The sequence below is a fragment of the Francisella frigiditurris genome (assembly GCF_001880225.1).
Taxonomy (GTDB): Bacteria; Pseudomonadota; Gammaproteobacteria; order Francisellales; family Francisellaceae; genus Francisella; species Francisella frigiditurris.
Genome location: NZ_CP009654.1, coordinates 1,383,239 through 1,440,909, shown reverse-complemented (window position 1 = coordinate 1,440,909; position 57,671 = coordinate 1,383,239). Strand labels below are relative to the sequence as shown.

Sequence of the window (57,671 nt, the reverse complement as noted above, 5' to 3'; positions counted from 1 at the left end):
TAACTTATCTCTAGTATTTATAAGATTAATATGAATATCTAAAGCTCTCAATATTGAAGCATATTCACATCCAATAACACCAGCACCATAAATTGAGATAGATTTTATATTTTTATCCTGAAGAGTTAGAATTTTATCACTATCTAATATTCTAGGATCAGAAAAGTCTATATCTGAAGGGTGGTAAGGTCTAGATCCTGTTGATAATATAAAATTTTCAGCAGAAATTGTTTCACTTGAGCCATTTTTTCTAGTTATTTTTATAGTATTTTTATTTACAAAACTAGCAAAACCATAGAATATATCAATTTCATGGTTTATGTATCTACTTTCCTTAATTTTAGTTTGAAGCTCAGCAATGTCATAAGCTCCTTCTAACATTTTAGGGAAGTCATAACTTCCTTTTTCACCAGACATGCCAATTTCTCTAGCGATCTGTCTTAATGTTTTACTAGGAATTGTTCCCCAATGAGTACATCCACCGCCTAGGGCATCTCCTTCTACGATAGCTACTTTTTTTCCATTTCTAGTAGCTTTCATTGCAGCTCCTTCACCACCAGGACCACTACCAATGATTATTATATCGTAATTAAAATCCATTATTTCACTCTCCTAGAACATAAAAATATGTTATATAAAAATATTTCATCGCACATAATAGCATTTATTTTTTATCTACAAAAGATTTAACTTCACAATGCTTATTCATTAACATTTCAGCTACTTTTCTTGTTGGTGAGACAATTTGATCAACACCAATATTATTAGCTATGTTTATATTTTCTTCTTTATCTAATTTAATTGCAATAAAAGGTAAATCATCTTTTTTACTATTTTTTAGAATTTCTTTTATAGCTAGTAAAGTCAAAATATTATCAGAATCTTTATCATTCAAAATAAATATAGTTTTAGCTTTATGAATATTTGCTTGTTTAAGAGCATCAGAGTCTGATGATTCTGCATCGATAAACTTTTTTCCTTCATCATTAGAATCTATAAACTCTCCTTTATAGTTTTCTTGAATAACTACTATATCAGTAAGAGTTTCAGAATATTTTGCAATCATATATTTTGCTATTTCTGTATAGCCACATAAAATCACATGATTTTTCATAAAAACAACCCCATCTTTAAATTTAAATCTTGATATGATTTTCCCTATTACTGAACTTGCTAGTAAAGTAACAATAGTAGCAAATACACCAATTCCAAGTAACATGATACTCATTGTAAACATCTTAGCTTCTTGGGTTACTGGATGAATATCTCCATAACCAACAGTACTAAAAGTTACAAAAGTAAAGTAAACAGCATCTGTAATAGTTTCGATACCTTCAAATTGATTTCTAAGATAATAAACACCAAGTACACTATAAACAACAGCTAATAAAAATGTGAAAGTAATTATAAATTGTTGGTATGATATTTTTTTTGAAACTTTTTTATTAAAAACTTTAGTAAAGGTTAGTAGTAGAACTATTTCAAAAGCATGAACCGTAAAGGTAATATTATATGAGAAATGCTTATCTTGTATGTAGTCACCTAACATTGACAATGTAATTAAAATAACAGCAATAGACCAATAAAATCTTTTTCTTTGATAAATACCTTTTGCTATAAGAATCATCAAATATCCTAGGATTAGTGGCATTGCTATTCCTAGTCCGACATTAAACTTCATACCTAAATCATATATATCAGAAGTAATATTGTTATCTATATGTAGGGAAAACATTTTATTTATAACTGGAATAGCTGTTGCCATCATAGTTATAAAGCCATTTAGAGCAATAGTTATAGATACTATTAGAGGGACATATTGGTGAATATTAAGTTTCTTATAATTTATTTTTTCTAGCATTTAGCCTGATATATAGAAATTAATATAGTTACTAAAGAGTAATTATAAAATATAGTACTTATGAAATATAGTTAAAAACTCAAATTTATAAAGTATTTGGTTTTTTATGAATACTTGCTAACTTTCTTACTTTAGGGATTATAAAAAATAATATAGTTGCAGAAATGAAAGCAAGCATAGAAAGTGAAATAAATAATCCTTCATAACTTGAATTAGTTACTAGAGGGTTTGTATCAATATTTTTAGGAGCTATAGCAATAGAAAGCAGACTAGCGATGACTCCTGATGTACTACCTACTACTACCATCCAAGAACCCATCATTAGTCCTTGCAGCTTAGGAGTAGCAAGTTTACCAATCATAGCATATCCTGTAGGGCCTATAAGTAGCTCTCCTAAAGATTGGAAAAAATAACTAAGTATTAACCAAATGGCAGCGGTATATCCAGTTTTTCCAGATGTTAAAACTCCTAAAACGAGCATAAAAAAACCAATTCCCATAAATATAATTCCAAAGCAGAATTGCATAGGGAAAGAAAAAATGAATTTTTTACGTATAGTCACTAGCACTAAAGGAAGTAATGGTCCACCTACTGCAATAACTATAGTATTTACATTTTGGAACCATTGAGTAGGTATTGTCATTCCTAAAAAATCTCTATCCACATTTGATTGAGTAAATACAGTTAGAGCCATTGGTGCTAATGAATAGGCTGACCAAAAAACCAATCCAAATGTGGCTAAAATAACATAGGCATATACTTTATCTCTTTGAGCTTTCGTTTTTTGTTTTTTAGCAATTGGTATAAACATGAATAATAAACAAAGGCCAATAATAAGAGCTAAGATATTTGTATTTAATGGAAATTGAAGAGCTATAAATAAAATTATAATAGTTAATAAAACTATACCTAGGCCGTAAGAGTTATATTTTACGAGTATGGAATTTCCAACAATAGTTACTCTTCTAACTAAAGGGGTCGTTTTATCTGCGACAGTATTCCAGCCAATGGATAATAATACAAAGGCAATTATATTAGTTACAGTAGTTAATAAAAATAGAATATTATAACTTTGGCTTGAATGAAAGATTCCAGCAATAGTGAAGCCAATAAAAAAACCAACATTCATTCCAGCATAATTCCAAAAAAAAGCAGTTTCTCTTTGGTGATCATCTGACGAGAATTGTTGGGTTAGCATCATATTTATACAGGGAACATTTAATCCGCAACCAGTTAGAAATAAAGATAAAGCAATATATAAATTCCATACACTAGGTTTAATTAAGAAAAGGCATGCTAAGATTTGTAAAAACATACCTACTAGGAATAATACTCTGTAACTTACTAATCTACCTCCAATATATCCTCCTAAAATATGAAGACCATAATTAAAAGCAACAAAAACTCCCATAGTTGCACTAGCTTTTGCTACTGAAAAACCAAGTGCTTGAGTCATAAATAAAACAAGGGTTGAATATAATACTGCGAAACTTATAGTTGAGAATAATTGCGTAGCTAAAAGTACATTGGAAGCTTTTTTGAATGAAAAAGAATTCATAACTAAAATCCTAAACTAGTTAATAAAAACATTTTATATATAGTATTTTGAAAAGTATATCGACATTAACGTGTAGTTAAAAAAAAATGATAATGTTAGAATTAGGATAATTTATAAAAATATAAAATGTAAATTTAATTTTCATGAGTAAAAAACAAATAAAAGCGGTATCTCTAATTTCTGGTGGCTTAGACTCCATGTTGGCGACAAAACTAATGCAAGATCAGGGTATCCACGTTGAAGGAATTAACTTTTTTACAGGTTTTTGTGTAGAAGGGCATACCCATGCGATTCGTAAGCAGAAAGAAAATAAGCAAAAAAGGAATAATGCTCTTTGGGTGGCAGAGCAGCTTGGTATCCAACTACATATAATAGATGTGATTGAAGAGTATAAAGACGTGCTATTAAATCCTAAATATGGATATGGTGCAAATATGAATCCATGTCTTGATTGTAAAATTTTTATGGTTCGTAAAGCAAAAGAATGGGCTAAAGAAAATGGTTTTGATTTTATTATAACTGGTGAGGTTATAGGTCAAAGACCAATGTCTCAAAGAAAAGACACGATGCCCGTTGTTCAAAAGCAATCAGGAGTTGATGATTTGCTATTAAGACCTTTGAGTGCTCTTAATTTACCGGAAACGAAGCCAGAAAGAGAAGGTTGGGTTGATAGATCTAAACTTTTAGGCATAACTGGTAGAGGTCGAAAAGATCAAATGAAACTTGCTAAGGACTGGGGTATTGATGATTATGCCTCTCCTGCAGGTGGTTGTTGTTTTTTAACAGATAAACAATATTCTGACAAACTTGTTGATTTATGGAAGTCAAGAAACTCTAGAGATTATGAGTTTGATGACATTATGCTTTTAAAAGTTGGTAGACACATTCGTTTTAAACCAGATTTTAAATTAATCGTTGGAAGAGAAGAGGGTGAGAATAATTATTTAAATGGATATAAAAATCAATTTGTTAGCGCATATTGTTCGTCACACTCTGGTCCATTAGTTTTAATAGATGGAAAATTTGATAAGAATGATGAAGAACTTACAGCTAGTATTATTGGAAGATTTACTCAAGGAAAAACAGCTGATAGTGTGACAATAGTTTTTGGATATCTTGATGGAACAAACAAAGAAGTCACAATAAAACCAATGGCTAGTGATGATATAAAAGAAGAGTGGTATGTCTGATATGCAAGAACTGAAACTAGAAAGACTATTGTGTCCTATGCCTGTTATAAAAACTCAAAATAAACTAAGAAGTATGAAGTCTGGTGAGATTTTAAAGGTCATATGTACCGATCCTGGCACTATGCATGATATTCCTGCTTGGTGTAGGGTAAATGGTTATAGTATAGTTAAAGCAAGTAAAGAAAATGATGGAAAATTTGAATTTATTATAGAGGTTAAATAATGGATCAATCAATATTAAATATGTTAGTGTGCCCAGTTTGTAAATCAAATTTACATTATGATAAAGAAAAAAATATATTGGTCTGTAAAGCTGATAAGTTAGCCTATCCAATAAAGAATAATATTCCAGTAATGATAGTAGAAGAGGCTCAAAAGTTAAATATTGAAGAGATAAAGAAATATGGCTAGATATATTGTTATACCAGCAAGGTTAAAATCAACGAGACTTCCAAATAAAATGCTATTAGACATAGCAGGAAAGCCTATGATCCAGAGAGTTTATGAACAAGCTATACAGGCTAAAGGTTTTGATGATGTCATAATAGCTACAGATTCTTTAGAGATTAAAAATAAAGCTGAAGAGTTTAGTGCTAAAGTTGTTATGACTGCAGAAAGCCATGAGTCAGGAACAGATAGAATTGCTGAAGTAGTCGAAAAAATTGGCTTATTAAATAATGATATAGTTGTTAATGTCCAAGGAGATGAGCCTTTAATACCTATTAAAAATATAGAGCAAACTGCTAATTTATTAGAGCAAAAAGCAGAGGCAGTAGTTTCTACTTTATGTGAAAAAATTACTTCGAGTAAAGATGTTTATAATCCTAATAATGTAAAAGTGGTTTTTGATGATAATAAATATGCACTATATTTTAGTCGAGCGCCAATTCCTTGGGAAAGAGGTTTTTCAGAGGATAATATAGTAAACAAAGCTGAATATTTTAGACATATAGGAATTTATGGCTATAGAGTTGAGTTTCTTAAACAATATTCAGAACTTTCTCGTTCGCCTATTGAGCAGTATGAATCTTTAGAGCAATTAAGAGTTCTTTGGCATAGTAAGAAGATAGCGATAGAACATGCTTTAGAAAGTACACCTGCAGGAGTTGATACTTTAGCAGATTTAGAAAAAGTTAGGGAGTATTTTAATGTTTAAGCTAGATCAAAGATTAGAAAATGATACTTTTGAAGTAGCTGAGATTTTAGACTGTAAAGTTTTAGTTATGAATAACTCTTCTGTTCCTTGGTTTATAATTGTTCCTTTCACAGAGAAGACTGAATGGTATCAATTAGATGATTCTGTGCAATATAATATAAATAGCATTATGAATAATTTATCTATATTTTTGGAGAAAGAATATAAAGTTGATAAACTGAATATTGCTACTCTTGGGAATGTAGTTAAGCAAATGCATATACATGTGGTGGGGCGTTTTAAAACTGATCCAGCATGGCCAGCTCCAGTATGGGGTAATCTAGTAGCTAAAGAATATAGTGTTCAAGAGAAAGAAATAATTATAAAAAAGACACTAAAAGTTTTAGAAGAGATTGAGTTATAAAAAAGAATATATTAATCCAGTCGTTACAATATTTACAGAAACTCCATTAAAAGTTCTCGCATAAATATAATTAACTCCCAAACTTAAATTATCAATAAATTTAATAGGTGTTCCTATACTAAATGGAAAAACTACAAAGCCAGTTTGGGTGTTATTACTTTCAAGGTAAGAAGAAGGAGCTCCTTTAGCATTTTCAATATTTTGTATGCTATTGTGACTAAGTCCAGCTCCCACTCCAGCACCAAGCTCAAGATAGTCATTTATTTTATAATGATATTTCAGTATTCCCATATAGTTATTGTTTACTTGAGTAGTAGAGTAAGCATTTGATATTATTCCTGAATAACCAAATTCAGCCGCAAAACTTTCTGTAAATCTATAACCTGCGGTAGCAAATATTACTCCACCGGCAGGTGATGAAGTAGCTTGCCCCCATCCACCACTTATTCCTATAAAAGGAGCAGGCTCAAAATCTTTGGTATTCATATTGTCAAAATTATATACATTATAATATTCACTTTGATCTAATACATCTTCTTGCTTTAGAGTCTCAGAGCTAAAACATATGCTTGGTATAAGCAACAGGAGTATAAAAAAGAACTTATAATGTTTATAAAACATTTAATTTTAGATAATTAAAATACTTTTGAAAAAATATCAGGTAGATTAAATATTTATAATTGTTTATAGCAAAAATTAAGAATTTGCTTTGGCTAATTTTATATCTGCATTAAGAGTTATTTCTGTAGCAACATCCATTGGTTGTTGACTATAATTTGAGGGTCTAGCTACACTCATTAAATTAACAGTATCACTTCTCATAATCTGTTTAGACTGATATGAAGAGAATGTGATGTCATGAATAGTATATTTCTCATCAAATTTTTGATTTAAGTTTTTAGTTTGCTCTTTAGCTTTAGCTAGCATTTCTAATCTTAGATCATTTTTAGTATTTTCAATTTGTTCTAAAGTAGGTTTGTAATCGATAGATGAGATTTGATATTTTTTACCATTTGAACTTAATGAAGGAAGCTTTGTTGTAAGATCATTTATTTGATCAGAAGTTAAGCGATTCTTAAATAAGATATCTACATTTATCAAATCATTAGGAGTTTTATTTTGACTATAACTATATGTATCCCAATCTTTAGTATTCGTAATTTTATTTAGAGCTTCTTTTGTTTGCTGCTGAACTTTTGATAAATCATCAGGAACTATTGTAGCATTTAGCTCTACAATTACAGAAGCATCATTAGCTTTTATGGTTTTTTCAGAAGTAATTGTATAATTAAGAGTATCTAGTTTGCTACAATCGTGATCTTTTGCAAAAGAGACTGCAGGAATAAAAGAGAGTGTTAATAGTATGATATTAAGTTTTTTCATATTTCGCTCCAAAATATTTTAGATCATTAACTATGGTTTACAACTTTATGAGTACCATTGCAAGCTTTTGATATATAAAATAAAGGTTTTATTTTAAATCTATTAAAATAATTTTCTTCTAAGTAGTCTTTGTATTTTTCTAAAACATTTTCTTTAACTAGATGAATCGTACTTCCACCAAAACCACCACCTGTCATTCTTGCTCCATAAACGCCATCAAAAGTTTTAGAGAGTTCTACTAAATAATCAAGCTCATCACAGCTGACTTTATAATCATCTTTTAAAGAATCATGAGATTGATACATAAGCTGCCCAAGGTTTTGCCAATCTTTTTCTTGCATTGCATTAGCAGCATTAAGTACTCTATTATTTTCGGTGAACACATGTTTTGCTAAGAGATATTTCTCTTTAGAAAGGTTTTTATTTGTAATACTTAAAGAGTCATCTGTTAACTCTCTTAATGATTGTAAGCCATTAAAACTAGCAATACTTTCACAATCTTGTCTACGCTGGTTGTAAGCGGATTCAGCAAGATTGTGCTTAATGTTTGTATCACAAATTAATAAATAAGTATCACTTAAGTCAAAAGGAATATTTTTATAGGAAAAATTTTCACAATCTATTAGTGTGGCATTATCTTTGCTAGAAAAGACACATGCCATTTGGTCCATGATTCCACATTTTGTACCAATGTACTCATGTTCAACAAATTGAGCTATTTTAGTTATTTCTAAAGAAGATAGGTCTAATTTATTTATTTGATTATAGGCATAAGCAAGAGCTGTAGTTAGTGAGGCAGATGAAGATAGTCCAGCACCAAACGGTAAATTGCTATATATGTATATATCTACATTTGAATATTCTTTAGATAATGATCTATCAATTACTGTTTTAATAGTTCCTTTAATATAGTTTTGCCATGAATTTTCTAGTTTGTTTTCTACTTTTTTAGGATCAAAAGAAAATCTATCATCTAAGTTTTCACTATATACATTTATATGTGAGTCATTATTTTTAGCTATAGCAATAAAAGTTCCCATATTTATAGCTATAGGCATTACCAAACCGTTATTATAATCAGTATGTTCTCCAATTATATTTACACGTCCAGGCGAAAAGTATATTTCAGGATTTTTTGAATAAAGCTTTTTAAATTCATTAAATATATTGATTTCAGACACTAGATATCGACCTCAATATTTCTTAATGTTTCAGCAGCAAGTTCAGGAGTTATGTCTCTTTGAGATTCACCAAGCATTTCAAAACCGACCATAAATTTTTTCACAGTGGCTGACCTTAATAATGGTGGATAGAAATGAGCATGTAGTTGCCAGAAGTCATTTTTTTGAGCAAAAGGAGAACCATGCCATCCCATTGAATAAGGGAATGAAGTATTAAATAATTTATCGTATTTAACTAGAAGAGTTTTTAATATTTTAGAAAGACTTTCTATCTGTCTTTTACTTAGATAATTTAGATGACAGCATGGAAATCTTGGAAGAAGTAATGTTTCATAAGGCCAAGTTGCCCAAAAAGGAACCACAATTACCCAGTCACCATTTTTAGCTACTATACGATCTTTTTCTTTAATTTCTCTGTTTACATACTCAAGAAGTAAATTTTTATTATGACTCTTATAAAAATCTTTTTGATGAATGTATTCTTTTTCAGCCTCAGTCGGTAAAAAGTCACAAGCCCAAATTTGCCCATGAGGGTGAGGGTTTGAGCAGCCCATTATAGAGCCTTTATTTTCAAATACTTGTACCCATTGATATTGTTTGCTCAAATCATCAACTTCTGAAACCCATAGACCTATAACTTTTTTAATATCTTCAATTTCCATAGAAGCCATAGTTAAGTTATGTTTTGGAGAAAAACAGATAACTTTAGCAATGCCATTAGCTTCTTCTAATTGGAATAGTTCATCTGAATTATAAATTTGATTAGAACTGTCTTTAGTTAAAGCTGAAAAATCGTTTTCAAAAACAAAAGTCTCATTATAGTTTGGATTTATTTCATCATTTGCTCTTTTGTTTCCGGGACATAGATAACAACTAGAATCATATTCAGGAGAAATATTAGTATTTTCCTTTTCTGCTTGACCTTGCCAAGGTCTAGATAATCTATGTGGAGAAACAAGAACCCATTCTCCAGTTAAAGGATTTCTTCTACGATGTGAATAGTTAATTTGGTTCTTTGAGCTAGTTAATTTTGACATGTTTTTAAAGACAATAAATGTTCTATATCTAAAATACTTAGTATATCATTGAATTACTTTGCTGTATAAATATTTGTCTTGCAAGAGGAATCATATTATGACAAACGAAACATCAGAAAGAATTAATTTTATAACCATTAGAATAGCTTTTATAGCTGCACTAGCCGGATTATTGTTTGGTATGGATATTGGTTATGTTAATGGCTCTTTAAAATTTATTGCTCAGACTTTTGATCTTAATATCGATCAACAAGGTCATGTTTCTGGAGTTTTATTAGTAGGAGCTGCGCTTGGTGCTCTTGTTAGTGGATTTTTGTCTAAAAAATTTGGTAGAAGAAAAGTTTTATTAATTGCAGCAGCAATATTTTCAGTATTTACAATAGTTGGGATATTTGCGCCAAATTATGAAATTTTTATTTCTTCTAGATTTGTATTAGGTAATGCGGTTGGTATAGCTTCTTTCATTGCTCCATTATATTTATCTGAAATTTCACCTAAGAAATTCAGAGGAGCTTTGATAGCTATGTATCAATTAATGATTACTATTGGATTATTTTTAGTTTTTTTAACTAATTCGGCACTTGAGCATACTCACTCATGGAGAATGATGTTAGTTGTATTAGCAGTGCCATCAATATTAATGTTTTTAGGATGTTTATCTCTTCCAAGAAGTCCAAGATGGCTTGTATTAAAGGGTAAAGATGAAGAAGCTGAGTTTGTTCTTAAAAAAATTAGATTATGTGAAGTAGCAGCTGCAAGAGAACTTGAAGAAATTAAACAAACAACTCATAAGGGAGAAAAAGTTTTTTCTCTACTTAAACATAAGTTTTTTATAAAAATAGTTCTTTTAGGAATTGCTTTACAGGCATTTCAACAATTTACTGGTATGAATGCATTTATGTATTACTCATCAGATATTTTTGGAATGGCAGGTTTTACTAACCCAGCTACCTCAACTATAGTAATTGGGTTACTAAATATGTTGACTACTTTCTTAGCTATTAGATATGTAGATAAATTTGGACGTAAGCCGATACTTTATTTTGGATTAACTCTTTTAATAACATCATGTTTAGTGGTAGGCGTAATTTTCAAAACACACTTTATGTATGGTGAACCAATGATGCTTTCTGAAAGTTTACAGTGGGTTGCTTTAATATTCTGTTTATTGTTCATTTTTGGATTTGCGATATCTATGGGACCTGTCGTTTGGATTCTATGTGCTGAAATCCAACCTGTAGAAGGTCGAGATTTTGGTGTTACTGCTTCAACTATGGCTAACTGGATTTGTAATGCGATTATAGGAAACTTTGCATTAACTTGGCTAACTTTCTATCCGGCAAATACATTCTTTGGATTTGCTATATCTTGTTTAATTTGTGTAGTATTTGTTAAATTCTTTGTTCCAGAGACTAAAGATGTTTCTTTAGAAGAAATTGAGAATAATCTTAGAAGCGGAAAAAGACTAGCTCATATAGGACGTTAAACTAGTTTCTATTTGTATATATTTTATAAATAATGTATTCTTGCTTTGATAATTTATAATTGTGTAATAAACAATAATGAGGAATAGTAGTATGAAAGCATCTGCAAGACACTTGTTAGTTCAGTCTGAAGAAGAATGTAAAAAAATTAAACAAGATATTATTGATGGTAAAGTTTCATTTGAAGAAGCTGCAAAAAAACACTCTTTATGCCCATCTGGAGCAAGAGGTGGTGATTTAGGTACTTTTTCTCAAGGTCAAATGGTTCCTGAATTTGATAAAGTTGTATTCAATGATGAACTTAATGTTGTTCATGGACCAGTTAAAACACAGTTTGGATATCATCTATTAGAAGTTACTTCTCGCGGATAATCAAATAAAACTTATCAAAAGTTTTATTTCTCACTTATATTTTTTAGGTTAAATAATAAATGGATTCTGAAATTAAAAAAGATTTTCAATCATTAGGATTGAATGAAGATATTATATCTACAGTTAAGTCATTGGGTTATGAAAACCCAACGCCAATTCAACAATATGCAATACCTTATGTTTTATCAGGTAGAGATGTATTGGGTCAGGCACAAACGGGTACGGGTAAGACAGCAGCTTTTGCATTACCTCTTATTAATAATATGGATTTAAGTTCAAATAGTAGGTTGCCGCAAGTATTAGTACTAGCTCCTACTAGAGAATTAGCTATTCAAGTAGCAGAGCAGTTTGAAGCATTCTCAAAAAGAATTCCAAATTTAGAAGTTGTATCTATATATGGTGGTCAAGAGTATGGTGGCCAAATAAGAGCTTTAAAAGAAGGCGTGCAAGTAGTAGTTGGTACTGCTGGCAGAGTTATGGACCATATAAAGAAAGGAACACTTAAACTAGAAGGTTTAAAAACACTAGTTTTAGATGAAGCTGATGAAATGTTAAGAATGGGCTTTATTGACGATGTTAAATGGGTATTAAGTCATATAGATGACAGTTGTCAAAGATTATTATTTTCAGCTACAATTCCATCTGATATTGCAAATATTATAAAAGAACACCTTAGAAATCCTTGTAAAATTCAAGTTAAGTCTAAGACAGAAACTGCTAATACAATTACACAAAAATTTATAGTTATTAAAGGCTTTAAGAAAATAGATGCACTTGATAGGATTCTTGAAACAGAAGAAACTGATGGAGTAATCATATTTGTTAAGACTAAAACAAGTACTATAGAAGTTGCAGATAATTTGAAAGCTTTAGGATATAAAGTTGCGGCTATAAATGGTGATATGCAACAAAATCAAAGAGAATACATAATTGAACAGTTTAAGAATGGTAATTCTAGCATATTAGTTGCTACAGATGTAGTTGCTAGAGGTATAGACTTAGAAAGAATTAGTCATGTAATAAACTATGATATGCCAAATGATACAGACTCATATGTTCATAGAATAGGCAGAACTGGTAGAGCAGGCCGTGATGGAGTATCTATCGCACTAGTTCCATTAAAAGAGATGGGCTTTTTAAGAGTAGTTGAAAGAGCAACCCGTTCAAAGCTTGAAGAAATATTTATGCCTACAGCTCAGGAACTTTCTGCTGGTAGAATAGAAAAATTTAAGGCTAGAGTATTAGGCGCTGTCGAAAAAAATACTAGCTTAGAAAAATATAGAGATGCTATTTTAGAAATTAAAGAAGAAACTGGTTTAGAAACTGAAACTCTTTTAGCAGCATTGACTTTAATTGCTCAAGGTAATAAGACATTCTTCCCAAGAGAAATACAGGCTAAGCAAGAAAAAGAAAGATCTCCAAGAGAAAGAAAACCAAGAGATAGAGGAGAAAATAACTCTAGATTTGAGTCAAAACAAGATAGAAAACCTAGAAAATCTAGAGTTCCATCTGATATCAACTTGAGTACTTATAGAGTAGATGTTGGACGTGATAATGATATTGCACCTAGAAATATAGTTGGTGCAATAGCTAATGAAGGTGGTATAGATAGTAAATATATTTGTAATATATCTATTCAAAAAGACCATACATTAGTAGATTTACCAGCAAATTTGCCTCCTAAAGTTATAAATCACTTAAAGAAAATTTGGGTTGCGGGTAAAAAATTAAATATTTCACAAATTAATTAATCGAATCTCTTTTGTCAGTTAATCTAAGTGAGTAGTGATATCAATAATTCAAGGGGAATCTTTTCGCAAAGAATTTCTATAAAAGGATATCAAAATAATTAGATTCTAGAGATAATGTTACTGAATTTACTAAATTGTTTTATATAGTTGCTAAAAATTAAGAAACATTTAAGCTAGCCATCAATGGAGATTTTTAAAGATTTCTAAGGGGCTGTCCTAGATAAGTTTACTTTAAACTCTCTCTAACCCAGTGTCTAATTAGCTTTAGCTGCTCCTTAGAGTCACTGTGGTTAAACCTCCACTCACACTCTTTCAAAAACAAGAAAATGTTCTCTAGGAATACCATTGAATTTTCTTAAATGTCTCTTTGCTTGATTCCAGAAATTCTCTATACCATTTATATGATTATGCTTTTTAGCAAATAACTTACTATGATTAATTCTGTAATGTTTAAACTCAGATACATCTAGCGCATTATAGCTTCTAAAGGTATCTGTGTAAACGATACTATCAGGCTTAACCTTTTCTCTAATTATTGGTAGGTAGAGTAAAGTATCACTCTTAGCATCTGGAATAATTACTGTGTATACCTCCCATTACGTTTAAGTAAACCAAATACAGGAATTTTGCCACTAGCTCCTCTACCTCGTTTTCCTTTACGAGCTCCTCCAAAGTAACTTTCATCTACTTCAATTTCTCCAGCAAACATTTCTAAATGCTCACTGTTTTGATAAATAAGTAATCTTAATCTATGAAAATAATAGCTGGCTGTAGTCTTTGTTTACTGATACTAATTCTGATGTAGTTCGTGCCGTACTTCCTGCTATAAATAACTCTATTAACTTGTCTTGTTTGTATGAACTTAACCTACTTCTTCTCATCAAAACCATCCTAACATAACTTAGTTATCTAGGACGGCCCCTTTTCTAATATTGATCTAGACTCTTTTTAGAGCAGTATACAAAGGTTATTTATAAAGATCGAAAGAATTAGCATAACAATAAGTATCTTGTAGCACACAACAAATATTATTGATCGTCTAAAATTAGCTGCTAATGCTGTTTAACCAAATCATATAAGAAAGGTAATATGATAAGATTATAGACATAGTGAACTACAAGCAATAATATGTCATCCTGATCAAAAGTACATATTACCTATAATGCTAGAAGACATTAAATGATGATGGTACAGAAAAACAAGACTGCCGAATTAATGCAGCAGCTAAAAGGTTACTTCCTAAATTAACTAAGATGGGTTTTATATGGTTTGCTAATGTACAGATGCAACTAAGTCAATTTTAGATCAAAAAGAATATTTTATATTTAGTATAAAACAAGGAGATCATAAGTATCTATATGAATATATAAATACGCCAAATATAAATTTAATTTATAATTTTGAACGTTGAGAGTATATGTTATGTTTTCATCTAATACCCCTCCATCATTTAAAATAGTTTAATATTTTGGCTTCACTGAGAGGGGTTGCTATATCTAACCTCAGTTCGGAATTAAAGTATTGTAAATTAAAGGTTAGGGAGTATTTTTAGGTTAAAATAAGCAAAAAATCTTTAAATTCTGACAATAATGATAGATCAATTTATCTTAACCTTTTGCAGTATAGACGACTTTTGTATTATTTATCATAAATAATTACAAAGCAAGTCAATTGATTACAAAAAGAAAAAGGTTGGTTTAAAACCAAGTTTATTTTTAAGTGAAATAATGACTATTTTGATTATGTATCAAGCTGTTAGATATAAAGATTTTAAAACTTACTATGTTGAGCTTATAAAGATTTACTGGAAATATTATTTTCCTACATCTTCCTCTTATAATCGTTTTGTAGAACTAATAGATATAGCAATGTTACCTTTAATAGCATTCATATCAAGTAACCATGGTAAACATACAGATTTATATTTTATAGATGCTACTAAATTACTAGTTTGTCATAATCTAAGAGAGTATAGATATAAAGTATTTAAGAGTTTAGCGGCTAAAGGTAAGACTAGTACTGGATGGTTCTTTGGTTTCAAGCTTAATTATATTGGTGAAATTATTAGTATCAATATTAGCCCAGGAAATAAAGATGATAGGAGTTTCTTGACTAAATTATGCAAGGGGCTTAAAGGATTGGTATTTGGTGATAGAGGTTATATCTCTAAAGATAAAGCTCAACTATTTGAGAAACAAGGCTTAAAGCTTATAACCGCTTTAAAAAAGAATATGAAAAAAGTTCATAGACTGCTAAGAGATCTATCATTGAGATTATTTTTGATTATCTCAAAAATAATCTAACCTTATGGCACAGATCTATAAACAATGCTTTTACTCATCTTATGGCTACTTTGGCTCAATTTATTATAAGTCCAATTAAAATCAATAACTACAAGTATTTAAATATGAAATAATTTTGAACTGAGGTTATATCTATTGAAAAATAAAACATATAAATTAATATTATATTGATAATAACAACTCATTTTATAGTAAATATTCTAAACCTATTTACATCTTACAGAATAAGTGGTGAGAGACTTATTGATTGTTTTTTTTAAGTCAGAGAGTTTATTTTGTTCACAGTAATATTGAAAGTTATATTCATTTTCTATTTTCTTTGTTGAAAGAATTGATTCTTTTATGTCATCACAGGCAAATTCTAAGAAAGTTTCTAATAACCCTATTCTAGAGTAAGAATATAATAAATAAAAAATTCCATTTTTACATTCTTTAATACATTGATTTTCATATTTACAATTATATATTTTTTTTAAAATATCTTTTATATTATGATTAACTAATCTTGGTGACATTAATACAGTAAAAATAATGTGTGAATATTCGCTAATATTTAAAGCATATATTTTTGTATTTAATAAGTTAATAAATTCATCATATAAATATGAATAAGGATTAGTTTTATGATTTCTTAATGCATCTTTATATATGCTTGTTGTTGCTAAAGAGTAAATATTTATAGTAAAGTATGTATTGTTTAACTCTTCTAATGTTGCAATATCAAACTCTTTAATTAGCTGGCTATTAGAGTATAAAGGTATATGATTACGGAATGGGGTAATATAGTTACTGATATTTTGGTTGTATACTTCGAGATTATTAAAGTAGTTGTTTTGTCCAAAAAAATAAATATTATTGTCTTTTTTACAGACACATGCAATATGCTCAAATGTAGATATTGTTAAATAGACATTATTTTTTTCGTTTAAAAGTAATTGTATATAAAAAAACATGTGAGGTATTTTTTTTTGGTACAATTACAGATGTATAAATACATTCGATATCAGTCTTATATATTTCTTTTGTTAAACTGATATTTTCTTGAAAATGTGCAGGATTATAATTTACTTTATTATACTTAAATATATTATTTTTATTAGATATATATATATTTTGAAAATACAAAATATTTAATAAAAACATATACACTTCTTTGTAATTAGAACTATTAATATTTAAACTTAGAATATCCTGTATTAATTTATAAAAATTATTAAAATTACTTCCTTCTGATAATAATGCGTTTACACCATAATTATGAGATAATCCAAAACATAATCCATAATTAATATCATATTCTGTCAAATCTGGAAATTTTAGTTCATAATATTCTTGTTCACTGATTGTGGCTATACTGTTAGCAAGTTTTTCAAAATTGTTCGTAGAACTCTTTTCTAAAAAGTAATTTTGTTTAAAATAATGATCGTTTACACTTAAATGTTTGTTTACACTTAAATGTTTGTTTACACTTAAATGTTTGTTTACACTTAAATGTTTGTTTACACTTAAATGATTAGGATTTCTTTTACATCTAGAATTATGAGCATCACGAGAATTTTTGGATGTAGAGCTAAAGCCACAGTCAAATTTACATTTGAATTCCTTGCCTATATTATCAGGATTAGATTTGCAGGAGCTTTGATGAGTCGCTTTATTAGTTAAGTTGGTAGCTTTAAAACCACATTTAAACTTACATTCTAAATTTTCTATAGGTTTAAATTCACAATTTTTTTGATGAGTTGTAATACTATCCTTATCTTTGCCCTGAAAACTACATCCTTGAAACTTACAATTATAAATACCTGTCTCTTTAGGATTTAAAAGGCAATGTAAATGATGATTAGCAACACTAGCCCGGCTTTTGTTTTCAAAGCCACAGCCAAATTTACATTTGAATTCTTTGCCTATATTTTCAGGTCTAAAACGGCAATGGACTCTATGAGAACTAGTATTAGTCTTTTTTGTGGATTTATAAGTACAGTCTCCAAAACCACATGGAAAGTATTCTTCTTTCATAGACTCATTAGCTTTACTCGCCTTGTTTTTTAACAAAAAAATTGTAACAAATTTATCTCAAAATACAAATATTAAATATCAAAAAGCATACTTGGGTATTAAATTAACCTACGTTCGCTCAGGTAATCTTAGTGGATTGTGCTACTATCAATAATTCAATAGAGAATCTTTTGCAAACTTGTCTATTCTATTTAAAGCTTTAAACCTGTATAATTTATCGAACTAGCTATTTAATTATAATTTCTATAAATGAGTAACTATATCTTTATAGTTTCCGCACCATCTGGCGCTGGCAAAAGTTCCTTACTAAAAGCCTTTTTAGAAACAAAAACAGGTAAAAATAATTTTGTGGTTGCTACATCTCATACTACAAGAGAACCTCGTTTAGGCGAGACAAATGGTAAGGAATATTATTTTGTTACAGTTGCTGAGTTTGAAGAAATGCTTAGGCAAAATGGTTTTATAGAATATGCCAAAGTTTTTAAAAATTATTATGGTACATCAAAATATGAGATAGACAGACTTTTATCTCAAGGAAAAAATATAATATTAGAAATAGACTGGCAGGGTGCTAGACAAGCTAGAGAAATTTATAAAGATCAATGTAAGAGCTTATTTATACTTCCTCCTTCTTTAGAAGAGTTAAAAAGTAGACTAGTTAAAAGAAATACAGATTCTGAAGATGTTATAAAACATCGTATGGAACAAGCTGAAAATGAAATTTCACATGCTGATGAATATAATCAGAAAATAATAAATGATAATTTCGAAGAAGCTTTAGATAGTTTAACTAAGTATTTTATACAAAGTATAAAATCTTAATAAAACATCATAAAGGTGAGCTAAATGCTAAATCAAGATTTAATTTTAAGCAAAATAGAAGAAGCTAGAAAAAGCTTAAAAAATGAATTAATAAACGAAGAAGATAAAAGTTTATATATTCAAGAAATTAAAGATTTATTGAAAAAAAATAATGCTACTTTAGTAGCTCATTATTATGTAGATGCAGAAATTCAAAAACTTGCTGAAGAAACAGGTGGTTTTGTTGGTGATTCATTAGCAATGGCTAAGTTTGGTTTAGAAAGCCCTAGTAATACTTTAGTTGTGGCAGGGGTGAGATTTATGGGTGAGTCAGCTAAAATCTTAAGCCCTAATAAAAAAGTGATTATGCCAATGCTACAGGCTGAATGCTCTTTAGATCTAAGCTGTAGTAATGGGAAGTTTAAAGAATTTATTGATAAATACCCTGATAGAATCGTTGTGGTTTATGTAAATACATCAGCTGATATAAAGGCTTTAGCAGATTGGACTGTTACATCTTCTAATGTTTTAGAAATATGTGGACATTTGCATAAACAAGGAAAGAAAATTCTTTGGGGACCTGATAAGTATCTTGGTGGTTGGATACAAGAGCAGACTGGAGCGGATATGGTTCTTTATGATGGCAGTTGTATTGTTCATGAAGAGTTTAAAGCACAAGCATTAGACAATCTTATATTAGACTATCCAGAAGCAGCCGTATTAGTGCATCCAGAATCTCCAGCTGAGGTTGTAAAAAGAGCTGATGTGGTTGGTTCTACGGCACAGTTAATAAAAGCTAGTCAAGAGTTAGAAAATGATAGATTTATCGTGGCTACAGATACTGGTGTATTTTATAAGATGAAACAACTATCACCAAAAAAAGAGTTTATTCCTGCACCAACAGCAGGACGAGGAGCAACTTGTCAGTCTTGTGCTAAATGTCCATGGATGAAATTAAATCAATTAAGAAACTTAAAAGCTTGCCTAATAGATCAAAAAAATGAAATTTTTGTAAATGAAGATATTCGTCAAAAGGCTCTAATTCCTTTAGATAGAATGGTCAATTTTTAATTCTTTAGTGAGGTATAGAAATGTCTCAAAATATTCTTAATAAAAACCAAGTTGAAAAAGTATCAGTAAACATCATAAAAGAAAGTGTAGAAATAGCTTTAAGAGAAGATATTGGCAGTGGAGACATTACAGCGGAGTTAGTCGAAGATATAGATACTTCAGCTTTTTGTATAACTAGAAGTGATATGATTCTTTGTGGACAAGATTTTGTAAATGAAGTTTTAAAGCAAGTTGATTCAAATATTAAAATACACTGGCATTTTAAAGATGGTAGTAAAGTGGCTGCAGGCAGTAAGATTTTTGAATTATCTGGAAATGCTAGAAGTATATTAACTGCTGAAAGAAGTGCTTTAAATTTTTTACAAATGCTTTCAGCAACAGCTACGGAAACTTTTATATTACAAAGCTTAATTAGTAATTATAAAACTAAACTTTTAGATACTAGAAAAACTATTCCTGGATTCCGTATGGCTCAGAAATATGCAGTTAGATGTGGTGGAGGATATAACCATAGAATTGGTCTTTTTGATGCATATCTAATAAAAGAGAATCATATTAGATCTGCTGGAGGAATAGAAAAGGCTATAGCTAAAGCTCGTAAGTTGAATGAATCTAAAATGGTTGAAGTTGAAGTAACTAATTTTGAGGAGCTAGATCAAGCTATAGCTACAAAAGCTGATATAGTTATGTTAGATAATTTTTCTTTAAAAAATATTGAAGAAGCCGTTGAGTTAGCTAAAAATAATGTGTTATTAGAAGTTTCTGGTAATGTTGATGAAGAAACTATTGTTGATATAGCAAAAACTGGGGTTGATTTTATTTCAGTAGGAGCTATTACTAAAAATATAAAAGCAATAGATCTTTCTATGCAGATAGAACTTTAATCATGATCACAAAAAAACACGATGTAGTAATCGTTGGTAGTGGATTGGCTGGAGTAGCGACAGCAACAGAATTATTATCTCAAGGTTTTGATGTTGCTTTATTATGTGATAAAGATATAGGAATATCAGCTAGTTTTTATGCTCAAGGTGGCATAGCTGCAGTTGTTTCAGAAAAAGACTCTATAGATCTTCATACTAAAGATACTATGGTTGCTAGTGGAAATGCAGCAGAACTTGATAGTGTGAAGTATGTAGTAGGAAACTCATTTAAGGCTATTAAGTGGTTAGAAAAAAAAGGTGTTGTTTTCGATAGAGAGGAAGGTAAGTATAGCCTTCATTTAGAAGGTGGGCATTCACTAGGTAGGGTTCTACATATAAAAGACTATACTGGAAAAGCTATACAAACAACTCTCCTTGAAAAAATAGTTGGTCATGAGAAACTTACTGTTTATAAACAATCTTCTGCATTTAGAATTTTTAAAAAAGACAACAAGTGTGCTGGGATCTATGCTTATAATGGAAATGCTATACTAAAAATATTTTCAAAAAATATAGTTTTAGCTACTGGTGGAGCATCAGGAATTTATAAATATTCAACTAATGCTTATGCTTTTATAGGCTCTGGGATGATAATGGCTCATGATGCTGGTTGTAAGTTAAAGAATTTAGAGTTTACTCAGTTTCATCCTACATGTTTCTTTGATAAGCATGGTGAGCCACTTTTAATATCTGAAGCAATCAGAGGTAATGGCGCTAAGCTAGAATTAGAAAGTGGTTATAGAATCATGCAATCTATACATAAGTTAGAAGATTTAGCGCCAAGAGATATCGTGGCTAGACAGATTTATGTAAATATGCAAAAAGGTCATACTATTTATTTAAATGCTACACATATGAATAAAACTGAATGGGAAGATAGGTTTCCATTTATTTATCAAAGATTATTAGAAAATAATATAAATCCTGTAAAAGATAGAATTCCTATCGCACCAGCAGCACATTATAGTTGTGGTGGAATAGAAGTGAATGGCAAATCACAAACAGCTATAGAGGGATTATATGCTATAGGAGAGTGTTCATACACTGGATTGCATGGGGCTAATAGATTAGCTAGTAATTCATTATTAGAATGTATTGTTTATGCTTTAGCAGCTTCTAAAGATATTATAGATAAACCATTATCTTCAGATGATTCTAGTTCTGATATAAATGAAGAGATAATGCTTTGTAATATGAATTTTGACATCTCTAAATATGTGCAAGAAATAAAACAAATTATGTGGGATAAAGTTGGTTTGGTTAGAAAAAAAGCAAAGCTTTTAGAAGCACAGGAAGAAATAAATGCTATATATAACAAGGTAGAAAAAAATATTTCAGTAACTAGTTTTGATAGTAAGCTAAATTTCTTATTTAAACTTGTATCAATTGCAAAATTAACAGTTGAAAGTGCTCTAAAAAGAGAGAGTAGTATTGGTAGTCATTATTTAGATTAATTTCTTCTAATAAACTGTTTTACCCTAACAGCTATAACCCCACATAACATCGAGTAAAAAATATTTATAATTAGTGGTACTAAATAACCAATAATCATAAAAAAAGTTGCATGAATAGTTAACAATGCTTTTTCTGGGGATTTATTAAGTTTTGTAGCAACCCATTGTATGAAATCCTCTCTAAAGAAAAGATCTGGAGCAACTTGTGTCTTAGTAGTAAATACAATATTTGAAAGTGCTGCTACGAAAATACCTGGATCTACCATTATTGAATCATAATCAAGACGACCTATTTTGAAGGTTTTATAGTAAACAACTTGTAAATGATTATATTCGCAAACTATAAGCATAATGACAAATACAATTAGATATATTTTGAAATCAATTGGAGGAAGTTTATTAACTAAAACTAATTTAATAAATAGAGCTACAAATATTATAAAAATAACACCTATAATAAAAGAAATAGCATTTATATAAGCTAAGAATACTATAATAAAAGAACAAAATATCATCCAGTTAAATAGTTTCCACATCTTTGGCTTAAGTATTGAAATATTTTCCTCAGGCTGTGTAATATCTTTATTTTTCATTTAAGTAACTATACTATGTATTAGTATGATTTTAATCTTAAAGCTAAGTAGTAGCAAGAAAGAGACATTATGATATTACCAAAATCTTCTAGATGTATATTTGAGTTATTAGAAAATACTATTAAATACAAAGGCTATTAGGAAATATATGAATATAAAAACTAAAAAAATCACATTATTATCATTATTAACATTCTCTATGACCGCAGTTAATGCAGATAATTTAGATACATATAGAGATCAAATAAATAATATTGATAGTCAGATAATAAAGCTAATTGCTGAAAGAAATAATGTTTCTATTAAAGTTGGGGATTATAAGAAGCAGCATGATTTACCTATATATGTGCCTGAAAGGGAAGCAAAGTTAAAAAAAGCTCACACAAAGCTAGCCGAAGAGAATAAAGTTTCTCCAGATATGATTAATGAAATTTTTGATATAATAATAAGTAATTCAAAACAATTACAAAAATAAAGAAGTCTTAAATAGAGAAGAGTTTATGAGTATTTATGATTTTAAATTAACAGCTAATGATGGATCAGCATTTGAACTACCTAAAGGTAAGGTTTTATTGATAGTAAATGTAGCTAGTAAATGTGGATTTACTAAACAGTATGAAGGCTTACAAGATCTGTATCAAAAGTATGAAGACTTAGAGATAATAGGTTTTCCTTGTAACTCTTTTGGTGGGCAAGAGCCAGGGTCTGATGAGGAAATAAAAAACTTCTGCTCGACTACTTATAATGTCACTTTTCCAATTATGAAGAAAACTAATGTAAATGGAAAAGATGTAGAACCAATTTATAAATTCCTAAAAGAAAATGCTAAAGGTATTTTAGGTACAGAAAAAATAAAGTGGAATTTTACTAAATTTTTAGTAAGTAGAGATGGTAATCAGATAGAAAGATTTGCACCACAAAAAACTCCAGGAGAGTTAATACCAACTATAGAAAAGCTACTAAAAAGTTCAGTTCTCTAAATCATCAATTGCTTTTAACAATTACATAATCTGATCTTTTTATATTATAATTATTTCTTTGTCAGAAGATTAAAATCAATATGATAAGTTCATCTTTAGGTTACATATCATCACTTTTATTAATTTCTAGTATTATTGTTTATGTAGCAGCGAAATCAAAGCGTAGATTTTTTGAATATGTACCGGCAATAGTATTAATTTATTTTATTATCGTAATTTTATCTATATGTGGATTGTGGGATACAACATCTACAGAAATACAGCAAACAAAATCAAGTTTACAGCATACTATATTACCTGTAATGTTATTTTTGATGTTAATTAATTGTGATATTAGAATAGTAGTTAAACTTGGTAGGAAATTGCTTATAGCATTCTTTGGAGCTTCATTAACTATAATTATTGGCTTTATAGTAATGTATATACTAGTTGGTAAGTATATAGCACTAGATGCATGGAAAGGATTTGCTGCATTATCAGGAAGCTGGATGGGTGGTATGGGCAATATGGTTGCAGTTAAGCAGGCTTTAAATACTCCAGATACACAAATGAGTTATATACTTTTAACAGACTCTATAAGCTATACAGTATGGTTTGCTTTCTTATTCGCATTGATTTCTAGATCTAAGGTTTTTGATAAGTGGGTAAAGGCTTCTGATATTGAGGATCATGTAAATTCAATAAACTTTAAAGAAAAAGAAAACCACATTAATTTTGCAGGCATGTTTATATTAATTGGTGTAGCATTTACAGCTAGTTGTATATCTTATAAATTAGCAGATTATTTACCAGAGACAACATTAATCTCTACATCAACATGGGGAATATTAATAGTTACAGTATTTGGTTTTATAATGGCTATGACTCCATTAGCTAAGATTAAGGGAGATGATATATTAGCAAATATGTTTTTATATTCTTTAATAGCCTTAATAGCTTCAGGATCTAGTTTTAAAGGGTTTAGTGATGCTCCAACTTATATAGTATGTGGTTTCATAGTATTAGCAGTACATGGGATACTTATGTTAATCTTAGCTAAGATATTTAGATTAAATTTATCAATATGTTCAATAGCTTCTTTAGCAAATATAGGAGGTATTGGTGGATCAACAATATTAGCTAGTGCTTATGCGAAAAACCTCATATCAATAGCTATAATAATGTCATTACTAGGTTTTGCAATAGGGACAGAAGGTGGTTTAGTAGTTGCTAAAATACTATCAGGATTTTAATTATGAAAAAAATAATAGATATTAATTGCTCAATAATAAGTATTCCATTAAATAGAACTTTTGTAACAGCTGTTAGAAGTACAAATGTTATAGATACTATATTAGTTAAGCTTACTTTAGATGATGGAATGATTGGTTATGGTGCGGCACCTGCTACAGTAGCTATTACTGGAGATACTCTTCATGGTATGCAGTTTATTATTTCAGAGTTGTTTTCTCCAGTTATTCTAAATACAAACTTAGAAGATTATGAGGCTGTTTTAGGGAAAGCTTTTTCAAGAGCTATGTTTAATACTGGTGCAAAAATGGCTATTGATTTAGCATATCACGATTTATTAGCTAAGCAGAAGGGCATATCTGTACTAAAACTCTTAGGTGGAAGTAATAATATTTTAGAAACGGATGTATCAATAAGTTGTGGCACTGTCTCAGAAACTATAGAAAACATTACAAATGGAGTAGAAAAAGGATTTTCTACTATAAAGGTAAAAGTTGGCGCTGATTTTAATAGAGATATTGAGTTGTTAAGATTTTTAGATAGCGAGTTTTCTAAACAAATAAAATTTAGATTCGATGCAAATCAAGGTTGGACAGAAAAACAATCTAGGCAATTTATAGAAGAATTAAATAAATATAGTATAAATGTTGAGTTAGTAGAGCAGCCAGTTAAATATCATAATTATAAAGCTATGAAAAATATTACAGAATTTAGTAATATTCCTATTCTTGCAGATGAGTCTGTTTTTAGTGAGGCTGATGCTATAAGGCTAATAGAGGAAAGGGCTTGTAATATGCTAAATATTAAATTAGCTAAAACAGGTGGGATTTTAGAGGCTAGAAAAATTAAGAAAGTAGCAAATGAACATAATATCCCATGCATGATCGGTTGTATGATGGAATCACCTTTAGGAATAGTTGCTGCAGCGAGTTTTGCTTTAGCAGAGGGTATTAGTATGGCAGATCTTGATGTTTTAGATTGGGTTAATAAAGATTATTATAGTAATTTTGTAACTTTTGATGAGCCCAATATTATTCTTGCTAAAGATAGTAAAGGCTATGGGTTTAATATTTAAATAAATGAAAGAAGAAAAAGTTATCGTTCTAGTGCACGGATTTATTAAAAATAGTAAAGATATGCGTACTATTGAAAGTTTTTTTAAACAACATTATGACTATATTATATCTATAGACCTACCAACTACTTTTGTAAGTATGGAGAAAGCAGTTACTAAGCTTTGCCAGATTATACAAGATCTTCCTAAGACAAAATCTATTACATTTATAGCTCATAGTATGGGTGGCATAATAGTTTGTAAAACTATACATAAGTTACAACTTGAAAATGTTGATAAATGTATATTTATAGCTACACCATTTAAAGGTTCAAAGATAGCTGACTTTGGAGATAGAATTCCTTTTTATTCTAGAATATTAAAACCAAATAAAGAGCTTAAGGTGACTGATAAGTATCTAGATATTTGTAATAGTGTAGCTGCTAAGTTTCCTGTAGGATTGATAGCCGGTAATAAGCATTCAAAATTTAATCTGTTAGCTAGACTGTATTTAAGCAAAGATCATGATGGTTTGGTTGATGTGGAGTCGGTTTTTGCTATAAATAGTGATGATAGAGTTATCTTAAATAAAAGCCATGCGAAAATTCATCATGATACGGATACTTTAAATAAGATAGTTTCTTTTCTAGAAACAGGTAAGTTTCTATCTTAATTTTTTATCTGCCAAGACTTTATATAAAAGCTTAGAAATTTATTTTATTATAGATCTATAGCAGTCTAAGTTTTATAGTTTTATGTATTTTCTTACAGAAAAACAAAATCGAGAAATAGAAGAATATGCAATTTCTAAAGATATCAACCTTATAGATTATGCATCATCAAAGATAACAAAGTTTATCGTAAAAAAATTTCCTAAAAACTCAAAACTACTTTTTATAGTTGGGGGTGGCAATAATGGTAGTGATGGAATTGCAGCAGCTATAAAGCTTCATAATGAAAATTATGATGTTGATGTCTATAGAATATTTTCAAAAGGTAATAAAGATAATCAAAACTATTATAAAAAGTTTTCCAAGCTCAAAAATACATTAAAAGAATTACCTAATATCTATGATTATGATGCTGTTATTGATGGGATATTTGGTATTGGACTAGATAGAGATTTACAAGGTGAAGTTTTAGGGTTGGTAAAGACTATAAATAAAACTGCCAAATATATTTTAGCTATAGATGTACCAAGTGGTTTAGGGGCTTTTAATGCTAAAGTCTATGGTGAGGCAATACAAGCTAATGATACGATTACTTTTTTAGCTGATAAGCAAGGATTAAATACTGCTGATGGTTTAGATTATGCAGGCAAAGTTACTGTTGCTAAATTAATTAGTAATAAAGATATAAAGTTGTCGAAAGCTCCATATAAAGTTATCTGGAATATTATAGAAGATATAAACTTAGATAATATTCTTAGAAAGAAGAAAAATACCAATAAAGGCACTTATGGTAATTTAGCAATAATTGGTGGTAATGTCGGAATGAATGGAGCATTACAACTGGCTGGTACAAGTGCTTTATATAGTGGTTGTGGAAAGGTCTCTCTAATTTCTCTAGACAAAAGTTTCCGCCCCGATATGTCTATACCAGAGCTTATGACTAAATTACTAGAAAATCCTCCAAAAAATATAAATACTTTTTCAGCTTTAGTCGTGGGAGTAGGATTTGGAACTTGTGAAGAATCTCAAAAGATTTTAAAAATATTAATTGAGAATCTAAATCAGCCAACCATTTTTGATGCTGATGCACTTAATATAATTGCTAGTAATGTTGGGCTTAAAGAAAAATTTATCTATTTAGAAAATAAAATAATAACTCCACATCCTACAGAGGCAGCAAGATTGCTTAATTGTAGTACTCAAGAAGTTCAAAATGATAGATTTGAAGCTATAAGGAAACTAGCTAGGGAATATAATGCAACGGTAATACTAAAAGGGGCTGGTAGCCTGATTTGTAAAGATAATGAAATATATATAAATCAAACAGGTAATCAAGGAATGGCAGTAGCAGGACAAGGAGATGTATTATCTGGAATTATTGGTTCATTTTTAGCCCAAGGTTTAGATACTTTATCCGCGAGTAGATTAGCTGTGTATGTACATGGCTTAGTTGGAGATAAATTAGCTAAAAAGCTTGGGGGTTATATTGGGATTTTACCGAGTAAGGTTGCTAAAGAGATTTGTAAAATTTTAAATAAAAAAGGAGAGCTATATGACTAATATTAATAAAATAAAAAAAGCGACTCTTTATCGCATGGTTACAGATAAACATATTTGTCCTTATGGAATAAAAGCAAAAGATATTCTAAAGCGTAAAGGTTATCAAGTTGAAGATATTCATCTAAAAACTAGAGAAGAGACAGACTCTTTTAAAGAAAAATATAAGGTAAAAACTACACCACAAACTTTTATAGATGGTAAAAGGATAGGTGGCTATGATGATTTGCAAGAATTTTTTGGAGTGGCTAAACCTAAGAAAGAAAAGACTTATGTACCAGTTATAGCGGTTTTTGCTATTGCATTTCTAATGTCTTTAGCAATTAGTTATGTATTATCTGAAACATTTATATTTGTTATAAAAATGTTTATGGGCTTTAGTATCTCTATTTTAGCAATGTTAAAACTTCAAGATATTGAGAGGTTTTTAAATCAATTTATAACTTATGATTTATTGGCTAGAAAATGGTTACGTTATGCTTATGTTTATCCTTTTGCTGAAGCTTTTGTGGGTATTGGTATAATTGCAACAATCTTGACTCCATTAGTAGCAGTCATAGCTATAATTATTGGCTCAATTGGAGCTGTATCTGTATATGATGCCGTATATATTAAAAAGCGTGATTTAAAATGTGCATGCGTAGGTGGAAATAGTAATGTACCCTTGGGATTTCTATCGTTAACTGAAAATATAATGATGATAGTAATGGGTATCTGGATGTTTTTTATGTAAGGAAATAGGAGAAAAGATTATTTTTTATTTTTAACTATTTCTATAGGGCCATGATCATCACAATGGTCACCATGAGGGTGATGTAATCTTCCATCTACTATATAGTCGACATGATCACCATGAGGAACTGTCTCATGTCCACAGTCTGGTCCATGTTTATGCTCTTCACAATACTCATCTTTAAATGGCTTACATTCATTTGGATTTTTTGCTGATACATCTATTTTATGTTCATCATAGTGTCCATTATGTTCATGATGCAAGCAGCCATTATGTAAATAATCATAATGGTCATTATGTTTTACCTTAGTATGTCCACATCCATCTTTATGTGTATGTTCATGATTTCCATGATGTTTTTTACAATCGCTCATATTTGTTACCTCAAAACTAGATATTGTTACTTTGAATTTATCAATTATTGTTGAAAATAACAACTTTGTTAATAACAACTCAGATATTTATAAAGTATAAAAATAATTCAAAAATTCTATATAATGAAACGATAAATTTATTTTGTAGTTATAAACTAATGAAAAAAATATTAATCATAGCGATATTGTTGAATATTATTACATTTGGCTATGCATCTGATAAAGAATATAACTTTTTAGTTATTACAGATATTCATTTAGATATAAATAAAAAAACTCCAATGGTTATAGATCCAGCTAAGTTTAATCGTGAAAATGAGTTGGATAAGAACACATTTGATAAAATGATAAATTTAATAACAAATGACTTAGGTAAATCAATTCCCAAGCCAAATAGTATATTAATGCTTGGAGACATGGTTAAACATCCAACTCCAGGAGAAAATAATCCTATTGAAACAGTAGTTGATAATGAATTATATATTTATAGATCATTTGATGAAAAATTTTCGAATATTCCAGTTCTTTATACTTTTGGTAATAATGACAATATTATTCACTATGGAAATTTTAATATAAGAGGATTATCTCCATATACAATTTCTAAAAATAATAATTTTGACGGGTTTATATCACATACTAATTACTGTTTTTCAGATGTTCCAAAACCTTGCTTGTTGGCTGAAAATACAATAGATGGATACTATATAGCCATGTTAGATGATAAGTTAGAGCTTATAAATCTTAATAGTGTTTTATTTTCTAGAAAGTATGATGGAACAGGTGGTGAAAAAAAGTCAAAAGAAGAGCTAGAGTTTTTATCTAATCAATTAAAAAAAGCAAAAGATAAAGGCAATAGTGTGCTAATAGCAACACATATACCGGTAGGCAATGATTCTTATGATAATAAAAATCTATGGACAAAAGAATACACAGAAGAGTTTATAAAAATTATTAAGGAATATAAGAATACTGTGATAGGTATAGTCAATGGTCATACGCACGTTGATGAAGTTAGAATTTTACCTATTGATGAAAATACTAATATTGGTGAATATACAACAACTTCTCTTACAACAGTAATAACAAATGCTCCGGGTTTTAAGAGTTTCACATTAGCTGAAAATAATGGAAAATGGACGATAAAAGATTATTCAGCATATAGCTTTATTGAGCCGAAGCAAAATGATTTAGGAATAAAGAAGCTATATACATTTACAAATGAATATTGTGATAAAAATAGTTATAAAGAGAATATAAATAATTGTTTAAAGAATGTGACTTTGGATAAAATGAGTAAATTTACATTTATAGAAAATCCTAATGCAAAGCCACGTCAATTAACAAATAAATCTCTTTATATCTCTTAATTTTTTATTTTTGCAAGTTAATTTTTATTATGTTACTTTAGTTCTAAACTAAATATTTATATAAAAATAATAATTTACATATGGAACGTAATAAAGGTGCTTATGCGCCAGTATTTTATCCAGCAATTGTTTTAGCAATAATATTTTCTTTATTGGGTATACTTTGTCCAACTGTATTTTCAAAGTATATGGAATTAATACAAAACGTAATCTTAGAGAAATTTGGTTGGTTATACATATTAGCAATGAGTATATTTGTCTGCTTATGTGTTTTTTTAATGTTTAGTAGATTTGGAGATATTAAATTAGGTCAAGAGCATGAACTTCCTGAATATAGCAGCTTATCTTGGTTTGCGATGTTATTCGCAGCGGGTATGGGAATAGGCTTGATGTTTTATGGAGTTGCCGAACCATTACAGCATTTTTTAGCTCCACCAGATGCTACTAGTGATAAATTTCAAGCTGCAAAAGAAGCTATGGATATTACTTTTTTCCATTGGGGAGTTGAGGCTTGGTCTGTATATGCAGTAGTTGGATTATCTTTAGCATATTTTGCTTATCGTCATGATCTTCCATTATTACCTCGTTCTATATTATATCCAATATTAGGAAAACATATTTATGGTCCAATAGGTCATGCAGTAGATGTATTTGCTATATTAGGTACATTGTTTGGGGTTGCAACGTCATTAGGCTTTGGTGCTATGCAGGTTAGTGCTGGAATAAGCTTTTTAATAGGAGCTCCAGATACAACTCAGATGCAAATTGTTTATATTATATTTATAGTTGCATTAGCTACTATTTCTGTTGGTCTTGGATTAGATAAGGGTATTAAAATTCTAAGTAATGTAAATATAGTATTAGCTCTTATATTATTAGGGTTTATCTTATTTTTTGGTCATACTACGGATCTTGTAAAAGATTATTTTCAAAATATAGGTTACTACATAAGCACTATAGTTGATAAGACTTTTAATTTATATGCGTATAATAAAGATAGTCAAGGGTGGTTAAAAAGCTGGACATTATTTTACTGGGGATGGTGGATAGCATGGTCACCATTTGTAGGGATGTTTATTGCTAAAGTTTCAAGAGGCAGATCTATAAGAGAGTTTGTAGTTGGAGTGTTGTTTATCCCTGCCGGCTTTACTTTTTTATGGATGACTGTTTTTGGAAATTCATCTATAGATATAGCTATGAGTAGTTCTGGAGAAAGTTTAGTAAGTGCTGCACAAAATAATGTGCCAGTTGCACTATTCGAGTTTTTAAGATTTTTCCCTTTTTCTACTTTTGCATCTATATTAGCAGTTCTTTTAGTGGTTACTTTTTTTGTTACTTCTGCGGATAGTGGTTCTTTAGTTATAGATATTTTAGCAACAGGAAATGCTAAAGAGTCAATAGTATTTCATCGTATTGCATGGTCAATTTTAACTGGACTACTGGCAATTTCACTACTCTTAACAGGTGGGTTAGATGCATTACAATCGGCTACTATTATTAGTGCTTTTCCTTTATTGTTTATACTTTTTTTAATGTGTATATCTTTAATAAAGAGTTTAAGATTGGATTATTTAAGAATTAGAAGTATAGAAACACACTCAACTGTAGTGCAATATGTTAAGGCAAATACTTCTTGGCAAGATAGGTTAAAAGCTATAATTGACAAACCTTCTAGAGAAGAAGCTGAAGTATTTTTACATAATGTAGTTAACGAAGCTATATATGAAGTTTCTGATAAAATGAAACAAGCAGGTTTAAATACAGAAGTTTTTGTAGAAGAAGAGACTATTAGTTTAACAATATTTAATGAAAAAACGGATGATTTTATCTATACAGTAATGCTTAGAATATATCAGTCAAAAGATGAAAGTGAATATAATAGAGTTGAAGTATTTCTTAGTCATGGTGGACAATATTACGACATTATGGGTTATTCAAAAGAGCAGGTTATAGCAGATGTTATTAACCAATATGACAAACATCTTCATTATTTACATTTAGCAGTCGCAGATAAAGATATTATTAGCTAATAAATTAAATCTTTAAAAATCTATATAAAATGATTTGGTAAATTTATTTTACTAATAGTAGACTGTTCTAAAGTATATAACTTTTGAGAGATAAGAGATGTTAAAGACAAGAAGTTTAACCCCATTTGAGTATGAAGTAATAATTAATAAGGCAACAGAAAAGCCTTTTACAGGTAGATATAATGATACAGATCTTGAGGGAACATATCTTTGTAGAAATTGTGGTTTACCATTGTTCAAAGCAAGTAGCAAATTTACTTCCACATGCGGCTGGCCAAGTTATGATGAGCATATAGCTAATAATGTTAAGGAATTACCAGATGCTGATGGCCGTAGAACTGAAATTTTATGTAATGGTTGTGATGGACATTTAGGACATATTTTTCATGGTGAAGGTTATACTAAATTAAGTACACGCTACTGTGTAAATTCTGCTTCTGTTGATTTTGTGCCTTTTGAGAACTTTGATGAAACAGAAGAAATATTAGTAGCAGCAGGGTGCTTTTGGGGAGTTGAATATTATCTAAAAAAATTAGATGGCGTTCTTTTGGCGGAGTCTGGTTATTGTGGAGGAGATGAACCGTATCCAGATTATAAAAAAGTCTGTAATGGTGATACAGGATATTTAGAAGTAGTGAGAGTTATTTTTGATAAGAATAAATCATCTCTAGAAAAAATTTTAAAATACTTCTTTGAAATACATGATTTTGAGCAAACTAATGGACAGGGGCCTGATATTGGAGAACAATATAAATCAGAAATATTTTACTATAATGATGAGCAGAAGGGCATTGCTGAAAAAGTTAAACAAGATTTAACTAATATGGGTTATAAAGTTGCTACTAATATTAGAGAAGTAAAACCTTATTATGTTGCTGAGGATTATCATTTGGATTATTACAATAAAAAAGGAACTTTGCCTTATTGTCATATGCCAAGAAAAATTTTTAAATAAATTTTTATCTTAATTTTCTTTTAACTATAAGAAATATAATTAAGGCTATTAATATGAATATAATCTGTTGAGTAGGGACTTCTGTCATTAGTTTTGAGCTTGTATAACTACTTATCATAAAGCTCGCAAACCCAGCTAAAGAAAACTTAATTAAACTACTAACAGCATTTCCTGAGCCATAACCTTCTTTAAGCTGATTTAAAGCTTTAGATGTGGAAATTACATTTATCAATGAAAATCCTGAAGTAGCTATAGTATTTATTAAGACAAATAAATAAATATTTTTATAGTGCTGAGCTATTATAAGGTTAATGATTAAAGAAATAATAGCTATTCCATAACCTACAAAAATAAATTTATATTGATTATATAAAGTTATTTTCTTTTTAATATAATAATTTACAAAAATAATGCCAACTATATTTAAAGCAAATAAGATACAGTACATAAAGTATCCAAGCTTAAAATAATCAATAATTAATACTGAAGATGAACTAATAAAACTAAAAAGGGCACTAAAACTTAGACCAGCAACTACAGAGCATAATACGAAAGGAATGTTTTTAATATGTTTAAAATAAATTCTAAGATTATGGAGTAAACTAGATGTTTTTTTATGTTCTTTTAATGTTTCTGGTAAGAAGAATGATAAACCAAATAAGAATATTCCATATATTGTTAAAAAATGGAATATATCTTGCCACTTACCTGTAGAGTATATAATAAAACTTCCTATCATTGGTGAAACTATAGGTGCAAGCATAAAAACCATAGTTAGAGTAGCCATGGTTGTAATTAATTTTTTACCTCTATAACAGTCTCGTACTATTGCCATTGCTACAATAGCCCCAGATGAGTCGCCAAGCCCTTGAATAAACCTCATATAAAGAAGCATTTCATAAGTACTACTTAATGAGCAAAGAATAGAGCTTAACATATATAAAAACATACCTAGTATTAAAGTTTTTTTTCGTCCCACACGGTCTGATAAAGCCCCCCAAAAAAGCATACCTAGAGCGAATCCTAAGAAATATGTTGATACAGATGTGGCTACCATACTTGGTTGAATATTAAAATATTCACCTATTTTTCCAAATGCTGGGATATAAGTATCTGTTGCAAATGGAGGTAAAGCTGCAAAAAAAACAGCGACAAAGATTAAAAGTTTACTACCTTTTCGTATGGTCATTAATAATAGAAATTTTAGATATAAATAGGCTATTAATATTAACAGAGTTATATAATAACAAACAGAATTTTATATAATTAGACTAAAAGAAAAAGTAGAGAAATTAAGCTTGTACAGATGAGCCACTATTAGAAGTTTGTTCTGCTGATACGGCATCTGTTAATGCTGCATTAGTTGAAGTTGCTTCAGAAGACTCATTAGCATTAGCAACAGAAGTTGTAGTAGCAGAATTATCAGCTTGAGTTATAGGAGCTGCTGATTCGTCTTTAGCTGAGCTATTATCATAAGTCGTCTCTGTTTGAGCTTGAGCTCCAGATGATGCATCATCAATAGCACGTTGAATATTATCAGCACTTGTATACCCAGCTATAACAGTCGTATTAGACTCATTAGCATTATCAATAGGAGCTACTACAAGGTAAGGAGTACCTTGGATTCCTAAATTTTGGCTACCTATAGTTAATACATCTTTTAAGTGCTCTGCAATTTTTGCTGATTTAATAGTTGCTTTTACTTTTGCGATATCTGCACCAGAATCTTTTGCTACTTTATCGATTGTAGAATCTTTTAATTTTCCTTCATCTTCACCCGTAGCAAATATTCCATCATGATACTTAACATAAGTAGCACCACCATAAAGTTTATAGATAGCAGAACCAACTTCAGCAGCGTACTCAGATGCTGGAGATCTTTCTCCAAAGATTGGGAATTCTACAAACACAAATTCTACATTTGGATTTTTATCCATAAGTTTTTCAAGTTCAGGATAAACTTTAGCACAATACATACATTGATAATCGAAGAATTCATAAACAGCTATTTTAGCTCCTTTATTATCAGTTTTTGGAGTTAGATCAGAACTAACTATACTATCTCTATTCTCTAAGAAACTTGATACGCTTTGAGCATTCATTTTTTCAGTTACTGTTTCTCTTAACTGTTTTAAATTGCTAGCTATAGCTTCTTCTGATACGGCAGGTTTTGCATTAGTTAATGCATCACTGAAACCTTGTATAACTTTATCATTATTAATATCAATACCATCAAGGTTAGGATCATTAGCCATATTACTACCAATACCATAACCTATAGTATAGCTAGCATTGCTATTATTATTTGTTGTAGTGTTGTTTGTAGTTACTTCTGAGGCAGGAGCTGTAGGCTCATCAGAGGGACTATTATTTTCACCTTTACAAGCTGTAAGGCTGATAGCTAAGCTAGCAGTTGTAAGAGCTATTAAAAGTTTTTTCTTATTCATAATAAGTTTTCTCCTATTCTTTATTTAGCTTGTGCTTTATTTGCAGCAGCCATAGCTTGGTTTTGTAAGTCAATCATAGCTTTTCTCATATCATCTTGAGAAAGTTTTGCATCTTGACCTTTAATCCCATCTGTAAGACCAGATACAATTTCTTTGTTATCAATAGAGATATTACTATCTTGTAATTGACCTTGTAAATTTTTACCCATAGAGTATCCAACAGAATAACTCATATCACTTGTGTCATCAGCAAAAGCACTACTTGAAAGAGCTATTATTGCTAAAGGTGCTAAAATCAAAGTTTTTTTAAATTTCATTACGTATTCTCCTTTTATTGAGATTTTATTTAAATCACTGAAATTCATTCTAACAAATATGTAAATATAATAATATATTAATCTAGTAGTTGTTGAGCTATTGCCCAATTTATATGCTCAAGTATTAATTCATCTTTAGCAAAATCAAGTTTCTTTTTTTCTAAAGCTAGGATGTTTTCTTTAGTTCTTGGAGAGTTACCTATAGCTATAGTTATATTTCTAATCCATGCTCTATGACCAATTCTTCTAATAGCAGATCCTTCTGTGTATTTTAAGAAATCTTTTTCTGTCCAGTTATAAAGTTCTAGTAATGGTCTATCTACAAGGAACTCTCTTTCTTTAAAATCAGGTTCTTTAGTTATAGGAGCATCATTATTGTATGGACAAACTAATTGGCAATCATCACAACCATATATTCTAGTCCCAATAGCTTTTCTAAACTCTAGTGGTATAGCATTTTTATTCTCAATAGTTAGGTAAGAAATACATCTTCGAGAATCTATCATTTTATTTGGCATAATAGCGTTAGTCGGACATAGTTTTATACAAGCTTGGCATTTGCCACATAAATCTGTATGTTTTGCTTCATCTATAAGGTTAGATAAATTTAAATTGCTATATATTACTCCTATAAAAAAGAAAGAACCTTGTTCTTTATTCATGAGCATTGAGTTTTTCCCCATCCATCCTAAGCCAGCTTTTTCAGCTAAGGGTTTTTCTAATACTGGTGCGCTATCTGTAAATACTCTAAAACTATGTTCAGGACAAATTGACGATATATATTCAGCTAAATTCTGTAATTTCTTTTTCATTACTTTATGATAGTCTCGACCATGAGCATATACAGAAACTTTAGCTATATCATCAATTTGGCGTATTTTTTTGACTTCATTTTTTATAGATATTGGTCTATTAATGTAGTTCAAAGTAGTAACAATTACACTATTTGTCCCAGGGACTAATTCATTTGGTGTATATCTTTTTGATCCATGTTTAACCATGTAGTCAAGATCTGCATGATAACCTTTTTCTATCCATGCATTATAGTAAGGAATATATTTAGATAGATTACAGTCTGCTTTAGAAATTGAGGATAACCCTAGATTATTTATGGCGTATTCTTTTACATTAGACCATTCTTCTAAAGTTAGTTGAACTTGCATTTAGTCTTTTCTTTTGATATCCCAAAGTTTTTCTAAAGCATAAAGGTTTCTAGTTTCTTCAAGCATAATATGAGCAACTATGTCACCAGTATCTACAAGAACCCAGTCTGATTTTACTTCACCTTCTATACCTAAAATAGAAATATTATTCTTTTTAAGCTCGGCTTCTAAATGTTTAGCTAAGGATTTAGCGTGTGTAGTTGAGGTTGCTGTACAGATAATTATGTTTTCCATCATATCTGTTAAATGTTCAACATTTATAGTTTGAATATTTTGTGCCTTTAAGTCATCTAATGCTTCTGTAACAATATTAAGTCTTTGTTCTGTTGTCATGTAATAATTAATTTTATAGTTTAAGTATTGTATTTGGGCTAGATTATAACATAATTATTAATGATATAATGGTATTATGGATCTGATAAATGATTTATGGGAGAAAAAGGAATGTTCAATAAAAAAGTTATATTTTTCATTGTTAGTTTGATTATTGTCCTGATAGCGGTACAAGTTCTTATTTATAAAATTTCTGTTTGGTATGAACAAGCATTAGGAAATGTATTTACTTATATAATATTGATTATATTTACTATATTTGTTTTATCCCCCTTTAAATTTATAAAAGATAAGCGTAAAAGTATTAATTTTGCTAATTACATAAAATATATGGGTTTAACTTTAATTGTAATTTCAAAATTTATATTAAATGTTTTAAAAGAAATAGTAACAACGCTTATGTATGTGGTTACACCATTTCTATTTAAAAATAAAAAAGAAGTAGGAGCAAAAAGCTCAGAATCTGATCTATGAATTATACAGCAGAACAGCAGCTGGTAATTAATCATAATATAAATCAACATGCATTAGTCTCAGCAGTTGCTGGAAGTGGAAAAACACAAACATTAATTGCAAGGATTCAGTTTTTAATTTCTAAAGGTGTGAGTCCAAGCAAAATACTTGTTCTGATGTATAACAAATCAGCACAGGAAGAGTTTGCAAATAGACTTTTTAAAGTTCTAGAGCAAAGTATAGCGTCAAGAGTAAATGTAAGGACGATGCACTCTTTAGGAAATGGATTTTTACAAGCATTTAGTAAAGTGGGTAAAGTAAAATATACATCTATCTTAAAGGAGTATGAGACAGATAATATCCTTATTCAAATTTTAAAAAAAGCTCATAAAGAGCATAAAATTACTAAAGAAATAAATAATGAAAGAATAGAAGAGTTTAAAGGTTATATATCTGTTTTAAAATCAAGTATTTCATCAAAGAATAAAAAACTCAGTTCACTACCTGCTAAAGATAAAAAAATCTTAGATACTGTATTTGATTTATTTAATAAGGAATGTGAAAGCAAAGGCGTAATTACTTATGATGATATGATATATATTACTTGTAAAATTTTTGAAAAGGAGATTTCTTTTGTAAAGAAAGCTCAGCAAATTTACTCTCATATAATAATAGATGAATATCAAGATATAAATGAAGCACAGCAATACTTATTAAAATGCCTAGTAGGAAATGAAACTACAGTAATGGCGGTGGGAGATGTTGATCAGACGATATATCAATGGAGAGGTTCAACACCTTATTATATGCTTGAAGGATTTCAGAAAGATTTCAAGAATGTTAAGTATTTTGAGCTTTCTTATACTTTTAGATATGGCGATTTAGTTTCGCTAATGGCAAACAATATTATATCCAATAATAAAAGTAGACATAAAAATCTATGTATTACTTATCCGAAATTAAAAAAAGTGACGGATGTTAGCATTTTAGATGATTCAGATAAAGTGGTAGCTAAGTTAAAGAAATTAATAGAATCTGGTGTTCAAGCCTCAGAAATCGTAGTTCTAGTAAGAAAATATAACTCTACAACTATTTTTGAACTTAGCTGTTTATATAGTGATCTACCTTACTCTGTGGTAGCAGATAAGAATGTTTTCGACGAAAATTTATTTAGAGCTATTTATGGCTATTTAATGCTAGTCAATAATGGTAAAGGCTTTTTAGAATATCAAGAAAATGAAAGAATAGAATTTATAAAAGCTATGCTTGATTATCCATCACTTTATTTAAAGAAAGATCAAAAACAGAGAATAGCAGAAGAAATAGCTAGTAACCTAATAATGGCACCACAGATTTTAGAGGGTTTATTATCAAGCGTTATAGAGCCTTATAAAAAGAAGAATATTATAAAAGTTGCTGATAGTTGGAAACAAATATTAAAAAAAATAAAAACGAAAAACGTTGAAAAAGCTATTGCCAGTATTTTAGAGATTTTAGACTTAAAAAAGGTTATTCAAAAGAATCATTCTGAAACATATAAAAGCCAATCAAAGCTAAAAATTATTGATGGAATAGTAGCTTTTGCTAATAGTAAAGAAGTGAACATACAAGAATTTTTAATAATTCTAAAAGACTTATATGAAAAATCTATTAAAAAAGAGAGCTTTAATGATAATAGTATTCAAATTATGTCTATTCATAGAGCAAAGGGTTTAGAATGGAATTATGTAGTACTATATGATGTAACAGAAGGTGGATTCTTAGGTGACAATATAGATAAAATATCAGAATCTATTCTAGAGGAAGAAAGAAGACTTTTTTATGTTGCAGCCACTAGAGTAAAAAAACATTTATTTATTGTGGCGGCTAATGATATCAAGAGATTAAATGCTTGGTATGAAGTAAAGTCTAATAAATTTCCTAGAGATTTAAAATGTAGTAATTCTTTAAGGTTCTTATATGAAGGTAATTTACTCGAGTGTGAAAACTTTATTAAACAGTCAAGCTTTGAAAATAATAAGAGTATGTTTAAGAAATATTCTCAAAAGGTAGCATTAGTTAATAATTAAAGCTCATCAGCATCTGACTCATCAGGATCAAATAGAGAACTTCCACTATCTGCTGTTTCATCATCTTCATCTGTTGCTTTATTAGCTTCTTTTTTTGCTAATTCAGCATCTTTTTTATGAGCGTCTTCTATATTGATTGGTGTATCAGAGAAATCCATTGCGGGAGATTTAATTAAATCATTGCCTTCTTCACCATGTAAGCGACCATTAGCATCTGGAGAACTACCAAATTTATCTAGTAATGTACCGTACTTAGCCCAACAGTCATCAGTGCTAATAGGAGTTTGACCATTTTCAACAACAACTTCTTCCCATGATTTTCCATTATCTTTAGATTCGTTATATCTAATTAGACAATATCCTTTAGGCTTTTGGACAACAGTAGTTTCTTCTTGTACTGGCGGTTTATCTTCAGGTGCCTGTACAGTATATTTACTATGATAATAATAAAATCCTGCACCAATTACTAATGCGACAATCGCAGTTCCAATTAATATTCTCTTCTTCATATATCTTCCTAATTTTTATAGGTCACAATTATATAAATGAGGTAATAATAACTCTATAGGATTTTCTTGTAAACACAGTATTAAGTAATATTTAATTTCTATTAAAAAATAGTTTATAATTGGTTTCTAAAATTTGATGAACTTAATATTACATTTTTTGTAATTTCAAGGGTTATTTTTTTATGATTAGTACAAAAGAGTTAAGAAGCAAGTTTATAAGCTATTTTAAATCTAAAGGCCATTCACATCAGCCTAGCTCATCTCTGATACCATTTGGAGATGATACCTTGCTTTTTACTAATGCTGGTATGGTTCAGTTTAAAGATGTTTTTCTAGGTATAGAAAAAAGAGATTATACAAGGGCTGTGACTGTCCAGAAATGTTTAAGAGCTGGTGGTAAACATAATGATTTAGATAATGTTGGTTATACAGCAAGACATCATACTTTTTTTGAAATGTTGGGAAACTTTAGCTTTGGAGATTATTTTAAAAAAGAAGCTATAAGTTTTGCATGGGAATTTCTTACAGAAGAAATTTCTCTTCCAAAAGAGAAGCTATGGGTGACTATATATGCTACAGATGAAGAAGCTTTTGATGTATGGCATAACCATATAGGACTTGATAAAGAAAGAATTATAAGAATAGACTCAAGCGATAATTTTTGGGAAATGGGAGATACAGGGCCTTGTGGACCATGTACTGAGATATTTTACGATCATGGTGAACACATACTAGGTGGATTACCAGGAGCACCTGATGAAGATGGCGATAGATATATAGAAATCTGGAATATTGTATTTATGCAATATAATCGTCAAATAGACGGATCTGTATTAGATCTTCCAAAACCTTCAGTAGATACTGGTATGGGTTTAGAAAGAATAGCTGCAGTATTACAACATGTTAATAGTAACTATGAAATTGATTTGTTCCAGGCTCTTATAAGAAAAGCTGCTCAAATAATAGGAAGCGAAAATCTAGATTCACCATCATTGAAAGTAATAGCAGATCATATTCGCTCATGTTCATTTTTAATAGCAGATGGAGTATTGCCATCAAATGAAGGTAGAGGATATGTTCTTCGTCGTATTATTCGCAGAGCCGTGAGACATGGAAATAAACTAGGAGCTAAAGAAGTCTTTTTCTATAAGTTAGTTGATGAACTAATATCTCAAATGGGAGAAGCTTATCCTGAGCTTGCTGATAAGAAAATAATAATTAAAGAAGCTTTAAAAAAAGAAGAAGAACTTTTTATAAATACAATTGAAAATGGAATTAAGATCTTTGATAATGAAATTCAAAATATAAATGGCGATACTATCTCTGGAGATGTAGCTTTTAAATTATATGATACATATGGATTTCCAGTAGATTTAACAGCTGATATGGCTAGAGAAAAAGGTTTAAAAGTTGATCAGATGGCTTTTGAGATAGCTATGCAGGAACAAAAGGCAAGATCTAAAAAAGCTAGCAAATTTTCAGTAGATTATAATGAAACTATTAAATCAAATCATAAAACATTATTTAATGGTTATTCTACATTAATAGATAACTCTAAAATATTAGAAATATTTGAAGATGGCAAATCAGTAGATTCGGTATCTAATTTAGATAGTAATATTGTAATTGTTTTAGATAAAAGTCCTTTTTATGCGGAATCTGGTGGGCAAGTTGCAGATAGTGGAATTTTGGAATCTACTGGTACTATATTTAAAGTAACAAATGTTCAAAAATCTGGTGAGGCTATTTTACATATAGGTAAGCTTGAAAAAGGAAGATTAAGTACTTCAGATGAAGTTACTGCTAAAGTAGATGGTTTAACTCGTTTAGATACGGCTGCAAACCATAGTGCAACACATTTACTACATGCAGCATTAAAACAAATAGTTGGTAAACATGCAGAGCAAAAAGGTTCTTTAGTTAATAATAAAAGATTAAGGTTTGATTATTCGCATGATAAACCATTGTCTAAAGAAGAGATACGTCAAATAGAAAAATTAGTTAATACAGTAATTAGAGCTAATTATTTAGTTGAAACTTTAGAAACCACACCTGAAAAAGCAAAGGCTATGGGAGCACAAGCTTTATTTGGTGAGAAATATGGTGATATTGTGAGAGTTATTTGTATGGATGACTTTTCTATAGAGCTTTGTGGTGGTACACATGTAAGACAAACTGGAGATATAGGATTATTTAAAATCATTTCGGATTCTGGAATAGCTTCTGGCGTTCGTAGAATTGAAGCTATAACTGGTACAGAAGCTAATAAGTATATACAAAATCTAGAGGACTTAGTTGATTCTATTAAACTTCATTTAAAAGCTACTGAATCAAATGTATTAGATAAACTAAATTCATTACAAGAGTTAGTTAAATTACAAGAAAAGCAAATAACTAAACTAAAAAAAGATTTATTATCAGGATCTTCTTCTAATATAGAAGAGCAGGAGCAAAATGGTACAACTCTTGTAGCTGCTGTAATTGATGATAGTGATATAAAAACTCTAAGAAATAAGGTTGATGAATATAAATCAAAGAAAGAGAGAGTTATAGTAATTTTAGCTACTGTTATTGATGATAAGGTTCAGTTTGTTATTGGAGTTAGTAAAGCTGTAACAAGTCTTGTAAAAGCTGGTGATATAGCTAAAATAGTTTCGTCCATAATTGATGGTAAGGGTGGTGGACGACCAGATATGGCTCAAGGTGGTGGAAATAATCCATTAAAAATACAAGAAGCAATATTTGAAGCAAAAAATTATGTCCTAAATATAATTTAAATCAAGAGAAGAAATTTTGAAATTTTTAAAGGTATTATTTACGTTTGTTATAGTTTTAGTTTGCTCTAGCAATCTTGTATACGCCTTTAATACGTCTGTTGATTATACTCAAGTGATCCAAAGATCCATTGAGCAATCACCTCAATATAAATATATTGGATACCAGTTAAGTTCTAGACAGATGGATCCAGCTATTAAATTAGGGGCTTTGTTGCCTAGTATTGATATAGGTGGTACATTAGCAGCAAACAATCTCACAACTACTGGAGCTAAAAGTGACTTCATAGTTAATACAGGACCTTTCAATTCTATACAAGGAATAGTAAGTTTGACACAACCTCTATATAACTATGGGGCATATAAAAATTTACAGTCTGCAGAAGAGGGTGCAGAGTTTGCTCAACAAGATTATAGAACTAATTACCAACAGTTTTTATATGATGTCAGTTATGCATATTTTAATCTAGCAAGAACTGTTAAAAATGTTGAGTACACATCATTTAATAAAAAAGCAGCAGAAGCAAACTTAAAAGAACTAAAAAATCAATATGAAGCAGGAGTTGCTGATACTGTTGATTATGAAACATCTAAATCTAACTATCATATAGCTGTAGCTGATTATGTGTCTGCTCAAAGGGATGAGAAAGTAGCAAGAGCTGAATTACATAAATTTACAGATAGAGATGATAATATTATTTTATATAGTAATGATTTTGAAGTGAAAGATCCAAATCCAAAGTCAGAGGAATATTGGGAAGAGCTAGCAATGAGAAGTAATCCTGCATATATGGGATCAATACATAAGAAAGATAGTAAATATTATGATTATCAGTCTGCAACAAGTCCATTTATGCCCAAAGTAAATTTTGAAGTTAAGTATTCACCAGGGTTTAATGCTAGAACTCCTTTAGGTAACCCTGTATTAGATCAGCAGACCCCTGCAAAAGGGGTTGTTAGTGGTTTTTATTTTGGTATATCTTTAGAGTGGAATATACTATCTGGAGGAACTGATTATGCAGAACTTAAAAAAGCGGCTTATGACTATCAATCTTCTGAATTTAATATGATACAAACAGGAAGGGTCGCTAGAAATGATTCTATGTATGCATATAGATGGTTAGAATATAAAAAAGTTGAAATAAATGCTTTAAGAAAATCAGCCGCATCAGCAAAAATAGCATATGAAAAGTATAGAGATAAATATGAGAGTGGAACTACAACTATTACTCAATATTTCATACTGATGAATCAATATTATCAATATTTAATTGATTTAAATAATGCTGAATCAGACTATGTATTAGGATTTTTAAGTCTATATAAAGCAGCAGGAATATTGACTACGCAAGTAGTAGAAGACTTTAATAATTGGATTTTATTTAATCAACCTGTGGAGTTGTAATATGGAAGTAGTAAAAAAAATTGAATGCTTTCGTTTTGAAAAAAGTATGCATACTTGTCCAATATTCTTAGTGAAAAAAAATAATTATAAAGAATGGTTAGAGAGACAAAACGAGTTTACGAAGAATTTTTTAATGACTCTAAATTTTAATGAGCAACTTAAAAATATCCTTTTGCCAAAGCAAGATGGAACTTTATTGCAAGTTATATGCTTAGTGGAAGAGGATATGTTTACTATAGCAGATCTATATTCACAGTTGCCAGATGGAGAATATCATATTGAATATAGTGATATTCCAGATTTAAGATTATATTATCTAGGTTTTGCTCTAGGTAGTTATAGTTTTGATAAGTATAAAAAAACAAAATCTAAAAAAGAGATATATTTATTTTTACCAAAAGATTATAGAGAAATAATTTCAGAAGCCGAGGCTATATTCCTTGCTAGAGATATGATTTCCACTCCTGCCGAAGATATGGGACCCGCTGAAATATCTAATATTATAAAACAGTTGGCTATAGAGTTTAATGCTGATTTTGAGGAGATTATAGGAGAAGATTTAGCTAAACAGGGCTATATGGGAATTTATACTGTAGGTAGAGGAAGTTACCGTGCTCCAAGATTAGTTAAATTAAATTGGAATAAAAATTCATATCCTAAAATTTCTTTAGTTGGTAAAGGAGTTGTTTTTGATACAGGAGGTGTAGATATAAAACCAGCTTCAGGAATGCTTTTAATGCATAAAGATATGGGTGGTGCAGCAAATGCTATAGCTCTAGCATATTTAATTATGAAGAATAATTTACCAGTAGGCTTAAGTCTTTCAATACCAACTGTAGAAAATGCGGTAGATGCAAATTCCTATAGACCAAGTGATATTATAAAAATGAAAAATGGTACTACAGTGCAAGTAACAAATACTGACGCTGAAGGTAGACTTATATTGGCGGAGCCTCTATACGAAGAGTCTTCTAGCAATCCTGCTATGTTGATTGATTTTGCAACCTTAACTGGAGCAGCTAGAATTGCGGTAGGAACAGAAATTGCAGGTTTTTTTAGTAATAATAATGATTTTTCAGATAATTTATATAAACATGCAGAAAAGCAAAAAGATGATGTATGGAGATTACCTCTAGCAAAGAGATATATGAAAAATTTAAAAAATGATTTTGCTGATATTTCAAACTGTGGTCCTTCATCATTTGCAGGAGCAATAACAGCAGCATTATTTTTAGAGCATTTTCTAGCTGAAGGTTATAGTAACTGGATTCATTTTGACATCATGGCTTGGAATAGCTCAGCAACTCCAGGTAAGCCAATTGGTGGAGAAGCAATGGGAATAAGAGCAGTTTATTCGATGTTAAAAGAAAAATTTAATCTTTAATCTAATTTTTTATTCATATTATTATTTTCTTATTTTAAGAAACGCGGCTGTTAAAAAATCTTTTTAAATTTTTATAATGATGTTTTTTTAGATAAAATATATCTAGACTCTGTTTATTAGTATTATAAAATCTAATAAGTAGAAATTATAATTTTAGACTATTAATAAATAGGGATACATATGAAAGAATCTGTGTTAGAACAGTTAAGAAAAGTAACTAAAGTAGTTGCTGATACTGGTGATTTTGAATTAATAAAAAAATATAAGCCTATAGATGCAACTACAAATCCTAGTTTGATATTAAAAGCTGCTAAAGAAGATAAATATGCTCATATAGTTAAAGAATGTATAGAGAATGGAAAGTTAAAATCATCAGATTTTAGTTCTCAAGAAACTCTTATTGAAGATATTTTAATGGATATTGTAGTTGCTTTTGGTGTTGAGATATTAAAAGTAATTGATGGTAAAGTTTCTAGTGAGGTTGATGCTAGAGAGTCTTTTAATTCTGCATCAACTATGGAATATGCTAGAAAAATAATTAATAAATATTCTGAGAAAGGTATATCTAAAGACAGAATATTAATAAAGATAGCAGCGACATGGGAAGGAATTAAAGCAGCAAAGCTTTTAGAGAAAGAAGGTATTAACTGTAATCTAACATTGATATTTGATAAGGCTCAAGCTATAGCATGTGCTGAAGCAAAAGTTTATTTAATTTCACCATTTGTTGGAAGAATTACTGATTGGCAGATATCAAATAATAAACTAGATAGTTTTCCAAAACCTGAAGATGATAATGGCGTAAATTCAGTAAAAGAAATCTATAAGTATTATAAAGATTATGGCTACGAAACAATAGTTATGGGAGCCAGCTTTAGAAATGCAGAACAAGTAAAAGCATTAGCTGGATGTGATGCACTAACAATTTCTCCAGCGCTTTTAGAAGAATTAAGTCAGCAGAATAGTACTTTAGTAGTAAGCCTACATGATAATGGTAAAGTAGAACAAAAACCTAAGTATATCACTGAACAAGAATTTAGATGGTTACTAAATGAAAGTGCTCTAGCAACACAAAAGTTAAGTGAAGGAATTAGGCAATTCGCTAAAGATACAGTCGAGTTAGAAAGTTTAATAAAAAAAGGATTAAATGTTTTATAGGGAGTAATAACTATGAAAAAAATATTATTAGTAATGTCAGTATGTTTAAGTTTAATAGTACCAGTTGTTAGTTTTGCAAAAACAAGTGATATTGAACAAGCAAGTGAGCAACTTACAACTAAAAATAAAAAAAGTGCTTATGTTAGTGCTACAGAATCGCATAGTGCTAATACAATAAATGAAAATAGACATACAGCAGTTAATTATAAAAGGTATTAATAAATATATGAGAAAAGTTTTATTAATTATTTTAATTAATTTTATTTTATTTCCTATTATTAGTTTTGCTGGTTCAATGGATACTGAAGAAGCTGCTGAGCAGGTAAGTGATCAAAACTATTACAATACTGGTAGTGCAGGTGATGCTGTTTATGCGCGTCATAAAGATAACTATATGTATGCTAGTAATGCGCATAATGTAGATCAAATTAATAATAATACATTAACAAATCATGATGCTATGAATAGGCATAGAATTGGTTAATTTAAAAGTTAGAGGAAAATTAATGAAAAAGTTACTAACAATTATGTTTATAAGCGTTCTTCCTGCTTTGGGTTTTTCGGCTTCTAATATAGATCAACAAAGTCAAGCTTCTAGCAATAATATACAAAGACAACTACAGCAGCGAGGAAATTTGATTCCACCACCAAATAGAGGCAACTCTCAAGTTCAAAACTTTGGAAGGTTTAATAGTAATCAAAATCAAAGAGATACTGCCCCAGCAGCTAATAGAGAGAATTCCCAAACTCAAAACTCTCAAAGAAATGATTCTAGGATGCAAAGACAGCAAATGAGAAATCCTGGAATGAGACAAGGTTTTAATCCTAATGCTTCGGTAGTTACTCCAGAAGAGAGGCTAAATAGAAGGACAGAAACTACGGAGCAAGGCTCAAGAGCTAGTATGAGTAGGCCTCAACCTCAAGTTCATCAAGATGTTCCTATGAATAGCGAAGCACAGTCTAGAGATTCAGTTAGAAAGATTCAAAGTAGAAATCAAGCAATGACAACTAATGATAAAACTTCATCAGATAATAATATCCAATCTCGCAGATAAACTAATATATTTAATCTAATTTTATCAAGCATATATGCTATGATTTATGAGTCAATATAATTTCTATTTATTATAGTAAGGATCTTAGATATGAAAAAAAGTTTGGTTTTAATGTTAATGTTATCATCAGTTTCATTTACCTCAGTTTTTGCAGAAGAGTGTCATCCAGAAGTTGATGAGACACATAGAAACTATATTATTGGTTATGGAAGTCTTATGGATGATGAAACTAGAAAGCTAACTACACCAAGTGCTACAGATGTATATCCAATAATAGTTAATAACTTTAAAAGAACTTGGGGTATTAGTGGTGGAAATTATAAAACTACTTACTTACTTTCAGTACCTGAGAAAAGTTATAAACTTAATGCTGTTTATTATCCTATAAGTGGTCAAGATGTTAAAACTACAGATGATTGGGAACCAGGATATTGTAGATATAGAGTACCAGAAGATGATATAAAAGCTGTGGGACTTGAAAAACTACCTGAAGGCGCTTATTGGATATATGCTAAGCAACCAGAAGATATACAAAAACCAACAAAAGATCATCCTATTTCACAATCATATGTTGATATTTTCTTGAGAGGATGTTTACAAGTAGAAAACCGCTATCAAATAAAAGGTTTTGCTAAACAGTGTGTTGATACAACATATTTATGGGATCAAAATGCTTGGGTAAATGATAGACTTTATCCTCGTACTATACAGGTAACTAAAGATGGTGCTATAGCAGACAAGATTGATACATTATTATCTCAAAAATTTGATTATTATTTTAATCTTCCATTTTAGTAAATATGCTTATAATAATTTTAGTTCTATTATCTATAATTTTTTTTACCTTTATTTATATAGCGTCAAACTTTTTGACAGAAAAATATAAAAGATTAGAAGATGATATTATAAAAGATAATTTTGCTATAATTTTACTTGGTTCAGGGTTAGTTAAGATTGATGGAAAAGTGCTTTTAAATAATAGAGCATATTCCAGAGTGTTAGAGGCTTGTAGAATATATTTCCTGGCGAAGCAATGTGGTATACATTATAAAATAATTGCTTCTGGTGGAGATATTCATAATTATGGAATATCTGAGGCTGAGGCATATTCTGAGATCATGTTAAGTCTGGGAGTTGATAGCCAAGATATTATCTTAGAAAAAAAGAGCTTAAATACTTTTGGTAATGCTAAATTTACTAAAGAGATAACTAAAGAATTAGCTTTTGATAAATATTTACTTGTAACATCATCTTTACATATGAAAAGAGCAGAGAGAATATTTACTAATATGGGAATAAAAATTATTCCAGCTATTTCTGATACACCTTCAAAAGATCCTATAGTAGTTACTCATGAAACACTAGGTATAGTTAGAAGTTATTTTTATAACTATAGTTAGCTTAAGAGTATGATCTTTACATAGATATATTGATTATTATAAAATCTACTAACTTTAGAAATATCTACAAAAACAAAAATTCAAAGAGGATCTCTTTATGAGCAATTATCAATATAAGAATTTTAAAATATTAGAAGTAAGTGGTGTAGATACTAAAAAATTTTTACAAGGACTTACGACAGCTGATTTAAATACTTTATCTGAAAATAATACTATTTTATTAACGGCTTTTGCTAACTTAAAAGGGCGTATAATTTCATTATGTTTTGTTAAGTTTATTGCAGATGATAAATTACTACTTTCAGTTGAAGAAGGCGCATTAGAAACTTTACAAAATTGGCTTAAAAAATATGGAATGTTTTCTAAAGTTAGTTTTTCTATAAATGATGAATATGCTTTATTTTTTACAATGGAAGGATTCTTAAATCATAATATCTTAGCAAAAGATAGCTTGGAGTCAGATATTAGTTTTGAAGATGTTCAAAAACAAAATATTTTAAATAAATTAGCAATAATCAATAGTCAAAATATAGAGAATTTCTTACCAGCAGAATTAGAACTAGACAATGTTGAAAATGTAGTTTCTTATTCAAAAGGTTGCTACATGGGGCAAGAAGTAATTGCTAGAATGCATTATAAAGCTAAACTAAAAAAAGAGTTAGCTGTAGTGAAGTCTGATTCTGATATAGATACTTTAGATTTAAAAGATGAGCAAGGTAAGCCATTAGCAAATGTGGTAAATAAAATATTCGTAGAAAATCAAAGCTATATGCTAGTGGTCTTTCATAAAGAGGCATTAGAGTCAGAATATAAACTAGAAACTGGTGAAACTATTACCAAATGCTAGATGACTTAAATCCACAACAGCAAGAGGCTGTAAAGTATATAGGATCTCCATTACTTGTATTAGCAGGAGCTGGAAGTGGTAAGACTAGTGTTATTATTGAGAAGATATCTTATCTTATAGAGCAATTGCTATATCCTGCGAAAAGTATTTTAGCTGTTACATTTACAAATAAAGCAGCAAAAGAAATGCAGGAAAGAATAAAGGGTAGGCTTGATAAAGACTTGTGTAAAGGCTTAGTGATCTCAACATTTCATTCATTAGGACTATCAATTTTAAAAAAGCACTATGCTGAACTAGGATATAAAAAGAGCTTTACACTTTTTGATAGTGCAGATTCTCTTAATCTAATACATGATATTGCTTATGAAGAATTTCAATTACCTAAACAAAATTCAGGCATTATTCAATCTAAAATTTCATTTTGGAAATCTGCTCTTTTAGCACCTGAAGAAGTTGATGCTAGAGATGATTTAGAGGAACAAGCATTATTTATTTATAAAGAATATCAAAAGTATTTAAAGTCATATAACTCTTTTGATTTTGATGATTTGATTTTTCAGCCAATTCAACTTTTCAAAAATAATGAAAATATCCAAAAATTTTGGACAGATAAATTTAGATATATCCTAATTGATGAATACCAAGATACAAATGAATCACAATATCAGTTATTAAAATATCTAACAAAAGGAAAAAACAAGTTTACAGTTGTTGGAGATGATGATCAGTCTATATATGCTTGGCGAGGATCAAAACCAGAAAACTTAAAGCATTTACAAGAAGATTTCTCTAACTTGAAAGTTATTAAGTTAGAACAAAATTATCGTTCTACAGGTAGGATTCTAAATGTTGCAAATAAGCTTATATCCAATAATAGCCATATTTTTGAAAAGCAATTATGGTCAAATAAAGGCTATGGCGATCATGTAAAAATTATAAGTCTTATTAATGATGAAGATGAGGCTCAATACATAGCTAGTGATATCTTTTTTGATAGAGTGAAAAGTACTTCAAAGAATTCTGACTATGCAGTTCTTATTAGAAGTAATTATCAAGCATTCTTATTAGAAAGATATATGCAAATGCATAAGATCCCATATACGATAAGTGGAGGATCTTCCTTTTTCTCTAAGAGTGAAATTAAAGATATTATTTCTTACTTAAGGCTTATAGTAAATCCAGATGATGATCGAGCTTTTTTAAGAGTTATTAATACTCCTAAAAGAGAGATCGGTAGCGCAACGATTCATAAATTAGGTGAATATGCGAGTGAACATCATTGTAGCTTTTTCCATACATTATATAATTTAAGTAATATAGATATTCGTGACTATACTAAGTCTAGTCTTATAAGATTTAAAGAGCTTATTACTTCTACTCAACAGAAAATTATCTCTAGTATTTCAATTTCTGAATTAAAGAAAATATTAAATAACTTTATAGATGAAATAACATATAGACAATGGTTAATAGACTCTAGCTCATCAGAAAAGCAGTCTGAATTTAGATATACAAATGTAATTGAGCTTATCAGGTGGGTAACTACACAATTAGAGGATGAGTCATATAATGGTTTAGATTCTTTAAATAGCGTACTTAATAAAATGCTTCTTATAGATATTTTGGATAGAGATACTGAAGATAAAAGTGATAATCAAGTTCAGATTATAACAATGCATGCATCTAAAGGATTAGAATTTAAAAAAGTTTATATAATGGGTATGGAAGAAGGGATACTTCCTCATCAACAAAGTATAGAGGATGGCTCTATAGAGGATGAAAGACGATTAGCATATGTAGCTATTACTAGAGCAAAAGAAAAATTAACAATAACTCTTACTAAATATAGAAAAAAGTTTGGTGAAAAAATCATAACACAGCCAAGTAGATTTCTAGAAGAGCTTCCTGATACAGACTTGCACTGGGTCGGTGGAGAAAAAGAATGCCCAGAAGCTCGAAAGCAAAACTCAAAAGAAACTATTTCTGCTCTTAAAAATATGTTTTCTTGAGTAAGTATAAATAAAGTCTTAGGTTTTATTAAATATATAAAGCTTCTATAATGTAAAGATTAATCTTTAATTGTAATAAAGAATGGGTAATAAAAAATTAGTAATTGGTTGGCTATTTTGGTTAGTAGCTGCAATATTCTATGCTTTAGACTATTTTCAGCATACTGCGCCAAGCGTGCTTATAAAACCAATATCTTTAGATATGGATGTTGGAGTAGACCAAATTGCTTATGTTATGAGTATTTATTTTCCAATATACGCAATAAGCCAAGTACCAGCAGGTATGTTATTAGATAGGTTTGGCGCTAGGGTAATGTTATCCATATCTTGTTTAGTAATGAGTTTAGGAATATTACTTTTTGTATATGAACCAAACTTAGAAACTATGTTGTTAGGTAGAATTCTAATAGCTATTGGATCAGCAGTTGCATTTATTGGGTGTTTAAAAGTAGCAGCAGATGTTTTGCCAGAGAGATTTTTCCCTATAGCCGTTGGACTTACTAATACATTAGGAGTTCTTGGTGGTATATTTGGGCAATTATTTTTAAACTATCTTGTTTCATTAAGTGGCTGGAAAGATGCTTTAGCTTACATTGGCTACTTTGGAATAGTGTGGGGAGTAGTAATAATTTTACTTCTAACATATAAAAAAGAAGAGAAAGACATTTCTAATTTAGTAGAGTCAAAAACTTCTAGATTTTTTCATAGTTTAATTTTACTTAAGAATAAGAAACTTTGGCTTTTAGCTATTTATTCTGGTCTTATGGTGGGTATAGTAGTTAATTCATTTTCTGAATTATATGATGTAGTATTTTTAGAGCAGGCTTATCATGTTACGGAATCCGTAGCTGCAAGAATAAGTGTAATGATGTTTGTGGGTATAGCATTTGGCGGGCCATCTCATGGGATTATTGCAAGTTTATTTGGTGAAAAAAGAATATGGATGTTTATTTGTAATATATTTACGATAACTATTTTTTCTTCAATAGTTTTATTTGCAAGCATTATAAATCCTAACTTATTATTTATTTTATTCTTTTTATTAGGTTTTTTTGTTTCAAGTATGTTATTAGCATTTTCAGTAGTTGAAGAGATATTTCCTAAGGAAATAAAAGGAACAGCTTTAGCTATAGTTAATATGGTAATAGGGTTGTGTGGAGCATTATTTCAATTTTTAATAAGTTATATAAGTGTCTTATTAAATGGTGGACCTATTCATATCAATGTAAACAATAATGTTTTTGATAGAGCTTTTGTATTTTTACTTGTACCACTGCTTATAAGTACAGTGATTATTTCCTATATGGCACTTTTAAAATATAGGGATAATAGAAGAAAAGCTAGACTTCTACAGTTATAACTTCTTTTGTGGATCTACAAAAAGTTTCTCTAATAAAAAATATACTTAGAATTATTCCTACTACTATAAATAATAAAGGTATACATAATGCTATTTCATATTCTGATATAGTTATTTTCTTTCCATCAGATAAATTCGATAGGACGTAACTAATAAAAGGTGATCCTATAGATACAGAAAGCATTATTAAAAAATTGTTAACCCCTAGACCTGCAGCTAAATAATATTTTTGGCATTGTTCAGCAATAATTGCAAATCCTATACTTTGACCACTAGCACCAATTCCAAGACAGATAAAAGCTATAGATAAAATATAAATATTAATAGGTATAAAGATTATAACTGCTAATGCAAAGAAGGCGAGTATAGCACTAAATATCATTATTGGTTTTCTTCTTTTTATAGTATCAGAAATAAAACCTAAAGAAGGACAGCCAATACCATAACCAAGCCAAGCTAAGGTTATCATGTAAGAGGCTACTTTAGGGTCAAAACTATGTAACATTAGAAAAGGTTTAGCGGCATTTTCAGATAAAAATTCTATACTAAAGTATACCGATGCTGAAAAGAAAGCTATGAACCAAACTTGTCTAGTTGATATTAAACTTTTTATATTATCTAAAATAGATATTGGTTTATCAATAATTACAAATTTATCATCAGATTGTTTATTATTTTTAACTATGAGAACAGTTATTATAGCCAATATAACTCCAACTCCAGCAAGAATTATAAATACTTCTCTCCAATCAATTCCACTTGTGTTTGATAAAGAGTCTAAAGGGCCAGCAGCAACCATTGGTCCTAGTACTCCTATAAACTGTGATAAACCTATAAATAAACCAATATATTTATGAGGTAACCAGTCATATACTGCTACAAGTAAGCATAAAAAACCAAATGCAGAACCAAATCCCATAAGTACTCTATAAACTAAAGCCGCACTAAAACTATTAGATAGAGCAAACATTCCCACTCCTAGAGCACAAATGCCAACTGCCATAGTAAGAGTTTTCTTCAACCCTAACTTATCTGTTATAAAACCAACAGGAACCTGCATAATGCCATATATAAATTGATATGCAGTAGAACTTAAAATACTAAATGTAACTAATGTTAAATCTAAATCACTTATTATTTGATGCTCAAATGTGCCAAGAATAGTTCTAAGTAAGAATTCATACATAAAAAATACAGCACAAGTTATCCAAATAATAAGGGCTGTTAAGGATATTTTATTATTCATTTGTATTAAAATTTTCTTTTGCGATTTCTTCCCAATCTTCTAGTTTTGCTTCTGCTTTTTTATCATCATGAAATGATGCGACCTTAAAAACCTTATCTCCTTCTTTTATTAGAGGATTATTATTAATACCTAAAATTATTCCATCTATAGGAGAAATTAAACTAACATTATCAGCATTACCAAAAGGATCTGTCAGATGACCTATTCTTTGATTTTTTTTAACTCTTGTACCTAGCTCTATTTCTGTTCTTAGTATTCCTGAAGTGTCTGATATTGTCCATTCAGCATCTTCTGAAAGAATTGGTTTTACAGTTTGTTCAAGCTCTTCATCTAGAAGATTTAGCTTTTTCATTACATTTCTAATACCTTCCATACCTATATTAATAGATTCATTATCAAATCTTATGGCTTCACCAGCTTCATAACAAATAAAGGGAATATCTAAGGCTTGATGAATTTTTCTAATACTAGAGCTATTCACATTTACACCTGTTATAACAGGTGCTTGAAATGCTCGAGCAATTCTCATTGAATCTTCATCTTCAGGATTACAATAGACTTGTGGTAGAATCTGATGATTTACATTACCTGTTCTTATTTGAATAGAGTAATCAACTTTTTTAATTATTTGCTCTGTAAGATTATATGCATATCTTTCCATGAAAGAGCCATTTTCATCTCCAGGAAAAGATTGTTCCAGCGACTTACCACTTTGCATCTTATTGGGATAGTTAATTAGTCCATATATGTTTAAAACTGGTATAGCAACAATAGTGCCACTAAGTTTTTTAGGATCAATTTTTTCGATAAGATTATTAATAATTTCAATGCCGTTATATTCATCTCCATGCACCATTCCAAACAATAATAAACATGGTCCAGGCTTACTACCATTTACTATTTTAATTGGTAAATACATAGGGGCACATGAATATAAAACAGGAAGTGGCATTGCTAAAGTTGCTGTTTCACCAGCTTGAAAAGTTTTGTCAAATAGTATGAATTTCATAGATAGATAAAGAAATATTTATATTATATATTTAAGTGTGGTAATGATTATAACAAAGGGAAAAGGTAAAAACAAAAAGGGGTTTAGGCGTAGATTTATTTAGCAGTAAAGCTTCCAGTAACACCACCATAAATATTTTTAGCGGTCACATCAGCAGAACATGACTCACCAACTTTATTAATCGCATCAGCGAATTCTTTATTATAATCCTTAGGCGTATTAACAATACAGTAATTAGCAGTTACATTAGTTTCTGTTTTATCTAACACATCGATATTAGATAACTGATATGTTCCATCTTTACAAGTCAGCTCTTTTTGTGCAACGGAAGTTAAATTACAAGTTCCTCTAACAATGTCTGTTTGGTTATTACTATTTGTGTTGATAAGGCATGAAGTTAATAAAATACAAAAAAATGATAATCCAACGATTTTTTTAATCATAATAGTTTTCCTTTTACAAATAAATTTTATTTAAGTTTCCAATATTTAGTTTAAAGATTTTTACTGAAAATAGTAACAATTCTTTCTTACAAACAAAGTATTAATAATATAAAATAGGGGGATAATAATATCTTTGTATAATTTTCTAATGACAGATATACATAATCATAAAATACTTATCTTAGATTTTGGTTCGCAATACACTCAACTAATAGCTCGTAGAATAAGAGAGATCGGAGTTTTTTGTGAGATTTTTCCTCATGATATAGATGAAGAATTTATTAGAAGTTATGATGCAAAAGGGATCATTTTATCTGGTGGTCCAGAATCAGTATATGCTTCAGCAGCTAAAGCTCCAAAGGTCGTTTTTCATTTAAATATACCAGTGCTAGGAATTTGCTATGGAATGCAAACGATGGTAGCTCAACATGGTGGAGTTGTTGAAGGCTCTGAGCAAAGCGAGTTTGGTAAAGCAATGATTAATATTCTTAAATCTAAGAATAATATTTTTACTGATTTAGATAAAGAACAGCTAGTTTGGATGAGTCATAGTGATAAGGTTACCAATCTAGGTGATGAATTTGACTTGATAGCCTCTTCAGCTAATGCACCAGTGGCAGCAATACAACATAAAGAAAAACCATTTTTTGGTGTCCAGTTCCATCCTGAGACTACACACTCAGAGCATGGTAGAGAGATGCTTGAAAACTTTGTATTAAAGATATGTCAATGTGATGCTCTTTGGAATATAGAAAATATTATTGAAAGTGATATTGAAGAAATAAAAAAGAAAGTTGGT

General features: G+C 29.6%; 57 protein-coding genes and 2 pseudogenes (2 of these 59 running past the window's edge). 38 read left to right on the top strand and 21 right to left on the bottom strand.

The window, feature by feature from the left end; all coding sequences use genetic code 11:
* The 3 genes from sthA to KX01_RS07170 form a co-directional block, all read right to left on the bottom strand.
* Positions 1-600, bottom strand: partial view of a Si-specific NAD(P)(+) transhydrogenase gene (gene sthA / locus KX01_RS07180; protein ID WP_071664337.1) — the 5' portion only. It extends 819 nt beyond the left edge of the window; the window shows 600 of its 1,419 coding nt (coding positions 1-600); its start codon is at positions 598-600; its stop codon lies beyond the left edge, outside the window.
* Between the two features lie 64 nt (positions 601-664).
* The gene (locus KX01_RS07175; RefSeq protein ID WP_083578914.1) at positions 665-1,861 is read right to left on the bottom strand and encodes an ion channel; all 1,197 of its coding nucleotides are present in this window, start codon (positions 1,859-1,861) and stop codon (positions 665-667) included.
* Positions 1,862-1,946: 85 nt separating this feature from the next.
* Complete coding sequence (locus KX01_RS07170; protein ID WP_071664336.1) at positions 1,947-3,419, bottom strand: peptide MFS transporter; 1,473 nt, start codon at positions 3,417-3,419, stop codon at positions 1,947-1,949.
* Positions 3,420-3,562: 143 nt separating this feature from the next.
* Between KX01_RS07170 and KX01_RS07165 the strand changes: the two genes are divergently transcribed.
* Genes KX01_RS07165 through KX01_RS07145 form a run of 5 tightly spaced genes read left to right on the top strand, consistent with a single transcriptional unit; the run spans position 3,563 to position 6,168 of the window.
* Complete coding sequence (locus KX01_RS07165; protein WP_071664335.1) at positions 3,563-4,609, top strand: tRNA (5-methylaminomethyl-2-thiouridylate)-methyltransferase; 1,047 nt, start codon at positions 3,563-3,565, stop codon at positions 4,607-4,609.
* Positions 4,602-4,832 (top strand): sulfurtransferase TusA family protein, encoded by a 231-nt coding sequence (locus tag KX01_RS07160; protein WP_119330670.1) that lies wholly within the window; start codon positions 4,602-4,604, stop codon positions 4,830-4,832. Before KX01_RS07165 ends, KX01_RS07160 begins: the two co-directional genes overlap by 8 nt.
* Complete coding sequence (locus KX01_RS07155; RefSeq protein WP_071664334.1) at positions 4,832-5,020, top strand: Trm112 family protein; 189 nt, start codon at positions 4,832-4,834, stop codon at positions 5,018-5,020. The genes KX01_RS07160 and KX01_RS07155 overlap by 1 nt, the downstream gene beginning before the upstream one ends.
* Positions 5,013-5,765 carry a 3-deoxy-manno-octulosonate cytidylyltransferase gene (gene kdsB / locus KX01_RS07150; RefSeq protein WP_071664333.1) on the top strand — a complete coding sequence of 251 codons (753 nt, stop codon included), beginning with the start codon at positions 5,013-5,015 and terminating at the stop codon, positions 5,763-5,765. Before KX01_RS07155 ends, kdsB begins: the two co-directional genes overlap by 8 nt.
* Positions 5,758-6,168 (top strand): HIT domain-containing protein, encoded by a 411-nt coding sequence (locus tag KX01_RS07145; RefSeq protein WP_071664332.1) that lies wholly within the window; start codon positions 5,758-5,760, stop codon positions 6,166-6,168. The genes kdsB and KX01_RS07145 overlap by 8 nt, the downstream gene beginning before the upstream one ends.
* On the opposite strand, the gene KX01_RS07140 is transcribed toward KX01_RS07145, so the two are convergent.
* From KX01_RS07140 to KX01_RS07125, 4 genes are all read right to left on the bottom strand, one after another.
* Positions 6,163-6,789 (bottom strand): outer membrane beta-barrel protein, encoded by a 627-nt coding sequence (locus KX01_RS07140; protein ID WP_083578913.1) that lies wholly within the window; start codon positions 6,787-6,789, stop codon positions 6,163-6,165. The two genes, KX01_RS07145 and KX01_RS07140, sit on opposite strands and share 6 nt — an antisense overlap.
* Before the next feature lie 75 nt (positions 6,790-6,864).
* Entirely contained in the window at positions 6,865-7,551 is a 687-nt protein-coding gene (locus KX01_RS07135; RefSeq protein WP_071664331.1) for a hypothetical protein, read from the bottom strand.
* Between the two features lie 26 nt (positions 7,552-7,577).
* Positions 7,578-8,732 (bottom strand): galactokinase, encoded by a 1,155-nt coding sequence (gene galK, locus KX01_RS07130; RefSeq protein ID WP_071664330.1) that lies wholly within the window; start codon positions 8,730-8,732, stop codon positions 7,578-7,580.
* On the bottom strand, positions 8,732-9,769 hold the full coding sequence (locus tag KX01_RS07125; RefSeq protein ID WP_071664329.1) for a UDP-glucose--hexose-1-phosphate uridylyltransferase: 1,038 nt from the start codon (positions 9,767-9,769) through the stop codon (positions 8,732-8,734). Before KX01_RS07125 ends, galK begins: the two co-directional genes overlap by 1 nt.
* Positions 9,770-9,866: 97 nt before the next feature.
* Here KX01_RS07125 and KX01_RS07120 point away from each other — a divergent pair, with 97 nt between their 5' ends.
* From KX01_RS07120 to KX01_RS07110, 3 genes are all read left to right on the top strand, one after another.
* Complete coding sequence (locus KX01_RS07120) at positions 9,867-11,255, top strand: sugar porter family MFS transporter (protein WP_071664328.1); 1,389 nt, start codon at positions 9,867-9,869, stop codon at positions 11,253-11,255.
* A gap of 91 nt (positions 11,256-11,346) precedes the next feature.
* Positions 11,347-11,625, top strand: coding sequence for a peptidylprolyl isomerase (locus KX01_RS07115; RefSeq protein WP_071664327.1), 279 nt, complete (start codon positions 11,347-11,349; stop codon positions 11,623-11,625).
* Positions 11,626-11,684: 59 nt separating this feature from the next.
* Positions 11,685-13,376 (top strand): DEAD/DEAH box helicase, encoded by a 1,692-nt coding sequence (locus tag KX01_RS07110; protein WP_071664326.1) that lies wholly within the window; start codon positions 11,685-11,687, stop codon positions 13,374-13,376.
* A gap of 226 nt (positions 13,377-13,602) precedes the next feature.
* Here the strand turns inward: KX01_RS07110 and KX01_RS09315 are convergent.
* Positions 13,603-14,257 (bottom strand): annotated as a pseudogene (locus tag KX01_RS09315) (IS1595 family transposase).
* A 708-nt stretch (positions 14,258-14,965) separates the two neighbouring features.
* Between KX01_RS09315 and KX01_RS07095 the strand changes: the two are divergent.
* Positions 14,966-15,792, top strand: a pseudogene (locus KX01_RS07095) (IS982 family transposase).
* Positions 15,793-15,885: 93 nt separating this feature from the next.
* Here KX01_RS07095 and KX01_RS07090 read toward each other — a convergent pair.
* Positions 15,886-16,632 (bottom strand): hypothetical protein, encoded by a 747-nt coding sequence (locus KX01_RS07090; RefSeq protein ID WP_071664325.1) that lies wholly within the window; start codon positions 16,630-16,632, stop codon positions 15,886-15,888.
* Positions 16,592-17,695 carry a hypothetical protein gene (locus KX01_RS07085; protein WP_071664324.1) on the bottom strand — a complete coding sequence of 368 codons (1,104 nt, stop codon included), beginning with the start codon at positions 17,693-17,695 and terminating at the stop codon, positions 16,592-16,594. Before KX01_RS07085 ends, KX01_RS07090 begins: the two co-directional genes overlap by 41 nt.
* A gap of 249 nt (positions 17,696-17,944) precedes the next feature.
* Here KX01_RS07085 and gmk point away from each other — a divergent pair, with 249 nt between their 5' ends.
* The 4 genes from gmk to nadB are packed head-to-tail and all read left to right on the top strand — an operon-like array spanning position 17,945 to position 21,944.
* Complete coding sequence (gmk, locus tag KX01_RS07080; RefSeq protein WP_071664323.1) at positions 17,945-18,517, top strand: guanylate kinase; 573 nt, start codon at positions 17,945-17,947, stop codon at positions 18,515-18,517.
* Between the two features lie 24 nt (positions 18,518-18,541).
* Positions 18,542-19,567, top strand: coding sequence for a quinolinate synthase NadA (nadA, locus tag KX01_RS07075; RefSeq protein ID WP_071664322.1), 1,026 nt, complete (start codon positions 18,542-18,544; stop codon positions 19,565-19,567).
* Positions 19,568-19,587: 20 nt separating this feature from the next.
* Positions 19,588-20,451: a carboxylating nicotinate-nucleotide diphosphorylase gene (gene nadC, locus KX01_RS07070; RefSeq protein ID WP_071664321.1), complete on the top strand. Its 864-nt coding sequence runs from the start codon at positions 19,588-19,590 to the stop codon at positions 20,449-20,451.
* A 2-nt stretch (positions 20,452-20,453) separates the two neighbouring features.
* Positions 20,454-21,944 (top strand): L-aspartate oxidase, encoded by a 1,491-nt coding sequence (nadB, locus tag KX01_RS07065; RefSeq protein WP_071664320.1) that lies wholly within the window; start codon positions 20,454-20,456, stop codon positions 21,942-21,944.
* Here the strand turns inward: nadB and KX01_RS07060 are convergent.
* Positions 21,941-22,537 (bottom strand): hypothetical protein, encoded by a 597-nt coding sequence (locus KX01_RS07060; RefSeq protein WP_071664319.1) that lies wholly within the window; start codon positions 22,535-22,537, stop codon positions 21,941-21,943. The genes nadB and KX01_RS07060 overlap by 4 nt on opposite strands.
* A 148-nt stretch (positions 22,538-22,685) precedes the next feature.
* Between KX01_RS07060 and KX01_RS07055 the strand changes: the two genes are divergently transcribed.
* The 7 genes from KX01_RS07055 to KX01_RS07025 all read left to right on the top strand — a co-directional run bounded on the left by KX01_RS07055 (position 22,686) and on the right by KX01_RS07025 (position 28,762).
* On the top strand, positions 22,686-23,012 hold the full coding sequence (locus KX01_RS07055) for a chorismate mutase (RefSeq protein ID WP_071664318.1): 327 nt from the start codon (positions 22,686-22,688) through the stop codon (positions 23,010-23,012).
* Positions 23,013-23,037: 25 nt separating this feature from the next.
* Positions 23,038-23,517: a glutathione peroxidase gene (locus KX01_RS07050; protein WP_071664317.1), complete on the top strand. Its 480-nt coding sequence runs from the start codon at positions 23,038-23,040 to the stop codon at positions 23,515-23,517.
* A gap of 80 nt (positions 23,518-23,597) precedes the next feature.
* Entirely contained in the window at positions 23,598-24,749 is a 1,152-nt protein-coding gene (locus KX01_RS07045; protein ID WP_071664316.1) for a DUF819 family protein, read from the top strand.
* A gap of 2 nt (positions 24,750-24,751) precedes the next feature.
* The gene (locus KX01_RS07040) at positions 24,752-25,822 is read left to right on the top strand and encodes a dipeptide epimerase (RefSeq protein WP_071664315.1); all 1,071 of its coding nucleotides are present in this window, start codon (positions 24,752-24,754) and stop codon (positions 25,820-25,822) included.
* A gap of 4 nt (positions 25,823-25,826) precedes the next feature.
* Positions 25,827-26,474, top strand: coding sequence for an alpha/beta hydrolase (locus tag KX01_RS07035; protein ID WP_071664314.1), 648 nt, complete (start codon positions 25,827-25,829; stop codon positions 26,472-26,474).
* Between the two features lie 82 nt (positions 26,475-26,556).
* Positions 26,557-28,032 (top strand): bifunctional ADP-dependent NAD(P)H-hydrate dehydratase/NAD(P)H-hydrate epimerase, encoded by a 1,476-nt coding sequence (locus KX01_RS07030; protein ID WP_071664313.1) that lies wholly within the window; start codon positions 26,557-26,559, stop codon positions 28,030-28,032.
* Position 28,033: 1 nt separating this feature from the next.
* The gene (locus KX01_RS07025; protein ID WP_071664775.1) at positions 28,034-28,762 is read left to right on the top strand and encodes a MauE/DoxX family redox-associated membrane protein; all 729 of its coding nucleotides are present in this window, start codon (positions 28,034-28,036) and stop codon (positions 28,760-28,762) included.
* 17 nt (positions 28,763-28,779) lie between these two features.
* Here the strand turns inward: KX01_RS07025 and KX01_RS07020 are convergent, their stop codons facing one another.
* The gene (locus KX01_RS07020) at positions 28,780-29,136 is read right to left on the bottom strand and encodes a hypothetical protein (protein WP_071664312.1); all 357 of its coding nucleotides are present in this window, start codon (positions 29,134-29,136) and stop codon (positions 28,780-28,782) included.
* A gap of 158 nt (positions 29,137-29,294) precedes the next feature.
* On the opposite strand from KX01_RS07020, the gene KX01_RS07015 reads away from it, so the two are divergent.
* From KX01_RS07015 to KX01_RS07005, 3 genes are all read left to right on the top strand, one after another.
* A complete protein-coding gene (locus tag KX01_RS07015; protein WP_071664311.1) occupies positions 29,295-30,506 on the top strand; it encodes a metallophosphoesterase in 1,212 nt (403 codons plus the stop codon).
* 80 nt (positions 30,507-30,586) lie between these two features.
* On the top strand, positions 30,587-32,536 hold the full coding sequence (locus KX01_RS07010; RefSeq protein WP_071664310.1) for a BCCT family transporter: 1,950 nt from the start codon (positions 30,587-30,589) through the stop codon (positions 32,534-32,536).
* 97 nt (positions 32,537-32,633) lie between these two features.
* Complete coding sequence (locus KX01_RS07005; protein WP_071664309.1) at positions 32,634-33,491, top strand: bifunctional methionine sulfoxide reductase B/A protein; 858 nt, start codon at positions 32,634-32,636, stop codon at positions 33,489-33,491.
* A 4-nt stretch (positions 33,492-33,495) separates the two neighbouring features.
* Here KX01_RS07005 and KX01_RS07000 read toward each other — a convergent pair whose 3' ends face one another.
* From KX01_RS07000 to rsfS, 5 genes are all read right to left on the bottom strand, one after another.
* Positions 33,496-34,680 carry a multidrug effflux MFS transporter gene (locus KX01_RS07000; protein WP_071664308.1) on the bottom strand — a complete coding sequence of 395 codons (1,185 nt, stop codon included), beginning with the start codon at positions 34,678-34,680 and terminating at the stop codon, positions 33,496-33,498.
* 103 nt (positions 34,681-34,783) lie between these two features.
* Positions 34,784-35,938, bottom strand: coding sequence for a DsbA family protein (locus KX01_RS06995; protein ID WP_071664307.1), 1,155 nt, complete (start codon positions 35,936-35,938; stop codon positions 34,784-34,786).
* 20 nt (positions 35,939-35,958) lie between these two features.
* A complete protein-coding gene (locus KX01_RS06990) occupies positions 35,959-36,255 on the bottom strand; it encodes an FKBP-type peptidyl-prolyl cis-trans isomerase N-terminal domain-containing protein (RefSeq protein WP_071664306.1) in 297 nt (98 codons plus the stop codon).
* 77 nt (positions 36,256-36,332) lie between these two features.
* Positions 36,333-37,418: a tRNA epoxyqueuosine(34) reductase QueG gene (gene queG / locus KX01_RS06985; RefSeq protein WP_071664305.1), complete on the bottom strand. Its 1,086-nt coding sequence runs from the start codon at positions 37,416-37,418 to the stop codon at positions 36,333-36,335.
* Positions 37,419-37,751, bottom strand: a complete 333-nt coding sequence (gene rsfS, locus KX01_RS06980; RefSeq protein ID WP_071664304.1) for a ribosome silencing factor — start codon at positions 37,749-37,751, stop codon at positions 37,419-37,421. It lies immediately after the preceding gene.
* A 111-nt stretch (positions 37,752-37,862) separates the two neighbouring features.
* Here rsfS and KX01_RS06975 point away from each other — a divergent pair, with 111 nt between their 5' ends.
* Both KX01_RS06975 and KX01_RS06970 read left to right on the top strand, forming a co-directional pair.
* Positions 37,863-38,225 (top strand): hypothetical protein, encoded by a 363-nt coding sequence (locus KX01_RS06975; protein ID WP_071664774.1) that lies wholly within the window; start codon positions 37,863-37,865, stop codon positions 38,223-38,225.
* Positions 38,222-40,273, top strand: a complete 2,052-nt coding sequence (locus KX01_RS06970; RefSeq protein ID WP_071664303.1) for an ATP-dependent helicase — start codon at positions 38,222-38,224, stop codon at positions 40,271-40,273. Before KX01_RS06975 ends, KX01_RS06970 begins: the two co-directional genes overlap by 4 nt.
* On the opposite strand, the gene KX01_RS06965 is transcribed toward KX01_RS06970, so the two are convergent.
* Entirely contained in the window at positions 40,270-40,782 is a 513-nt protein-coding gene (locus KX01_RS06965; protein WP_071664302.1) for a hypothetical protein, read from the bottom strand. The genes KX01_RS06970 and KX01_RS06965 overlap by 4 nt on opposite strands.
* A 182-nt stretch (positions 40,783-40,964) precedes the next feature.
* Between KX01_RS06965 and alaS the strand changes: the two genes are divergently transcribed.
* From alaS to KX01_RS06905, 12 genes are all read left to right on the top strand, one after another.
* Positions 40,965-43,559: an alanine--tRNA ligase gene (alaS, locus tag KX01_RS06960; protein WP_071664301.1), complete on the top strand. Its 2,595-nt coding sequence runs from the start codon at positions 40,965-40,967 to the stop codon at positions 43,557-43,559.
* A 16-nt stretch (positions 43,560-43,575) separates the two neighbouring features.
* A complete protein-coding gene (locus KX01_RS06955; RefSeq protein ID WP_071664300.1) occupies positions 43,576-44,961 on the top strand; it encodes a TolC family protein in 1,386 nt (461 codons plus the stop codon).
* 1 nt (position 44,962) lies between these two features.
* Positions 44,963-46,345 (top strand): leucyl aminopeptidase family protein, encoded by a 1,383-nt coding sequence (locus KX01_RS06950; protein ID WP_071664299.1) that lies wholly within the window; start codon positions 44,963-44,965, stop codon positions 46,343-46,345.
* Positions 46,346-46,525: 180 nt separating this feature from the next.
* Positions 46,526-47,503, top strand: a complete 978-nt coding sequence (gene tal, locus KX01_RS06945; protein WP_071664298.1) for a transaldolase — start codon at positions 46,526-46,528, stop codon at positions 47,501-47,503.
* A gap of 12 nt (positions 47,504-47,515) precedes the next feature.
* A complete protein-coding gene (locus KX01_RS06940) occupies positions 47,516-47,722 on the top strand; it encodes a hypothetical protein (protein WP_071664297.1) in 207 nt (68 codons plus the stop codon).
* Between the two features lie 7 nt (positions 47,723-47,729).
* Positions 47,730-47,987, top strand: coding sequence for a hypothetical protein (locus tag KX01_RS06935; RefSeq protein WP_071664296.1), 258 nt, complete (start codon positions 47,730-47,732; stop codon positions 47,985-47,987).
* 22 nt (positions 47,988-48,009) lie between these two features.
* Positions 48,010-48,558 carry a hypothetical protein gene (locus KX01_RS06930; protein ID WP_156860389.1) on the top strand — a complete coding sequence of 183 codons (549 nt, stop codon included), beginning with the start codon at positions 48,010-48,012 and terminating at the stop codon, positions 48,556-48,558.
* Positions 48,559-48,648: 90 nt separating this feature from the next.
* Positions 48,649-49,353, top strand: coding sequence for a gamma-glutamylcyclotransferase family protein (locus tag KX01_RS06925; protein WP_071664294.1), 705 nt, complete (start codon positions 48,649-48,651; stop codon positions 49,351-49,353).
* A gap of 74 nt (positions 49,354-49,427) precedes the next feature.
* Positions 49,428-49,958, top strand: a complete 531-nt coding sequence (locus KX01_RS06920) for a YdcF family protein (RefSeq protein WP_198021090.1) — start codon at positions 49,428-49,430, stop codon at positions 49,956-49,958.
* A 97-nt stretch (positions 49,959-50,055) separates the two neighbouring features.
* Entirely contained in the window at positions 50,056-50,805 is a 750-nt protein-coding gene (gene ygfZ, locus KX01_RS06915) for a CAF17-like 4Fe-4S cluster assembly/insertion protein YgfZ (RefSeq protein WP_071664292.1), read from the top strand.
* A complete protein-coding gene (locus KX01_RS06910; RefSeq protein WP_071664291.1) occupies positions 50,799-52,814 on the top strand; it encodes a UvrD-helicase domain-containing protein in 2,016 nt (671 codons plus the stop codon). Before ygfZ ends, KX01_RS06910 begins: the two co-directional genes overlap by 7 nt.
* A gap of 82 nt (positions 52,815-52,896) precedes the next feature.
* Entirely contained in the window at positions 52,897-54,174 is a 1,278-nt protein-coding gene (locus tag KX01_RS06905; RefSeq protein ID WP_071664290.1) for an MFS transporter, read from the top strand.
* On the opposite strand, the gene KX01_RS06900 is transcribed toward KX01_RS06905, so the two are convergent.
* The 3 genes from KX01_RS06900 to KX01_RS06890 all read right to left on the bottom strand — a co-directional run bounded on the left by KX01_RS06900 (position 54,155) and on the right by KX01_RS06890 (position 56,872).
* Entirely contained in the window at positions 54,155-55,420 is a 1,266-nt protein-coding gene (locus KX01_RS06900) for an MFS transporter (protein ID WP_071664289.1), read from the bottom strand. The genes KX01_RS06905 and KX01_RS06900 overlap by 20 nt on opposite strands.
* Complete coding sequence (locus KX01_RS06895; RefSeq protein ID WP_071664288.1) at positions 55,413-56,429, bottom strand: succinylglutamate desuccinylase/aspartoacylase family protein; 1,017 nt, start codon at positions 56,427-56,429, stop codon at positions 55,413-55,415. Before KX01_RS06895 ends, KX01_RS06900 begins: the two co-directional genes overlap by 8 nt.
* 95 nt (positions 56,430-56,524) lie before the next feature.
* The gene (locus KX01_RS06890; RefSeq protein ID WP_071664287.1) at positions 56,525-56,872 is read right to left on the bottom strand and encodes a hypothetical protein; all 348 of its coding nucleotides are present in this window, start codon (positions 56,870-56,872) and stop codon (positions 56,525-56,527) included.
* 148 nt (positions 56,873-57,020) lie between these two features.
* Here KX01_RS06890 and guaA point away from each other — a divergent pair, with 148 nt between their 5' ends.
* Positions 57,021-57,671: the 5' end (the start) of a glutamine-hydrolyzing GMP synthase gene (guaA, locus tag KX01_RS06885; protein ID WP_071664286.1), read on the top strand. The gene runs 900 nt beyond the window's last position; the window shows 651 of its 1,551 coding nt (coding positions 1-651); the start codon lies at positions 57,021-57,023; its stop codon lies beyond the right edge, outside the window.

Bases quoted from the DNA above. Each gene is read 5' to 3' on its own strand.
- KX01_RS07010 (WP_071664310.1), top strand. From the start codon at position 30,587: ATGGAACGTAATAAAGGTGCTTATGCGCCAGTATTTTATCCAGCAATT.
- KX01_RS07125 (WP_071664329.1), bottom strand. From the start codon at position 9,769: ATGTCAAAATTAACTAGCTCAAAGAACCAAATTAACTATTCACATCGT.
- KX01_RS07120 (WP_071664328.1), top strand. From the start codon at position 9,867: ATGACAAACGAAACATCAGAAAGAATTAATTTTATAACCATTAGAATA.
- KX01_RS06910 (WP_071664291.1), top strand. From the start codon at position 50,799: ATGCTAGATGACTTAAATCCACAACAGCAAGAGGCTGTAAAGTATATA.
- KX01_RS06990 (WP_071664306.1), bottom strand. From the start codon at position 36,255: ATGAAATTTAAAAAAACTTTGATTTTAGCACCTTTAGCAATAATAGCT.
- KX01_RS07115 (WP_071664327.1), top strand. From the start codon at position 11,347: ATGAAAGCATCTGCAAGACACTTGTTAGTTCAGTCTGAAGAAGAATGT.
- KX01_RS07155 (WP_071664334.1), top strand. From the start codon at position 4,832: ATGGATCAATCAATATTAAATATGTTAGTGTGCCCAGTTTGTAAATCA.
- KX01_RS06950 (WP_071664299.1), top strand. From the start codon at position 44,963: ATGGAAGTAGTAAAAAAAATTGAATGCTTTCGTTTTGAAAAAAGTATG.
- KX01_RS06895 (WP_071664288.1), bottom strand. From the start codon at position 56,429: ATGAAATTCATACTATTTGACAAAACTTTTCAAGCTGGTGAAACAGCA.
- KX01_RS06975 (WP_071664774.1), top strand. From the start codon at position 37,863: ATGTTCAATAAAAAAGTTATATTTTTCATTGTTAGTTTGATTATTGTC.
- KX01_RS06890 (WP_071664287.1), bottom strand. From the start codon at position 56,872: ATGATTAAAAAAATCGTTGGATTATCATTTTTTTGTATTTTATTAACT.
- KX01_RS07050 (WP_071664317.1), top strand. From the start codon at position 23,038: ATGAGTATTTATGATTTTAAATTAACAGCTAATGATGGATCAGCATTT.
- alaS (WP_071664301.1), top strand. From the start codon at position 40,965: ATGATTAGTACAAAAGAGTTAAGAAGCAAGTTTATAAGCTATTTTAAA.
- KX01_RS07040 (WP_071664315.1), top strand. From the start codon at position 24,752: ATGAAAAAAATAATAGATATTAATTGCTCAATAATAAGTATTCCATTA.
- KX01_RS07175 (WP_083578914.1), bottom strand. From the start codon at position 1,861: ATGCTAGAAAAAATAAATTATAAGAAACTTAATATTCACCAATATGTC.
- KX01_RS07030 (WP_071664313.1), top strand. From the start codon at position 26,557: ATGTATTTTCTTACAGAAAAACAAAATCGAGAAATAGAAGAATATGCA.
- nadC (WP_071664321.1), top strand. From the start codon at position 19,588: ATGTCTCAAAATATTCTTAATAAAAACCAAGTTGAAAAAGTATCAGTA.
- KX01_RS07005 (WP_071664309.1), top strand. From the start codon at position 32,634: ATGTTAAAGACAAGAAGTTTAACCCCATTTGAGTATGAAGTAATAATT.
- KX01_RS07015 (WP_071664311.1), top strand. From the start codon at position 29,295: ATGAAAAAAATATTAATCATAGCGATATTGTTGAATATTATTACATTT.
- tal (WP_071664298.1), top strand. From the start codon at position 46,526: ATGAAAGAATCTGTGTTAGAACAGTTAAGAAAAGTAACTAAAGTAGTT.
- nadA (WP_071664322.1), top strand. From the start codon at position 18,542: ATGCTAAATCAAGATTTAATTTTAAGCAAAATAGAAGAAGCTAGAAAA.
- KX01_RS07135 (WP_071664331.1), bottom strand. From the start codon at position 7,551: ATGAAAAAACTTAATATCATACTATTAACACTCTCTTTTATTCCTGCA.
- KX01_RS07000 (WP_071664308.1), bottom strand. From the start codon at position 34,680: ATGACCATACGAAAAGGTAGTAAACTTTTAATCTTTGTCGCTGTTTTT.
- gmk (WP_071664323.1), top strand. From the start codon at position 17,945: ATGAGTAACTATATCTTTATAGTTTCCGCACCATCTGGCGCTGGCAAA.
- KX01_RS06905 (WP_071664290.1), top strand. From the start codon at position 52,897: ATGGGTAATAAAAAATTAGTAATTGGTTGGCTATTTTGGTTAGTAGCT.
- kdsB (WP_071664333.1), top strand. From the start codon at position 5,013: ATGGCTAGATATATTGTTATACCAGCAAGGTTAAAATCAACGAGACTT.
- rsfS (WP_071664304.1), bottom strand. From the start codon at position 37,751: ATGACAACAGAACAAAGACTTAATATTGTTACAGAAGCATTAGATGAC.
- KX01_RS07145 (WP_071664332.1), top strand. From the start codon at position 5,758: ATGTTTAAGCTAGATCAAAGATTAGAAAATGATACTTTTGAAGTAGCT.
- KX01_RS06965 (WP_071664302.1), bottom strand. From the start codon at position 40,782: ATGAAGAAGAGAATATTAATTGGAACTGCGATTGTCGCATTAGTAATT.
- KX01_RS07055 (WP_071664318.1), top strand. From the start codon at position 22,686: ATGAATATAAAAACTAAAAAAATCACATTATTATCATTATTAACATTC.
- KX01_RS07035 (WP_071664314.1), top strand. From the start codon at position 25,827: ATGAAAGAAGAAAAAGTTATCGTTCTAGTGCACGGATTTATTAAAAAT.
- KX01_RS07045 (WP_071664316.1), top strand. From the start codon at position 23,598: ATGATAAGTTCATCTTTAGGTTACATATCATCACTTTTATTAATTTCT.
- KX01_RS07110 (WP_071664326.1), top strand. From the start codon at position 11,685: ATGGATTCTGAAATTAAAAAAGATTTTCAATCATTAGGATTGAATGAA.
- KX01_RS07170 (WP_071664336.1), bottom strand. From the start codon at position 3,419: ATGAATTCTTTTTCATTCAAAAAAGCTTCCAATGTACTTTTAGCTACG.
- KX01_RS07020 (WP_071664312.1), bottom strand. From the start codon at position 29,136: ATGAGCGATTGTAAAAAACATCATGGAAATCATGAACATACACATAAA.
- KX01_RS06925 (WP_071664294.1), top strand. From the start codon at position 48,649: ATGAAAAAAAGTTTGGTTTTAATGTTAATGTTATCATCAGTTTCATTT.
- KX01_RS06900 (WP_071664289.1), bottom strand. From the start codon at position 55,420: ATGAATAATAAAATATCCTTAACAGCCCTTATTATTTGGATAACTTGT.
- KX01_RS06940 (WP_071664297.1), top strand. From the start codon at position 47,516: ATGAAAAAAATATTATTAGTAATGTCAGTATGTTTAAGTTTAATAGTA.
- KX01_RS07160 (WP_119330670.1), top strand. From the start codon at position 4,602: ATGTCTGATATGCAAGAACTGAAACTAGAAAGACTATTGTGTCCTATG.
- queG (WP_071664305.1), bottom strand. From the start codon at position 37,418: ATGCAAGTTCAACTAACTTTAGAAGAATGGTCTAATGTAAAAGAATAC.
- KX01_RS06995 (WP_071664307.1), bottom strand. From the start codon at position 35,938: ATGAATAAGAAAAAACTTTTAATAGCTCTTACAACTGCTAGCTTAGCT.
- ygfZ (WP_071664292.1), top strand. From the start codon at position 50,056: ATGAGCAATTATCAATATAAGAATTTTAAAATATTAGAAGTAAGTGGT.
- KX01_RS07085 (WP_071664324.1), bottom strand. From the start codon at position 17,695: ATGAAAGAAGAATACTTTCCATGTGGTTTTGGAGACTGTACTTATAAA.
- KX01_RS06935 (WP_071664296.1), top strand. From the start codon at position 47,730: ATGAGAAAAGTTTTATTAATTATTTTAATTAATTTTATTTTATTTCCT.
- KX01_RS07165 (WP_071664335.1), top strand. From the start codon at position 3,563: ATGAGTAAAAAACAAATAAAAGCGGTATCTCTAATTTCTGGTGGCTTA.
- KX01_RS07060 (WP_071664319.1), bottom strand. From the start codon at position 22,537: ATGAAAAATAAAGATATTACACAGCCTGAGGAAAATATTTCAATACTT.
- KX01_RS06930 (WP_156860389.1), top strand. From the start codon at position 48,010: ATGAAAAAGTTACTAACAATTATGTTTATAAGCGTTCTTCCTGCTTTG.
- KX01_RS06970 (WP_071664303.1), top strand. From the start codon at position 38,222: ATGAATTATACAGCAGAACAGCAGCTGGTAATTAATCATAATATAAAT.
- nadB (WP_071664320.1), top strand. From the start codon at position 20,454: ATGATCACAAAAAAACACGATGTAGTAATCGTTGGTAGTGGATTGGCT.
- KX01_RS07140 (WP_083578913.1), bottom strand. From the start codon at position 6,789: ATGTTTTATAAACATTATAAGTTCTTTTTTATACTCCTGTTGCTTATA.
- KX01_RS07090 (WP_071664325.1), bottom strand. From the start codon at position 16,632: ATGTTTTTTTATATACAATTACTTTTAAACGAAAAAAATAATGTCTAT.